Below are 57,671 nucleotides of genomic sequence, written 5' to 3' on the forward strand. Positions count from 1 at the left end.
GGGTAGAGTGCTTCCTTGGTAAGGAAGAGGTCACGGGTTCAATTCCCGTAGTTGGCTCAAAATTGTAAAATTTGAACACTAATATATAAACTAAGATTAAAAATTAAGTAAAATGGCAAAAGAAAATTTTAACCGTAACAAGCCCCACTTAAACATTGGAACAATTGGGCACGTTGACCACGGAAAAACAACTTTAACTGCAGCAATCACAAAAGTATTATCTGATGCAGGTTACTGTCAAGCGAAATCATTTGATCAAATTGATAACGCTCCGGAAGAAAAAGAAAGAGGTATTACAATTAATACTTCACACGTTGAGTATGAAACGGCTAACCGTCACTACGCACACGTTGACTGTCCAGGTCACGCGGATTACGTTAAGAACATGGTTACTGGTGCTGCTCAAATGGACGGTGCTATTTTAGTAGTTGCTGCAACTGACGGACCAATGCCACAAACACGTGAGCACATCCTTTTAGGACGTCAAGTAGGTATTCCTAGAATCGTTGTATTCATGAACAAAGTGGATATGGTTGATGATGCGGAATTATTAGAATTGGTTGAAATGGAAATCAGAGACTTATTATCTTTCTACGATTATGATGGAGATAATGGTCCTGTAGTTCAAGGTTCTGCTTTAGGTGGATTGAATAACGATCCGGCTTGGGTACCAAAAATCATTGAATTGATGGAAGCTGTTGATAATTGGATTCAAGAGCCAGAAAGAGATGTTAACAAACCTTTCTTGATGCCGGTTGAAGACGTATTTACAATTACAGGTCGTGGAACTGTTGCTACAGGTCGTATCGAAACTGGTATTTGTAATACTGGAGATCCAGTTGAAATCATTGGTATGGGTGCTGAGAAATTAACTTCTACAGTAACTGGTATCGAAATGTTCCGTCAAATCTTGGATAGAGGTGAGGCTGGAGATAACGCAGGTATCTTGTTAAGAGGTGTTGCAAAAGAAGATATCAAAAGAGGAATGGTTATTTGTAAGCCAGGATCTGTAAAACCACACGCTAAATTTAAAGCTGAGGTTTATATCTTGAAAAAAGAAGAAGGTGGTCGTCACACACCATTCCACAATAACTACCGTCCACAGTTTTACGTACGTACAACTGACGTAACAGGTGTTATCTCTTTACCAGCTGGTGTAGAGATGGTAATGCCAGGTGATAACTTAACTATTGAAGTTTCTTTGTTAAGTGCAATCGCTTTGAACATCGGTTTACGTTTCGCTATCCGTGAAGGTGGTAGAACAGTAGGTGCTGGTCAGGTTACTGAAATTTTAGACTAATTATCTAATTAAATATATTACCAGTGTCGTTTTTTAGAACGACACTGGTTTTTAATGAAACGGGCGTAGTTCAAGGGTAGAATAGCGGTCTCCAAAACCGTTGATGGTGGTTCGAATCCTCCCGCCCGTGCAAAAAAATAATATACAATGACAAAAATTGTTAACTATATATCAGAAGCATTTGAAGAATTGAGAACAAATGTTACTTGGCCGGAATGGGCTGAAGTTCAAAAGTACACTATTGTAGTGGCAGTATTCTCTATTATTCTAGCTCTAGCAACTTGGGGTATTGATGAAGCTTGTGCAAAAGTTATTGCCGGTTTCTTTAATTGGTTAAAACCTTAATTTTTCTGAAATGGCTGATATTAATGTAAAAAAATGGTATGTCGTTAGGGCTGTTAGCGGTCAAGAAAATAAGGTAAAAGCTTATATCGAAACTGAAATTAACAGATTAGGCATGGTAGATTATATCTCTCAAGTGCTTGTTCCAACAGAAAAAGTGGTACAAGTTAGAGACGGAAAAAAGATAGCTAAGGACAAAGTTTACTTTCCTGGTTATGTCATGATTGAAGCTAATTTGGTTGGTGAAATTCCACACATTATTAAATCAATTACAGGTGTTATAGGTTTCTTAGGTGAAGTTAAAGGTGGAGATCCTGTGCCTTTAAGATTATCAGAAGTAAACAGAATGCTAGGAAAAGTAGATGAGTTGGCTGTGAATACAGATACTCAAAACATTCCTTTCAATATAGGAGAAACCATCAAAGTTATCGATGGTCCTTTCAATGGTTTCAACGGAACTATTGATAAAATCAATGAAGAAAAGCGTAAACTTGAAGTGATGGTGAAAATTTTCGGAAGAAAAACACCATTAGAATTGAGCTTTATGCAAGTTGAAAAAGTATAATTTGTTACACTATTATAAACCGCAAACGTCTGCTTCCACAGGCCGCTGCAAATTTTATTAAAACAATGGCTAAAGAGATTAGTAAAGTAGTTAAACTACAAGTTAAGGGAGGTGCTGCGAACCCGTCGCCACCGGTTGGACCTGCTCTGGGAGCTGCTGGTGTTAATATCATGGAATTCTGTAAGCAGTTTAATGCTAGAACCCAAGATCAACCCGGCAAAGTGTTACCGGTACAAATTACCGTGTATAAAGACAAATCGTTCGATTTTGTTGTTAAAACTCCACCTGCTGCAATTCAATTATTGGATGCTGCTAAATTAAAATCTGGTTCAGGTGAGCCTAACAGAAAGAAAGTTGCTAGCGTAACTTGGGATCAAATTAAAGCTATCGCCGAAGACAAGATGACTGATTTAAATGCTTTCACAACTGAAAAAGCTATGAGCATGATTGCTGGAACAGCTAGATCTATGGGTATAACTGTAACTGGAGATTCTCCTCTAAAATAAGGTAAGAAATGGCAAAATTGACAAAAAAACAAAAAGAGGCTGCTGCAAAAATTGAGAAAAACAAACTGTATTCATTAAAAGACGCTTCGTCTTTATTGAAAGTTGTTGCTTCTGCAAAATTTGACGAGTCTGTAGATATTGCTGTTCGTCTAGGAGTTGATCCAAGAAAAGCAAATCAAATGGTAAGAGGTGTTGTAACTCTTCCTCATGGAACCGGTAAAGATACTAAAGTATTAGCTTTAGTAACTCCGGATAAAGAAGCAGAAGCAAAAGCAGCTGGTGCTGACTATGTAGGTTTAGACGATTACCTTCAAAAAATTAAAGATGGTTGGACTGATGTTGATGTAATCATCACTATGCCGGCTATCATGGGTAAATTAGGTCCTTTAGGACGTGTATTAGGTCCACGTGGTTTAATGCCAAACCCTAAAACAGGAACAGTAACCATGGAAATTGGAAAAGCTGTTGCTGAAGTAAAAGCGGGTAAAATCGACTTTAAAGTTGATAAAACTGGAATCGTTCACGCTGGTATCGGAAGAATTTCTTTCGAAGCAGATAAGATTGTAGATAACGCTCACGAGATTATTCAAACATTACTTAAATTAAAACCAACTGCAGCTAAAGGAACATACATCAAGAGCATTCACATCTCTTCTACTATGAGCCCTGCTATCGCTTTAGATCCTAAAGCAGTATAATTGGTAGTTAAACATATTTTATTATGACAAGAGAAGAAAAATCAATCGCGATAGAAGATTTAACTGCAAAGTTGGCCGAAAGTAATATTGTATATATTGCTGACACCTCTGGGTTAGATGCTGAAACGACTTCAAACTTAAGAAGAGCTTGTTTTAAAGCCGGAATTAAATTAGAAGTGGTTAAGAACACTTTGCTTGGAAAAGCAATGGAAGCTTCAAGTAATGATTATGGTGATTTGTCATCTGTGTTAAAAGGAAACTCTTCCATATTTATCGCAGACATCGCAAATTCACCTGCCAAAATCATTAAAGATTTCAGAAAAAAATCAGATAAGCCTGCATTTAAAGGTGCTTACATCAACGGTGAAGTTTACATCGGCGATAACCTTTTAGATAGCTTAGCTTCATTGAAATCTAAAGAAGAAGTTATTGGAGAAATCATCGGATTACTTCAATCTCCTGCGAAACGCGTTATTGCTGCATTATTAAACAATGCAGAACAAAAAGGCGAAGCCGCAGAATAATTAGAGCAGACTAAAAAAATAATAATTAAAGAACATTTTAAACGATAGAAAAAATGGCAGATTTGAAACAATTCGCAGAACAATTAGTTAACCTTACAGTAAAAGAAGTTAACGATTTAGCTACAATATTAAAAGATGAGTATGGTATCGAACCAGCTGCTGCAGCTGTAGTAGTTGCTGCTGGTGGTGGTGATGCTGGTGCTGGTGCTGAAGAGCAAACTGAATTCACAGTTGTATTGAAAGAAGCTGGAGCTTCTAAATTAGCTGTTGTAAAAGCAGTTAAAGAATTAACAGGTCTTGGCTTAAAAGAGGCTAAAGATTTAGTTGACGGCGCTCCATCAAACATCAAAGAAGGAGTTACTAAAGCAGAAGCTGAAGGTTTGAAAAAATCTTTAGAAGAAGCTGGAGCTGTTGTTGAGTTAAAATAATCCAACACCGGTTTTAGAACTAGGTTTAGGCCTTGGACAAACGCGTCCAAGGGCCTAAACCATTTTTCGTATAATAAAATTATTGTCTTAAATAAAACCAAATACGAAAAACTTTTAACCCATACGAAGAAGAAAACAATCTAATTTTCCTGGTTTGTTTTTAAGAGGTATTGGTTATCAAATTAAGGAAAAGTAGAATCAAGCCGTGTGCATACACACAAAAAATTACTTTTTTAAATCAAAATTTTGTCCATTGATGATAACAAATCAGACTGAAAGATTGAATTTTGCCTCTACTAAAAACATACCTCAATATCCGGATTTCCTAGATGTTCAGGTTAAATCTTTTAAAGATTTCTTCCAATTGGAAACCAAATCTGACGAGAGAGGCAACGAAGGGTTATACAACACCTTCATGGAAAACTTTCCAATTACTGATACAAGAAACCAATTTGTATTGGAGTTCCTAGATTATTTTGTTGACCCACCACGTTACACCATTCAAGAGTGTATCGAAAGGGGTTTAACATATAGTGTGCCTTTAAAAGCCAGACTAAAACTTTACTGTACTGATCCGGAGCACGAAGATTTTGAAACGATTGTTCAAGATGTTTATCTTGGAACAATTCCATACATGACACCTAGCGGAACTTTCGTTATCAATGGTGCAGAACGTGTGGTAGTTTCTCAGTTACACCGTTCACCTGGTGTTTTCTTTGGTCAGTCTTTCCATGCTAATGGTACCAAGTTATATTCTGCTAGAGTAATTCCTTTCAAAGGTTCATGGATTGAATTTGCTACCGATATCAACAGCGTAATGTATGCTTATATCGATAGAAAGAAAAAATTACCGGTGACTACTCTTTTCCGTGCTATCGGATTCGAAAGAGATAAGGACATCCTTGAAATATTTGACCTTGCAGAAGAAATCAAAGTTTCTAAAACCGGTCTTAAGAAATACGTAGGAAGAAGATTGGCTGCGAGAGTATTAAATACTTGGCACGAAGATTTCGTTGACGAGGATACTGGTGAAGTAGTATCTATCGAGCGTAACGAAATTATCTTGGATCGTGATACCATTATCGACAAAGATAATGTGGAAGAAATCATCGATTCTAACGTAAAATCTATTTTGTTACACAAGGAAGATGCTAATCAAGGTGATTATGCCATCATCCACAATACGTTACAAAAAGACCCAACAAACTCAGAAAAAGAAGCTGTTGAGCACATTTACCGTCAGTTGCGTAATGCAGAACCGCCTGATGAGGAAACCGCTCGTGGTATTATAGATAAATTATTCTTCTCTGACCAACGTTACAACTTAGGTGAAGTAGGTCGTTACAGAATGAACAAAAAATTGAACCTTGATATCCCAATGGAAAAGCAAGTCTTGACCAAAGAAGATATCATCACTATCGTGAAATATTTGATCGAATTAATCAACTCTAAAGCAGAGATTGATGATATTGATCACTTATCAAACCGTCGTGTACGTACAGTTGGTGAGCAATTGTCTCAACAATTTGGGGTAGGTTTAGCTCGTATGGCCAGAACCATCCGTGAGAGAATGAACGTTAGAGATAACGAGGTGTTTACACCAATCGATTTGATCAATGCTAAAACATTATCATCGGTTATCAACTCTTTCTTTGGTACGAACCAGTTATCTCAATTCATGGACCAAACCAATCCACTAGCTGAGATTACACACAAAAGAAGATTATCTGCCCTTGGACCAGGTGGACTTTCGAGAGAAAGAGCCGGTTTCGAGGTACGTGACGTTCACTATACGCACTACGGAAGACTTTGTCCGATTGAAACGCCTGAGGGACCAAACATCGGATTGATTTCATCATTAGGTGTTTATGCGAAAGTAAACGGAATGGGATTCATCGAAACACCTTACCGTAAAGTAACTAACGGAACAGTTGATTTAACTTCTGAACCAATTTATTTAAGCGCAGAAGAAGAAGAAGGTAAAATGATTGCGCAGGCAAACATCGAAATGGATGCCAAAGGAAAAATTACTGCCGATAAAGTTATTGCCCGTGAAGAAGGTGATTTCCCGGTAGTTGATCCAAACGAAATCCACTATACCGACGTAGCGCCTAACCAAATCGCCTCGATTTCAGCCTCATTGATTCCTTTCTTGGAGCATGATGATGCGAACCGTGCGTTGATGGGCTCCAACATGATGCGTCAGGCTGTACCATTGTTACGTCCTGAAGCACCAATCGTAGGAACAGGTTTAGAGCGTCAAGTAGCGTCTGACTCAAGAGTATTAATCAATGCGGAAGGAAACGGTACTGTTGAGTACGTTGACGCCAACATGATTACTATCAAATACGACAGAACAGAAGAGGAAAGAATGGTAAGTTTTGACCCGGATGAGAAATCGTATAACTTGATCAAATTCAGAAAAACGAATCAAAGTACGTCTATCAACTTGAAACCAATCGTAAGAAAAGGTGACCGAGTGAAATTAGGACAAGTACTTTGTGAAGGATACGCGACACAAAACGGAGAATTAGCATTAGGAAGAAACCTTAAAGTAGCATTTATGCCATGGAAAGGATACAATTTCGAGGATGCGATTGTAATTTCTGAAAAAGTAGTTCGCGACGATATCTTCACTTCTATCCACGTGGATGATTATTCATTGGAAGTTAGAGATACAAAATTAGGTAACGAAGAGTTGACTAATGATATCCCGAACGTTTCTGAAGAAGCTACCAAAGACTTGGATGAAAACGGAATGATCAGAATTGGTGCCGAAGTTAAACCTGGCGACATTCTAATCGGAAAAATTACACCAAAAGGAGAATCAGATCCTACACCGGAAGAGAAATTGCTTCGTGCCATCTTCGGGGATAAAGCAGGTGATGTAAAAGATGCTTCGTTAAAAGCTTCTCCATCATTACATGGTGTGGTTTTAGACAAAAAATTATTCGCAAGAGCGGTAAAAGATAAAAAGAAACGTACCAAAGATAAAGACGATTTGACGTCTTTGGAAATGGAATTCGAAACCAAGTTTGTGGAATTAAAAGATAAATTGGTTGAAAAATTATTCACGATAGTAAACGGAAAAACATCACAAGGTGTAATGAACGATTTAGGAGAAGAAGTTTTGCCAAAAGGTAAAAAATACACTCAAAAAATGTTACATGCCGTTGAAGATTTCGCTCACTTGACTAAAGGACAATGGGTTGCTGATGAAGAAACTAACCATTTGGTTAACGACTTAATTCACAACTACAAAATCAAATTAAACGATTTACAAGGTGCTTTAAGAAGAGAGAAATTTACCATCACTGTTGGAGATGAATTACCAGCCGGTATCTTGAAATTAGCGAAAGTATATATCGCTAAGAAACGTAAATTGAAAGTGGGTGATAAAATGGCGGGACGTCACGGAAACAAGGGTATTGTGGCTCGTATCGTTCGTCATGAAGACATGCCGTTCTTAGAAGATGGAACTCCTGTTGATATCGTTTTGAATCCACTGGGTGTACCTTCTCGTATGAACATCGGTCAGATTTATGAAACTGTTTTGGGTTGGGCCGGAATGAACTTGGGTAGAAAATATGCTACACCAATTTTTGACGGAGCAACACTAGACCAAATCAATGAATTGACAGACGAAGCAGGTATTCCAAGATTCGGTCATACTTATTTGTATGACGGAGGAACCGGAGAACGTTTCCACCAAGCAGCAACAGTTGGAGTTATCTATATGTTGAAATTGGGGCACATGGTTGACGACAAAATGCACGCACGTTCTATCGGACCATACTCTTTAATTACACAACAACCATTGGGTGGTAAAGCTCAATTTGGAGGTCAGCGTTTTGGAGAAATGGAGGTTTGGGCACTTGAAGCTTATGGAGCCTCAAGCACGCTTAGAGAAATTTTGACTGTTAAATCGGATGACGTAATCGGTAGAGCTAAAACTTACGAAGCTATCGTTAAGGGAGAAACTATGCCGGAACCGGGATTACCAGAATCATTCAATGTATTGATGCATGAATTGAAAGGTCTTGGATTAGACATCAGATTAGAAGAATAAAAATAGTTGGCAGTGGCAGTGTTCGGATACACTATCTGAACACTGAACACTGAATACTGAACACTTTAAATGTTACGACTATGATGAATAGAAATAAAGATACTAAAAATACTATCAAAAGATTTGACAGAATTTCGATAGGACTAGCTTCACCGGAATCTATCTTGGCCGAGTCAAGAGGAGAGGTTTTGAAGCCGGAAACTATCAACTATAGAACCCATAAACCAGAACGTGATGGTCTTTTCTGTGAGCGAATTTTCGGTCCGGTAAAAGATTTTGAATGTGCCTGTGGTAAATACAAAAGAATCCGTTATAAAGGAATCGTTTGTGACCGTTGTGGTGTTGAAGTAACCGAGAAAAAAGTACGTAGAGACAGAGTTGGTCACATCAATTTGGTAGTGCCAATTGCTCACATCTGGTACTTCCGTTCGTTGCCAAACAAAATTGGCTACATCCTTGGATTACCATCTAAGAAATTAGACATGATTATTTACTACGAAAGATACGTAGTAATCCAAGCCGGTATTGCTCAAAATGCAGACGGAGAGTCATTACAAAGGTTGGACTTTTTGACGGAAGAAGAATATCTAAACATTTTAGATACTCTTCCGATGGAAAACCAATATTTAGATGACAACGATCCAAATAAATTCATTGCCAAAATGGGTGCTGAATGTATCATGGATTTATTGGCACGCACCGACTTAAATGAGTTGTCTTACAGCTTACGTCACGCGGCTAATAACGAAACGTCTAAACAAAGAAAAACAGAAGCGTTAAAAAGATTACAAGTAGTTGAGTCTTTCCGTGAGTCAAACCTAAACAGAGAAAACCGTCCTGAGTGGATGATTTTGAAAGTAATTCCGGTTATTCCACCAGAATTGCGTCCTTTGGTGCCGCTTGATGGAGGTCGTTTTGCTACTTCCGATTTGAACGATTTGTACCGAAGAGTTATCATCCGTAACAACCGTTTGAAAAGATTGATGGAGATTAAAGCTCCGGAAGTAATCTTAAGAAACGAAAAACGTATGTTGCAAGAATCAGTAGATTCCTTATTTGACAACACACGTAAAGCTTCTGCGGTTAAAACAGAATCAAACAGACCATTAAAATCTTTATCAGATTCGTTAAAAGGTAAACAAGGTCGTTTCCGTCAAAACTTATTAGGAAAACGTGTGGATTATTCTGCTCGTTCGGTAATTGTGGTTGGACCGGAAATGAAATTGTTCGAATGTGGTTTGCCAAAAGACATGGCGGCCGAACTATACAAACCATTCGTTATTCGTAAGTTAATCGAAAGAGGAATCGTTAAAACAGTAAAGTCGGCTAAGAAAATCATCGACAAAAAAGAGCCTGTAGTTTGGGATATCCTTGAAAACGTAATCAAAGGTCATCCGGTATTACTAAACCGTGCTCCTACGTTACACAGATTAGGTATCCAAGCTTTCCAACCAAAATTAATTGAAGGAAAAGCAATCCAGTTACACCCGTTAGTATGTACGGCGTTCAACGCGGATTTTGATGGTGACCAAATGGCGGTTCACTTGCCGTTAGGACCAGAGGCTATTTTGGAAGCACAATTGTTAATGTTGGCTTCTCATAATATCTTGAATCCTGCGAATGGTGCTCCAATTACGGTTCCTTCTCAAGACATGGTTTTGGGTCTTTATTATATGACCAAAGAAAGATTGTCTACTCCGGAAATGACTATTTTAGGTCAAGATTTAACTTTCTATTCTGCCGAAGAGTGTAATATCGCTTTGAATGAAGGAAGAGTTGAATTGAATGCTCGTGTTAAAATTAGAGCGAAAGACTTCAATGAAAACGGAGAATTAGTATACAAAATTATTCAAACTACTGCCGGTAGAGTATTATTTAATGAAGTAGTACCGGCTGCAGCAGGATATATCAATGAAGTATTGACTAAAAAATCTTTACGTGATATTATTGGAAAAATCCTTGCAGTAACTGATGTTCCTACAACGGCAGCGTTCCTTGATAACATGAAAGATATGGGATACAAATTCGCTTTCAAAGGTGGATTGTCATTCTCATTAGGTGATATTAGAATTCCGGAGCAAAAAAATAAATTGATTGCTGACGCTAGAGAGCAAGTAGATGTAATTTCTATGAACTATAACATGGGTCTTATTACCAATAACGAACGTTACAACCAAGTTATTGATATCTGGACTTCGGCGAATGCACAATTGACCGAATTAGCTATGAAAAATATCCGTGAAGACCAACAAGGTTTTAACTCGGTATATATGATGCTTGATTCCGGAGCGCGTGGATCAAAAGAGCAAATTCGTCAGTTAACCGGTATGCGTGGTTTGATGGCTAAGCCAAAAAAATCAACCGCTGGTGGTGGTGAAATTATTGAAAACCCAATTCTTTCTAACTTTAAGGAAGGTCTTTCGATTTTGGAATACTTTATCTCTACTCACGGTGCGCGTAAAGGTTTGGCGGATACCGCTTTGAAAACGGCAGATGCGGGTTACTTGACTCGTAGATTACATGACGTTTCTCAAGACGTAATCGTAAACTCTGTAGATTGTGGTACTTTAAGAGGAATCGATGTTTCAGCTTTAAAGAAAAACGAAGAAATCGTTGAAACTTTAGGAGAAAGAATCTTAGGACGTGTAGCATTACAAGATGTTATCAATCCATTAAATAATGAAATTTTAGTGCATTCTGGTGAACAAATCACAGAAGCGATTGTTAAAGCAATTGAAGAATCTCCGCTTGAAAGAGTAGACGTTCGTTCGCCTTTGACTTGTGAAGCTAAAAAAGGGATTTGTGCTAAATGTTACGGACGTAACTTGGCTACCGGAAAAATGACTCAAAAAGGAGAAGCAGTTGGAGTTATCGCTGCCCAATCTATTGGAGAGCCTGGAACACAGTTGACCCTTCGTACTTTCCACGTTGGTGGAGTTGCCGGTGGTGTTTCTGAAGAATCGGCCATTATTGCAAGATTTGGCGGAAGATTAGAAATCGAAGATTTGAAAACGGTTGTTGGTGAAGATGCTGATGGTAACAAAGTAGATATCGTGGTTTCTCGTTCAACTGAATTGAAATTAGTGGATGTTAAAACCGGAATTTTATTAAGTACACACAATATTCCTTACGGTTCTGTTATCAATGTAAAAGATGGCGACGTTGTTGAAAAAGGCGCTGCTATCTGTAAATGGGATCCATATAACGGAGTTATCGTTTCTGAATTTACCGGAAAAATTGCTTATGAAGATTTAGAACAAGGACAATCGTTCCAAGTAGAGATTGATGAGCAAACCGGTTTCCAAGAAAAAGTAATTTCGGAAGGAAGAAATAAAAAATTAATCCCAACCTTATTGGTTTACGGAAAAGACGGAGAATTAATTCGTTCTTACAATTTACCGGTTGGTGCTCACCTTATGGTAGAAGACGGAGAGAAAATTAAAGCAGGTAAAATCCTTGTGAAAATTCCTCGTCGTTCTTCTAAAGCAGGCGATATCACCGGAGGTTTACCAAGAATTACCGAGTTGTTAGAAGCTCGTAATCCTTCAAACCCAGCAGTAGTTTCTGAAATCGATGGTGTAGTTTCTTTTGGTAAAATCAAAAGAGGTAACCGTGAGATTGTAATCGAATCTAAATTTGGTGAAATCAAGAAATACTTAGTGAAATTATCAAGTCAAATCTTGGTTCAAGAGAATGACTTCGTAAAAGCGGGTGTGCCTTTATCTGACGGAGCGATTACTCCGGATGATATCTTAAGAATCCAAGGACCATCAGCTGTTCAACAGTATTTGGTTAATGAAATTCAAGAGGTTTACCGTTTGCAAGGGGTAAAAATCAATGACAAACACTTTGAAGTGGTGATTCGTCAAATGATGCGTAAAGTTAGAGTTGAAGATCCGGGAGATACATTATTCCTAGAAGAGCAATTAATACATACGGCTGACTTTATCGAAGAAAACGATAAATTATACGGAATGAAAGTGGTAGAAGATGCAGGTGACTCTGAGGTGTTAAAACCGGGTCAAATCGTTTCTCCGCGTGAGTTAAGAGATGAAAATTCATTATTGAAACGTAATGATAAAAACCAGGTTGTGGCTCGTGATGTAATTACAGCTACTGCAACTCCGGTACTTCAAGGTATCACGAGAGCATCGTTACAAACGAAATCATTCATCTCGGCAGCATCGTTCCAAGAGACTACTAAAGTATTAAACGAAGCAGCAGTAGCTGGCAAAGTTGATACGTTAGAAGGATTGAAAGAAAATGTTATCGTTGGACACAGAATTCCTGCGGGAACTGGTATGAGAGATTATGATCATACTATTGTAGGTTCGAAAGAAGATTACAATGAAATCATGGCCAACAAAGAAGAATACATCTATTAATAACACTATTAATAGTTAAATTAAACAAAAGCCACTACTTTAAAACTTAAATTAGTGGCTTTTTTAATAGTAAGAGTATAAATTTAATATCTAATATTTAAAATCTAATATCAAATGAGTGATAATAATCAGCAACAAGGACAAATCAATATTGAGTTAGACGAAAAGACAGCCGAAGGAATTTATTCCAATTTGGCCATCATTAACCACTCGGCCTCAGAATTTGTAGTTGACTTTGTAACCATCATGCCGGGCGTACCGAAGGCTAAAGTAAAATCGAGAATTGTGTTAACACCGCAACATGCTAAGAGATTTCTGAAAGCATTAGGCGAAAACATTCACCGATTTGAACTAGCCAACGGCGAAATCAAGGATACAGAGCAACCTCCAATTCCTTTGAATTTCGGTCCGGCCGGTCAAGCATAATTCAAAAGCCCTTTCATTAAGTTGAAAGGGCTTGTTTTTTTGGTAAAATAAAGAATAGTAATGATTTATAAACGATTTCTTCTTATGCTATTTTTCTTTTTAAAATATAAGAATAGTATTTTTGTAGCAGTTTTTTTTATTTTAACTATTCAAACAAGTATTTCATCGAAAAAATTATTTTTATAAAAAAATATTACGGTTATTTAACCATATTTTTATGGGTTTTAAGAAAATAGTTTCAATTAAGAAATATTAAATGGTAAATTTGCAACTCAAAAAATAATGCTGGTCTAAAAAAAATTATGATATATGAAAACATTTTTACAAAAATCAATTTTAATTGTATTTCTAACTTTATTCTTCTTTAGCAATAAGGCTATTGCTCAAACTACATATACTTGGAATAGAACTGTTACAGCATCATACACCACTTCAACGAACTGGACACCAACAAGAACAACACCTGCATCGACAGATGTATTACAGTTTAATAATGGTGCAACTTTTACTGTAACTGATGTTCCAACTCAGACTATAGGTAGATTATTAGTAACTAACAATACAAAAGTAACTTTTTCGTCGCCAAATCCTAACGGTACTTATACAACAACTATTGGAGGTAATGCTTCTGGCGATGATTTAGTGGTTGATTCAGGCTGTCAATTAAATTTAAGTGGTTCTAGAGCAGAAATAATCTCATTATTGGCTGGTGCAACAGGTAATATTACTGGAAATATGACTTTTACAGGGGCTGCAAATCAACTTTTAGCTGCTAATGCAAGTAGTATAACTTTTAACAGTCCTGCGGTTTTTACAGCTGGAACTGGATTTTCAGGAAGTGCTTTTGGGACTACCGGTACAAGTAATACTGTTATTTTCGCAAACGGCTCTACTTATGTTTCAGCTGCAGGAGCAAACCCTTTTGGTTTAACTGCTCCAAATTCTAAGGTACAATTTCAAACCGGCAGCTTGTTTAGATTGACGCAAAATGCTGCACCTGCATTGAACAATAGAACTTATGCTAATTTTGAGGTTAACGGTTCAGGGATTGTCCAAAGTGTAACGGGTGCTTCAGGTGTTACTATGGATAACTTAACAATGACAGCTGGATCTTTAAATCTTAATACAACAGGAGTAAATGCTGTAAATATTAAAGGAAATATTTCTGTAGCGAGTGGTGCAACTTTAGGTTTTAATCCTGCAATAGGAACGAATGTTTTAACTTTTAGCGGGACAATACCACAAACTATAACTAACGCTGGAACTTTAACATTTGGTGCTAATGAAGCTGTGGTAATTGCCAATACGGCATCGCCAACTCCATCAGTAACTTTCAATAATAATCAAACTATCTCAGGAAGTTTAACTGTAAATAGTGGTTCAATTTTAGCCACTTCAGCTATTTTAACTAATGCAAACCCTAGTGTAAATGGAGGTTTGCAACTTAATTCAGGTGGTTTTGTTTCAGCTACGCCTACTTATGGAAGTGCTTCTACATTAATCTATAATCGTGGTTCCGCCATTGGGCATGGAGTTGAATGGACTGGAACAGGCGCTCCACCAGTTGCAGGTTCAGGAATTCCAAATAATGTAACAATTCAAGGAAATACTAGTTTTACTCCAACTGCTGCAAGAGGTTTGGCCGGAAATTTAAGTATTGAAAGCGGTTCGTCGGTTTTGGTTAATTCATCATTAAACTTAACAGTTAGAAATTCCATCACCAACAACGGAACATTAACTCTAGAAAACAACGGAAACTTATTGCAAGTAAATAATGTTGCCAATACCGGTTCGGGTTCTACCATAGTAAAAAGAAATTCAAATCCGTTAATTCGTTTAGATTATACTATGTGGTCATCACCGGTAGCGAACCAAAATTTATTAAACTTTTCGCCTTTAACTTCTATTAGTCCAAATATTAGATTTTACACTTATAATCCTACGATAAATGCACCGGCAACAACAGGTTTTTATCAATCGGTTGCTTCTCCATCTACCACACCTTTTGACATAGGGATAGGGTATTTGATTCGCTTACCATTCAATCATCCAACAGCAGCTACAGTTTGGAATGGTCAATTTACAGGTACAGCCAACAATGGAACACAAAATATAACAATTTCTAATTCAGGCGACAGGTTTAATTCGGTTGGAAATCCATATCCATCACCAATTAGTATTTCTCAATTTGCAACTGATAATTCTAGCAATATAGAAACCTCAATTTATTTTTGGAGAAAAACCAACAATTCTTTTAGTCCATCTTATTGTTCTTGGAACACAGCATCAAGTACTTTTAGTGATAATGGTGAAGCCTTTACCGAAAGTCCTTTAGGCGTAATTCAAACAGGTCAAGGGTTTTTAGTGCAAGCAAAATCAGGTGCCACCAATTTAGTATTCAACAATGGACAAAGAGTTGCTAATAATGCCAACCAATTTTTTAGAAATGCCAATACCACTCAAGACGTAACTGAATCGAATAGATTTTGGTTAAACATGACAGGTGCAACTTCAGGATTTTCACAAACGGTTGTAGGTTATTTTACCAATGCTACCCTTGGTGCAGATGATTTTGATAGTAAATATTTTAATGATGGTCCAATAGCTTTTACTTCGGTAATTGACAATCAGGATTATGTAATCCAAGGACGACCAGTGCCGTTTACTACTGCTGATGTTGTGGCAATGAAATACAAAGTAGCAACTGCAGGAACGTATTCAATTGCGATAGACCATGTTGATGGTTTGTTTTCTGAAAATCAAGCCATTTACCTTAGAGATAACTTAACGGCTACAATTCATGATTTAACTACAGGAGCTTATAATTTCAATTCAGATGCCGGAACATTTGCAGAACGATTTGAAGTTTTATATCAATTGCCATTAGGGGTTGAAAATCCGTCATTCACTGCAGGTCAAGTTGTTGTTTACAAAAATGAGGCAAATCAAATAGTGATTAGTTCAGGAAATGTAATCATGGAATCGGTAAAAGTATTTGATATTAGAGGAAGATTATTAATTGAGTCAAAAAACATCAATGCCTCTCAAACTACAATCAACGTAGGGTCGTCAACCGAAGTTTTATTAGTTCAAATTACTTCAAATGAAGGTCAAGTGGTGACTAAGAAAGTGATTAGATAATACTGTTAACAAAATAGTTTATAAATAGCCCTTTCAATTTTGAAAGGGCTATTATTTGTTTAGGACATTTGTAAACAATCAAAAAGTTAGTGCTGTTTTTTTTTAATAGGATTTTTAATATTCAATTTTAAAGTATTTAAATATAATTTTATGACAAATATGTTAATCAATACAAATAGGAATAGTAATTTTAAAAATATAAAAGCTCTTTTTAGATTAGCGGCAATTATTTTTTTGTTTTTTACTACAACACTATCTGCTCAAACTATAGCAGTAACTAATGTTTCTGTCACTCCTGTATGTGCAGGAAATAATGTAACAGTGACATTTTCAACCACTAATGGAAATGGAAGTCCAAGAAGATTTACTAATTCATCTGTTTACACGATTTATTTAAGTAATAGTTCTGGAGCAAGTTATACTCAAGTTGGTTCAACTTTTAGCACAACAGGTGTTTCTTATTCTACAATAAATGGTGGTGTAACTTCCGGAATTACAACCGTTGTAACAATACCACTTAGTGCAACTACAGGAACTGGTTATAGAATTTCAATTGGCTCAACTTTGCCAACTTTTAATGCTTCGGCCGGAGCAGGAGCATCTTCGGCATTTACAATAAATGCAGCCGCTATAGGAGGAACTATTTCGGGCAGTTCAACTGTTTGTTTTGGGACCAATAGTACAACTTTAACTTTATCAGGTCATACAGGTTCTATAAGTAAATGGCAATATTCTACAGTCAATGATTTTTCTTCGGGTGTTGTTGATATAGCAAATACCACAACTTCTTTAACCGCTACAAATCTGACATCAATAAGATATTACAGAGCAGTTTTAGTTAACGGAGTTTGTTCCGCTAATAGTTCGATTGCGTCCATTACTGTTAGGCCAAGTTTTACTTCGGGTAGTATTATTTCATCGGGAGAAGCAATATGTTATGGAAGTAATCCTATAGTAATAGGAAACGCAACAGCTTCAAGTGGTGGAGATAATGTGATTACTTATAAATGGCAAGCCAATGGAGTTGATATTCCTAGCTCAAACACTGTAACTTTTGATCCACCACCAGGATTAACAACCACTACAATTTATACTCGATTTGCCAAAGATGGAACGTGCAATAACTTTACTCTTTCTTCCGGAAGTTGGACAGTTACGGTTTCAACTGCCAATACTTGGACAGGTTCAATCAATACAGATTGGACAACTGCATCAAATTGGTCTTGTGGAGCAGTACCTACATCGGCTACTGATGTAACTATTAGTTCGGCAAGTAATTATCCTGAAATTTCTACTAATGTTTCAATAAATAGTTTGACTTTGGCTAGTACAACAACCTTGAAAGTAAATTCAGCCAGTAATTTAACAGTAACCAATTCCATCACCAACAACGGAACATTAACTCTAGAAAACAATGGAAACTTATTGCAAGTAAATAATGTTGCCAATACCGGTTCGGGTTCTACCATAGTAAAAAGAAATTCAAATCCGTTAATTCGTTTAGATTATACTATGTGGTCATCACCGGTAGCGAACCAAAATTTATTAAACTTTTCGCCTTTAACTTCTATTAGTCCAAATATTAGATTTTACACTTATAATCCTACGATAAATGCACCGGCAACAACAGGTTTTTATCAATCGGTTGCTTCTCCATCTACCACACCTTTTGACATAGGGATAGGGTATTTGATTCGCTTACCATTCAATCATCCAACAGCAGCTACAGTTTGGAATGGTCAATTTACAGGTACAGCCAACAATGGAACACAAAATATAACAATTTCTAATTCAGGCGACAGGTTTAATTCGGTTGGAAATCCATATCCATCACCAATTAGTATTTCTCAATTTGCCACTGATAATTCTAGCAATATAGAAACCTCAATTTATTTTTGGAGAAAAACCAACAATTCTTTTAGTCCATCTTATTGTTCTTGGAACACAGCATCAAGTACTTTTAGTGATAATGGTGAAGCCTTTACCGAAAGTCCTTTAGGCGTAATTCAAACAGGTCAAGGGTTTTTAGTGCAAGCAAAATCAGGTGCCACCAATTTAGTATTCAACAATGGACAAAGAGTTGCTAATAATGCCAACCAATTTTTTAGAAATGCCAATACCACTCAAGACGTAACTGAATCGAATAGATTTTGGTTAAACATGACAGGTGCAACTTCAGGATTTTCACAAACGGTTGTAGGTTATTTTACCAATGCTACCCTTGGTGCAGATGATTTTGATAGTAAATATTTTAATGATGGTCCAATAGCTTTTACTTCGGTAATTGACAATCAGGATTATGTAATCCAAGGACGACCAGTGCCGTTTACTACTGCTGATGTTGTGGCAATGAAATACAAAGTAGCAACTGCAGGAACGTATTCAATTGCGATAGACCATGTTGATGGTTTGTTTTCTGAAAATCAAGCCATTTACCTTAGAGATAACTTAACGGCTACAATTCATGATTTAACTACAGGAGCTTATAATTTCAATTCAGATGCCGGAACATTTGCAGAACGATTTGAAGTTTTATATCAATTGCCATTAGGGGTTGAAAATCCGTCATTCACTGCAGATCAAGTTGTTGTTTACAAAAATGAGGCAAATCAAATAGTGATTAGTTCAGGAAATGTAATCATGGAATCGGTAAAAGTATTTGATATTAGGGGAAGATTATTAATTGAGTCAAAAAACATCAATGCCTCTCAAACTGCAATCAACGTAGGGTCGTCAACTGAAGTTTTATTAGTTCAAATTATTTCAAATGAAGGTCAAGTGGTGACTAAGAAAGTGATTAGATAAGTACAAATTAGCACTAAATAAAAAACTCCTCAATTTCTTGAGGAGTTTTTTATTATACTTTTTTAGAATTTAGCTTCAATTTGTAAAAGGCAAAACTTAATCCTACTATTAATAACAAAATTAATTTACTATTAATTGGAGCAGGAGCAGGATCACCACCCTCAAGACCACCTCCACCATCATCGTCTCCAGGTTGTGCAAACATGGTAAAATCAGATAATAAAATTACTGACAATATGTAAAATTTAAATATGTTTTTCATAACAAACTATTTCAAGCCGTAAATATAGTAATCATTTTTATACTTAAAAAATTTAGTATGTTTTTTTACCGTAAATTAATCAAATTCAGAAGTAAAGAATAATTTAACATTCGGAAATTTGCTTTGTGTCATTTGAATCGTAAACTCTGAATCAGCTAAGAAAACCAATTGACCGTATTTATCATGTGCCAAAAATTTTTGCTTGATTCTTTTAAATTCTTTAAACTCATCACTTTTTGGGTCTGTGGGTTTCACCCAACAAGCTTTATGTACCGGGAAATTTTCATAACTACATTTGGCACCATATTCATGTTCCAAACGGTATTGAATAACTTCATATTGTAAAGCTCCAACGGTTCCAATAACTTTTCGGTTGTTCATTTCTAAAGTAAATAACTGCGCTACACCTTCATCCATTAACTGGTCAACACCTTTATCCAATTGTTTAGCTTTTAACGGATCAGCATTATTAATGTACCTGAAATGTTCGGGAGAAAAACTCGGTATTCCTTTAAAACTCATCACTTCTCCTTCGGTTAAAGTATCACCTATCTTGAAATTTCCGGTATCGTGTAAACCGACAATATCGCCGGGATACGAAATGTCTACAATCTCTTTCTTTTCCGCGAAAAAGGCATTCGGACTTGAGAATTTAAGGTTTTTATTAAGTCTTACGTGTGTGTAAGGTTTATTTCTTTCAAAAGTACCCGATACAATTTTGACAAAAGCTAATCTATCTCTGTGCTTTGGATCCATATTAGCGTGTATTTTGAAAACGAAACCCGTCATTTTTTCTTCCTCGGGTTTAACCAATCTTGTTTCAGATTCTTTGGGTCTTGGTGTTGGTGCAATTGCAACAAAACAATCTAATAATTCTCTAACACCAAAGTTATTCAAGGCCGAGCCAAAAAACACCGGTTGTAATGTGCCGTCCAAATAACTTTGTCTGTCAAATGCCGGATAAACTTCCGAGATCAATTCGAGCTCTTCTCTTAGTTTTATCGCTGGTTTTTCGCCAATAATTTTTTCTAATTCCGGACTTTCAATATCTGAAAAAGCAATAGTGTCTTCAATGTTTTTTCGGCTATCGCCACTAAAAAGATTGATGTTTTGTTCCCAAATATTATAAATTCCTTGAAAATCATACCCCATACCAATAGGAAAACTCAAAGGCGTAACCGTTAAGCCTAATTTTTGCTCCACTTCATCCATCAAATCAAAAGCATCTTTTCCTTCTCGGTCTAATTTATTGATGAATACGATGATGGGAATCTTACGCATTCTGCAAACTTCTACCAATTTTTCGGTTTGTTCTTCAACGCCTTTAGCGACGTCTATTACAACAATTACGCTATCAACCGCTGTCAAAGTTCTGAATGTATCTTCAGCAAAATCCTTGTGACCAGGTGTGTCGAGAATGTTAATCTTTTTGTCTTTATAATTAAAAGCCAAAACGGAAGTCGCTACTGAAATTCCTCTCTGACGCTCAATTTCCATAAAATCGGAAGTGGCCCCTTTTTTAATCTTATTGTTCTTAACCGCTCCGGCTTCTTGAATTGCACCACCAAAAAGCAATAGCTTTTCAGTTAATGTAGTCTTTCCGGCATCGGGATGCGAAATAATTCCAAAAGTTCTGCGGCGTTGTATTTCTTTTAAAAAACTCATGATTTTCGATAAATTGTCTGCAAAAATACTATTATTTACTCATTATTTAGGCATGTATTTTGGCTCAGTTTTTTAGAATAAAAAATAAGGTAAAAGTTCTGTTAATAAATTTTTGTTAATAGTAGGCTCGATACTTGTATAATGTGTTTGAATTGTTACTTTTGTTGATTGATACCTTGATAAACCAAAGCAATTTTGGCCGTTCATGAAAACGAATATTTAATTGTAAATTTTTAATAGAAATTATAAAAGCATGAGTTTAAAACAGTTTTTTTTAGGATTGTTCTTTTCAATGTCTCTTGCCACCATGGGGCAAAATAATGCAAAAGAAGTTTTGTTTACCGTTAATGATAAGCCTTATTATACAGATGAATTTGCAAGGGTTTACAAAAAGAACCTTGATTTAGTAAAAGACGAATCTCAAAAAGATTTAAACCAGTATCTAGAACTTTTCGTGGGTTACAAATTAAAAGTCAACAAGGCCTACAAATTAGGGTTACAAGACAATTCAAAATACCAAAATGAATTAAAATCTTACCGAACACAATTGGCCAAAAACTATTTCAACGATACCAAAATCACCCAAGCCTTGGTGGAGGAAGGATACAATAGGCTTCAAAAAGAAGTTAAAGCTTCTCATATCTTGATTTTAGTCGATGAAAATGCTTCTCCAGAAGATACTTTAAAAGCTTACAAGAAAATAGAAGACATTAGTAAAAAAGCATTAGCAGGAGAAGATTTCGGAGCTTTAGCGGTTCAATATTCCGAAGACCCATCCGCCAAAGAAAACAAAGGTGACTTAGGTTATTTCTCTGCTTTTAGAATGGTTTATGCATTTGAAAGTGCTGCTTACAATACACCAAAAGGAAAAATTTCAAAAATTATCAGAACACGTTTCGGTTTTCATATTCTAAAAGTGGAAGATGTTAGAAATAACCGTGGTGAGGTAACGGTGGCTCACATCATGATTTTAAATCCAAAACCGGAAGATACAGATCAAGATAAAGCTAAAAATACCATCAACGATATTTATAAAAAAATCCAACAAGGAGAGAAGTTTGAGGATTTAGCCAAACAATTTTCTGAAGATAAATCATCTTCTTCTAAAGGCGGTGTTTTAAACAAATTTAGTTCAGGTCAATTGAGTTCGGAAGAATTTGAAAGCGTTGCGTTCTCTTTATCAACACCAAATGAAATTTCAAAGCCATTCCAATCTCAATTTGGATGGCACGTGGTAAAGTTGATTCAGAAACATCCGGTTCGTACTTTAGACGAAATGAAAATTGAACTTGAAGGTAAAATCGGGAAAGATGACCGTTCGAAGAAAATTACGGCTTCTTTAAACGAAAAATTAAGAAAGAAATATACTTTCAAAAGAGACAACAAGCAATATGCGATTATTTCAAAACTGGTTACCGATGACTTTTATGAGGCAAAGTGGAAGCAACCGGAGAATAGTAATAAGTATACCAATACTTTGTTAACCATCAATACTAAAAAAATTGAAAGCAAAGAGTTTTTGCAATTTGTAGAAAAACAACAGAAATCAGGTACAGCGGTTAAGCCAATTACTAAACTTGTTGATGTTTTGTATGAGAAGTTTTTAGACAGTCAGTTGACGACTTATTACGATGATAATTTGGAAGCTGAGTTTTCTGATTTTGCTAACGTAATGGAAGAATACCGTGATGGTTTGTTACTTTTTGACTTAATGGAGAAAGAGATTTGGGAAAGAGCCAAAACCGATACTATTGGATTGCAAAAGTTCTATGAAGAACACAAAACAGAACACCAATGGAAAAATAGAGTGGAAGCTACCATACTTTCTTCGACTAAAATGGAGGAAATCAAAAAAGCTTTGGCTTTATTAAAGAAAGGGACAGAAGTACAAGCGATAAAAGAAAAATTAAACGTTGGAGATGTTGTTAATGTAATGAGTAACAGCGGTGTGTTTGAAGAAGGAAATGACGCTTTGCCAAAAAGCACTAAGTTTGAAGTAGGTATTTCAGAAATTCAAAAAGAAGGCGAATACTATTTTGTCACCAAAGTAGATAAAGTAATGCCCAAAGGAATAAAAACTTTAGACGAATGCAAAGGAAAAATAGTGAACGATTATCAACAGTATTTGGAGCAAAGATGGGTTGACGATTTAAAACAAGAGTTCACTGTAAAAATTAACAAGGACGCGTTTGAAAAAGTAAAAAAACAGTTGAATCCATAAAATGATTAGAAATAGCTTTTTCTTGGTACTGACTTTATTTTGTTCTTGTAATTATTTTCAGCCGGAACAGAAACTAGAATCGATTGCCAGAGTAGGAAAAAGTTATTTGTATAAAAGCGATATCACTACTTTAGTTCCGACCGGGACTTCAAAAGAAGACAGTGTTTTAATCGTTAGGGATTTTATCAATCGCTGGGCAAGTCAAAAGCTGCTAATCGAAGCCGCCGAAAGAAACTTAAGTGATAAGAAAAAGACGGAATACAATGCTTTAATTAAACAATATAAAATAGATTTATATACCAAAGCGTATATAGAAGAAGTGGTTAAAAACAACGTAGATACTTTAGTAACCCAGCAAGAGTTAAAAAAATACTACGACGAAAATAAGGAGAATTTCAAAACCAACGGAACTTTAGTTCGACTTCGGTTCATTAATTTGGCCAAAGATAATCCTCGTTTTGCCACCATTAGAAGTAAGTTCTTTGATTATAATAAGAAAGACAAAAAGTTTTGGGATACCTATGCTTTACAATTTAAAAGCTTTGCTTTGAATGACACCATATGGGTTGACATGAGCCAAGTTTATGTCAAGTTGCCGGTAATCAATCCGGAAAACAGAGATGACTATATTCAACCCGGGAGAAAAGCCGAAATTCGGTCAAACGACGATGTCTATTTAATTAAAATCACCAATGTGATTGATAAAAATCAAATTTCACCATTTGAATACATCAAACCCACTTTGAAAGAAGTTATATTAAACAAAAGAAAACTAGAATTAATAAAGAAATTTGAAAAAGAGATTACCGATGATGCCATTAAAAACAAGGATTATGAAATTTATAAATAGCCAACTGATAGTAGCAGTTATTGCTGCAATTTTTACAGTGGGTTCTGCCAATGCTCAAGAAATAATTAAGGATTCGGTAAAAACCGTTAAACCAACCAAATCCTCAAAAAAGGTTAAAGTCGACGGAATCATAGCTACTGTTGGTGATTATATTGTTTTAGATTCAGATATTGACAAATCATTTTTAGAATTATCCAGTCAAGGTCAATCTATAAAAGATATTACCCGTTGTCAAATGTTAGGCAAACTGTTAGAGGAAAAATTATACGCCCACCAAGCCATTCAGGACAGTATTGTTATCAAAGATGAAGAAGTTAAAGAAAAAATGTCGGAGCAAATAGGCTACATGGTTGAGCAATTAGGTTCGATGGAAAAGGTAATTGAGTATTTCAAAAAAGACACCGAAGAAGATTTCAGAAGTGAGTTGTTTGACATCATCAAAACCAACAAATTGACTTCGGAAATGAGAAAGAAAATCATCGATGCCGTAGAAATTACACCCGAAGAAACCCGTAATTTTTTCAAGTCAATTCCGCAAGATGAGTTGCCGTTATTTGGTGCCGAAATGGAAGTAGCACAAATTGTAATTACCCCTAAAATCTCTCAAGATGAAAAACAAAGGGTTATCAATCGCCTCAAAGAAATTAAGGCCGAAGTATTAGCCGGTTCTAGTTTTAAAACCAGAGCGGTTATTTATTCAGACGACAGAGGTTCGGCATCCAATGGTGGTTTTTACAAAATAAACCGAAAGACACAATTCGTAAAAGAGTTTAAAGATGTGGCATTTAGTTTAGGAGAAGGCGAAATTTCGGAACCTTTCGAAACAGAATACGGTTATCATATTATTATGGTTGAAAAAATAAAAGGACAAGAAGTAGAGTTAAGACATATTTTAATGATGCCCAAAGTGTCTGATCAAGCTTTGAAAGAAGCCAAAGAGAAAATCATCTCGATAAAAAATAAAATTGAAAGCGGTGAAATTACTTTTGCGGAAGCCGCCAAAACCATGTCTGATGAAAAAGAAACCAGAGCCAATGGCGGAACATTAATCAATCCGAAAACACAAGATACCCATTTCGAGTTGACTAAAATGGATCCGAGTTTGTACAGCGAGGTATCGAATTTAAAAGACAATGCTATAACTCCTCCAATTTTAGACGATGATCCAAGAACCGGTAAAAAATACAAAATAATCACCGTAACCAATAGAATTAACGAGCATACAGCTGATTACGCAAAAGACTATATCAAAATTAAAGATCTGGCCTTGAAAGAAAAACAAATCAAAGCTATTGGAAAATGGTCTGAAGAGAAAATCAAAGAAACCTACGTTAAAATTAATGGAGAATACGAAGACTGTTTGTTTATTAATAATTGGCAAAAAAAATAGTATTTAAAATGTATATTGTACTTCTTAAATCTAATGTCTAATATCAAAAATCTTATATCAAATGTCTGATGTTGCTGCCATTCAAAATTTAGTTCAAAAGCGGTTAGAACTTAAAAAAGAAATTGCTAAGATTATCGTAGGTCAAGACGAGGTGGTTGACCAAATCTTACTAAGTATATTTTCCGGCGGACATGCCTTGTTAGTAGGCGTTCCCGGATTGGCCAAGACGTTAATGGTTAATACTATTTCGCAAGCTTTAGGTTTGGATTTTAAGCGCATACAGTTCACCCCGGATTTAATGCCTTCTGATATTTTGGGAAGTGAAATTTTGGATGAAAACAGACAGTTCAAGTTCATTAAAGGACCAATTTTTGCCAATATCATTTTGGCCGACGAAATCAATAGAACACCCCCAAAAACTCAGGCTGCTTTACTAGAAGCAATGCAAGAACGCTCGGTGACGATTGCCGGTCAAAACTATAAATTAGCCTTACCTTATTTTGTTTTAGCAACGCAAAATCCAATTGAGCAAGAAGGAACTTATCCTTTGCCTGAAGCGCAATTAGACCGTTTTATGTTTGCCATAAAATTAGATTATCCTTCTTACCAAGAAGAAGTGCAAGTGGTAAAAAGCACGACATCGGATGAAAAACCAGTCATCAATCCCTTATTTTCTGCACAAGAAATCATCGATTTCCAACACTTAATTCGACGCGTTCCGGTTGCAGACAACGTAATTGAATATGCTGTGACTTTGGTTGGGAAAACGCGACCGAAAGGCAATTTAGCTTCTGAATATGTAAACAACTATTTGGATTGGGGCGCCGGACCGAGAGCTTCTCAGAACTTGATTCTAGCTGCCAAAGCTAATGCCGCTTTCAATGGAAAATTCTCTCCGGATATTGAAGATGTAAAAGCAGTAGCGACCGGAATTTTACGCCACAGAATTATCAAAAACTACAAAGCCGACGCTGAAGGAATTACAGAAGAAATGATTATCGACAAGTTGCTGTAAATTGATTTCAATATTTTATTACATTTAGAAGATGGATAAAATAGCGAAAAGGGCACCACTAAATAACAGAATTTTTGGCCTCGACTTGATGCGAGCAATAGCCATAACAATGGTGGTTGTGGGCCATACTGCTTGGGTTATTCCAGAGAGCGAGCATTTTTTTTATAAATTGTTGCTGCTGTCAGGTTTTTTAGGGGTCGAAATTTTCTTTGTTTTGAGTGGTTTTCTGATTGGTAAAATTTTATACCAATTGTATCTTAAGGAAGATTTCTCAATAAAAACTGTTTTCTTCTTTCTCAAGCGAAGATGGTACCGAACTTTACCCAACTACTTTTTAATCTTATTAGTCAATTTAGCCATAGCAAGTATTGTTGGTTACACAGCTTCGTCTTGGTGGAAATACTTTCTTTTCCTCCAAAATTTAAACACCACAATGTTGCCTTTCTTTCCTGAATCTTGGAGTTTATCTGTCGAAGAGTTTGCATACGTACTATTGCCTTTTTTTCTTTTAATCCTCGGAATTATAACCAAGCCCAAAAACAAAAAAGGCTTTTTTTTAGGGTCAATAATAATATTGATAGGGATTTTCTTTTGTGCCAAAATGTATTACCAAGCTACAACCTTAAATACAACTTTGTCCCAATGGAATCTTTCGTTAAAAGCGGTAGTGGTTTATCGATTAGACAGCATTTTTATAGGTGTTTTGGGAAGTTGGATTTATTTGAATTATATTTCGCTATGGCAAAAAAGTAAATCGATTTTTCTGGTTATAGGAATGGTTTTATTCTTTTTTCTGTTTGTTGGAATAGGTTATTTGGTTTGGCAAATTGAAGTTGCTTCTTTGTTTTGGAATGTTTTTTATCTCCCTTTATTGTCAGTAGCAGTTGCTTGTTTTCTGCCTTTTTTATCAGAATGGAAAGAGGAACAATCACAAATCCGAAAACCTATTACGTTCATTAGTTTAATTTCCTATTCGATTTATTTACTCCATTATAGTGTGATTTTACTTTTGATGAAACAATACTTAATTATTGATCAGAATAATGATATTCAATTGGTCACTTTTTTAAGTTGCTATATCTTAATTACCATCGTATTAAGCTATTTTTTATACCGTTTTTATGAAATACCGATGATGAATTTAAGGGATAAAAATTAAGAATAATCAATTTTTGACCCATATAATACGTAATTGATAAAAAAGAGACAACAAAAATCGGTATTTACTAAAACATTCTGTTAGATCAACATATTTTATTAAAAACTTTTCAGAAGTATAACGTTTTCGTAAATTTGCATTGCAAACAAATTAACCCAATTTTATTATGGCTTTTGATATTGAAATGATTGAAAAAGTGTATGCTACTATGGCTGCTCGTGTTGATAAAGCACGTGAGTTAGTTGGTCGACCACTTACTTTGTCTGAAAAGATTTTATATTCACATTTATGGGAAGGAATGCCTTCTCAATCCTTCACTCGTGGGAAAGATTATGTTGATTTTGCACCCGATAGAGTGGCTTGCCAAGATGCAACGGCACAAATGGCTTTATTACAATTTATGCACGCCGGAAAAAAGACCGTTGCAGTACCTACTACAGTACACTGTGACCACTTAATCCAAGCCAAAGTTGGTGCTACAACTGATTTAGCAGTAGCCAATTCACAATCAAAAGAAGTATTCGATTTCCTTTCTTCAGTGTCTAATAAATACGGAATCGGGTTCTGGAAACCGGGTTCTGGAATTATTCACCAAATCGTTTTAGAAAACTATGCATTCCCAGGCGGAATGATGATTGGTACCGATTCACACACGGTAAATGCCGGAGGATTGGGAATGTTAGCTATCGGAGTTGGTGGCGCTGATGCCGTAGACGTAATGTCGGGCATGTCATGGGAATTGAAATTTCCAAAACTAATCGGCGTAAAGTTGACCGGAAAATTAAACGGTTGGACTTCTCCAAAAGACGTAATCTTAAAAGTAGCTGATATCCTTACCGTAAAAGGCGGAACAGGTGCTATCGTAGAATATTTCGGGGAAGGTGCTACTAATATGTCTTGTACCGGAAAAGGAACGATTTGTAATATGGGTGCCGAAATCGGAGCAACGACTTCTACTTTTGGTTACGATGATTCGATGAGAAGATATTTAGCCGCTACAGATCGTCAAGATATTGTTGATGCTGCCGATAAAGTGGCGTCTTACTTAACAGGTGACGACGAAGTATACGCCAATCCTGCTGCTTATTTCGACCAAATAATCGAAATCAACCTTTCAGAATTAGAACCACACATCAACGGACCATTCACTCCGGATAGAGGAACACCAGTTTCTAAAATGAAAGAGGAAGCAATCGCCAACGGATGGCCGTTAAAAGTTGAATGGGGATTAATCGGTTCTTGTACCAACTCGTCTTATGAAGATATGGCGCGTGCGGCTTCTATCGTAGAACAAGCAGTAGCTCACGGAATCACGCCAAAAGCAGAATTCGGAATCAATCCGGGTTCAGAACAAATCCGTTATACGATTGAAAGAGATGGAATCATCGCGACTTTTGAAAAAATGGGAACTAAAGTATTCACCAATGCTTGCGGACCATGTATCGGACAATGGGACAGAACAGGCGCTGATAAAGGCGAAAAAAATACTATCGTTCACTCGTTCAACAGAAACTTCTCAAAACGTGCAGATGGAAATCCAAATACGCACGCTTTTGTAACGTCACCGGAAATGGTAGCAGCATTAGCCATATCAGGAGATTTGACTTTCAATCCGCTTACCGATACTTTGTTAAATGATAAAGGCGAGGAAGTAAGATTGAATCCACCAACAGGTGACGAGTTACCAAAAAGAGGTTTCGACGTAGAGGATGCAGGTTTCCAAGCGCCGGCAGCTGATGGTTCATCAGTGCAAGTGGCGGTTTCTCCAACATCGGACAGGTTACAACTTTTAGCACCATTTGATGCTTGGGATGGTAAAAATATTTCAGGTGCAAAATTATTAATCAAAGCCTTCGGAAAATGTACGACTGACCATATTTCTATGGCCGGACCATGGTTGCGCTTCCGCGGACATTTAGATAATATTTCAAATAATATGTTGATTGGAGCAGTTAACGCTTTCAATCAAGAAGCGAATAAAGTGAAAAACCAATTAACCGGTGACTATGATGCTGTTCCTGCAGTGCAAAGAGCTTACAAAGCAGCCGGAGTTCCATCAATAGTTGTGGGTGACCATAATTATGGAGAAGGTTCTTCTCGTGAACATGCGGCTATGGAACCACGTTTCTTAGGCGTTAAAGCGGTATTGGTAAAATCATTTGCCCGTATTCACGAAACGAATTTGAAAAAACAAGGAATGTTGGCTTTGACTTTTGCGAATGAAGCGGATTACGACAAAATCCAAGAAAATGATACTATCAATTTCTTAGATTTAACCGAGTTTGCTCCGGGTAAACCATTAACACTAGAGTTTGTTCATGCTGATGGTTCTAAAGATATTATCTTAGCCAATCATACATACAACGATAGCCAAATCGGTTGGTTCGTGGCAGGTTCAGCATTGAACTTGATCGCTGCCGGGAAAGCATAATGAATTGAAACAATATTGTATAAAAAAGCTCAACTTAAGTTGAGCTTTTTTTTTTTTATTTTATATTCTTTTGAAATATTTCTTTGTGTCCGGAACACCATTGTACGCTTTCATAATAAAAATCTACAGTGGTTAAGTTGTCTTTCTTTCTTATGATGCACTTCCCGGTAACATCAGCCTCGTCTCCGTATACTGTGATTTTTTTTTCTGTTTCCAGTTTTTTATCTAAATACATCTCATAAATTTTAGTAGCAATTTCTTGTCGGATTGTAATTTTCGAATTGAACGTACTAATAATTACGGTTCCGTTTTTGTTTCTGGCTACATATTCCATGCCGTTATGACCATAACTGTAGGTAGTTACTTTTGGCTCTTCATTATCTGAAAAGGCAAAACAAGTCATCACTAATAGACTAAAAACTATTTTTTTCATAAATGTTTGATTGTAGGGGCATGTTTTGAAGGGCGAAAAATAGCGATTATTTCAATACATCCAACAGTTAATATGTTATAAAACAAAAAAATCTCGTTTTACCCTACCGGATCAACGAGATTTCTGGAATTAATAACTACTAATAGTAAGTATAGCGTCTTACTTTGGCAATATACTTGGCCAAACGAATTACTTGATGGCTATAACCGTATTCGTTGTCATACCAAACATATAAAACTATATTTTTTCCGTCATTGGAAACAATGGTTGCATTGCTGTCAAAAATGGATGGGGCAGAAGTGCCAACAATATCGGAAGAAACCAACTCGTTATTCAAAGAATACTTGATTTGCTCCACCAATTCGCCTTCCAAAGCATATTTTCTCATGATGGCATTTACTTCATCAATGGAAGTTTCTTTGCCTACTTCCAAATTTAAAACAACCAATGAACCATTCGGAACAGGAACACGAATCGCATTCGAAGTTAATTTTCCGGCCAAACTTGGTAAAGCTTTTGCCACAGCACTTCCGGCTCCGGTTTCTGTAATTACCATATTTAAAGCAGCAGCACGACCACGACGGTATTTTTTGTGCATGTTATCTACCAAGTTTTGGTCATTAGTATAAGCATGAATCGTTTCCAAATGCCCTTTTACCACGCCTAAAGTTTCTTCAACAGCTGCTAAAATAGGAGTTATAGCGTTTGTGGTACAAGAAGCTGCAGAGAAAATATCAACGGTATCCGGATTGTGATCATTATGGTTTACACCATATACAATATTAGGAACCCCTTTCCCCGGTGCAGTCAATAATACTTTGCTGACACCTTTAGAAACCAAATGACGTTTTAGCGCTTCTTCTGTAGTGAAAGCTCCTGTATTGTCTATTAGTAAAGCCTCTTCGATACCATATTGTGTATAATCAATCTCTTCAGGAGCATTTGCTGTGATGATATGAACTGTAGTTCCGTTGATAATCAGAGCGTTGTTTTCAACATCTGCCTGAACCGAACCTTCAAAATCACCGTGAACCGAATCATAGCGCAATAAAGAAGCTCTTTTTTCTAACGAAGTGGCATCATTTCGGTCACGAGTTACAATCGCACGTAGACGCAATTGTTGCCCTTTCCCAATTTTGCTCATCATTTCACGCGCTAGCAAACGACCAATTCGACCAAAGCCATACAAAACCACATCTTTTGGTTTGATGTTTTGCGAATCTTTGGCATTTCTTAATTTGTCAATTACAAATGCTCTGGCGTCGTGGTATTTGTTGTCTTCTAAATGGTATTCATAAGTTAGTTTGCCAATGTCAATTCGCGAAGGCGGTAAATCTAAATTAAGAATCGCGCGAGCAATTTCTACTGAATCAAAAACATTGATTGGCTTTTGAACAAATTCACCTGCATATTCATGTAAATTGATAATGTCACTGACATTTCTATCGATTAATTGGTTTCTAAAAAGAACCAATTCAATGGATTTGTCATACCATAAATCGCTTATAATTTTGATAAATTCTACGCCTGCCTTTCGCCTGTCGGCCTGAAATGATAATTCCTTCTCGTATAAAGTGTTGCTGTTCATAAAAAAGAAAAGAGTTTAGTTTGTGTTGAAAATTTAAATTTTGCGCAAAAGTATAAAATAGAAGCGTTTTACGAAAACGATTTCGTAATTATTTAACAATAAAAAAAAGCCAATCCTTTAACGGACTGGCTTTTTACAATAGTAAGTAAGATGATTATTGTATGATGACTTGAATCACTTGTCCCATTCGGTTAATCATTTGAATGTTGACACTTTGATTTTCGTCTTTTTTGTTCAAAAATTTCGATATAGATTCTACATCAGTAGCTTTTACATTGTCTACCGAAAGTATGATATTGCCTTTTAGTTGCTCATAATAAGGTTTCAAATTCTCGTTGTTGATTTCTTTAATACGAACGCCATAATCTATTCGGTATTTCTTTTTGTCGGCCGCATCTATATTCTCCAACTCCAGTCCTTTGAATTCAGTGGTGAAAATGTCGTTTTTAATTAAAGTTACTAGAGCAGTTTTGGTTTCACCGTCTCTGACATAAGTCACTTGCACTTTGTCATTTGGTCTTTTAGTGTTGATGTAACCGGTCAATTCAGCGAAAGAACTGATTTTTTGGTTGTCTAATTTTTTAATCACATCCCCACTTTTCAAACCTGCTTTTTCGGCGCCTGAATTTTTGGTTATTTTGTTAATGTAGAAACCTTCAGTATCGTTGATGCCGAATTCTTTTGATGCTCTACTGTTCAATTCTGCTCCTTCAACACCTAAAATTCCGCGCTGAACACCGCCAAATTCCATAATGTCTTCAATGATTTTACGGGTAATGTTAGAAGGAACTGCAAAAGAATAGCCGGCATAACTTCCTGTAGGCGAAGAAATCATAGTATTGATTCCAATTAATTCTCCGCGGGTATTTACTAATGCACCACCGCTATTTCCGGGATTTACCGCGGCATCGGTTTGGATAAAAGATTGAATGCCATTTCGATTGTCTAAATTTCTGGCTTTAGCCGAAACAATTCCGGCAGTTACAGTGGAATTTAAGTTATAAGGATTTCCTACCGCCAAAACCCATTCGCCTACTTTAACTTGGTCAGAATCTGCGAAAGTCGAATAAGGCAGTTTTTCATCGGTACTGATTTTTAACAAAGCAATATCCATTTTTGAATCGGTTCCAATGAGTTTGGCTTTGTAGGATTTGTTGTTGTTTAGAGTCACTTCCAATTCGGTCGCGTCTTTAATTACGTGATTGTTGGTCACGATATAACCGTCTTCAGAAATAATTACACCCGAACCAGTGCCAATTTGCTCTTGTTGTTGGCCGCCACGTTGCCCATAAAAATATTCCATTATCGGATTAGATACTGTTCTAACGGAGACATTTTTTACGTGAACAACCGAGTGAACTGCATTTTCTGCAGCTTCAGTAAAATCAATTGCTTCGCCTGATAAACCAACGGTTCTGTTGTTGGTATTGGAAGCCATAGTTACAATCGAATCGCGATTGTTGCTTCCTTCAAAAAATAATTTGTAAGCTCCAAGTGTAGTGGCACCGCTTAATAAAGAAACCAAAAATAAACTTGATAATCGTTTCATAGTCATTAACATTTAAATTATTGTATCGTAAAATTATAAACTTTCATTTTTTCTTCAAATAGGCTTTAACGCTCGTTTAACAATTTTTAAGTCAATCTTAAATTTTGCTATCTTTGTGTCACTTATCACAACTATGAAAATCACTTTTAACAAATACGAAGGTACCGGAAATGACTTTGTCATGATTGACAATCGCAAGGACATTTTTCCTAAAACTAACAGTCAACTTATCGAAAAATTGTGCGATCGACGTTTCGGCATTGGCGCAGATGGATTGATTCTGTTGGAGAATGATACAGAAACCGATTTCCGAATGGTTTATTACAATTCCGATGGCAATGAAAGTTCTATGTGTGGCAATGGTGGCCGATGTTTGGTGGCTTTCGCCAAAAGTTTGAATGTGATGCAAAATGATACTGATTTTATAGCGACAGATGGCCCGCATCATGCCTCCATTATTGAAAACGGAACAGTTTCACTAGGAATGAAAGAAGTGAGTTTTATAAAAATTGAAAGCGATTATGTTTTTCTCAATACAGGTTCACCACACCACGTAATGTTGGTGGAAGATTTGAAAAATTATGATGTTAAAAACGAAGGAGCTAAAATTCGCTATTCTGATTTGTATGGTAAGCCGGGAACCAATGTGAATTTCGTGAGTCAAATTTCAGAAAATCATTTTGCGTTACGTACCTACGAACGTGGCGTAGAAGATGAAACTTTATCTTGTGGAACCGGTGCAACCGCTGCAGCCATCGCGATGCACGCTATCGGTAAAACAAAATCACACCATATTTATTTAGACGTGGAAGGCGGAAAACTAGAAGTTTCTTTTGTGAAAGAAGGCGATAATTACACCAATGTTTTTCTAAAAGGTCCGGCGACTTTTGTTTTTGAAGGAGTAATAGAATGGTAACACTACAAGGAAATACCATTCGCTTACGCGCACTCGAACCTGAAGATTTAGAGTTTATTTATGCTATAGAAAATGATGAAAACATTTGGGAAGTAAGTAACACACAAACGCCTTACAGCAAATTTCTAATTCGACAATATCTTGAAAATGCCCATCAAGATATATATGAAGCCAAACAATTGCGTTTGGCCATTTGTAAAAACAAAACGGCTGAAGCTATTGGTTTAATAGATTTGTTTGATTTTGATCCAAAGAATCATCGCGCCGGAGTTGGAATTATTATTCAAAACGAAACCGACAGAGCTAGTGGTTTTGGTAAAGAAGCTTTAGGTCTGGTGATTGAATATGCTTTTCAACAGTTGCAATTGCATCAATTGTTTGCAAATATTGGCACGGAAAATACAGCGAGTTTAGCTCTTTTTACTACATTTGGGTTTGAAAAAATAGGCGTTAAAAAAGATTGGAATTTCACTAACAATCGCTTTCATGATGAAGCCTTTTTTCAGTTAATTAAAAAATAAATCTTAAAATAGTCTCGGTTTTGAACAAAAGTAAAATCTTTAAAATTTTAGCTGCTGTTGGTTTAATAGTAGTGTTGCTTATTTATATCAAATTCTTTACAGCCAATACCAATTTCGACAAAGAAGAAGTTTTTGTCGAAATTCCAACCGATTCAAAATATGAAGATGTGCAGCGAATCCTTTCGCCTTATGTGAAAAACATGAGTGATTTTGAACTTATGGCTAATCTTCGTTCTTACCCGGAAAATGTAAAAGCTGGTAGGTTTTTATTGAAAAAAGGCATGAGCGCATTCCAACTCGTAGCTACTATGCGAAGAAACGTTCCGGTAAAATTGGCTTTCAACAACCAAGAAAGATTAGAAAATCTTTGCGAGCGAATCAGTACACAAATTGAACCTGACACGACGAAATTATTGGCGACTTTCCGTGACACAGCATTTTTAGAGAAAAACGGTTTTACCAAAGAGAATGTCTTTGCTATGTTTTTGCCTAATACTTATGAGTTTTATTGGAACATTTCGGCTGAAAAATTTAGAGACAAAATGTTGGAAGAATACAATAAGTTTTGGACCAAAGAAAGAATTGCCAAAGCAACTGAATTAAATTTGACTCCGGTGCAAGCCATTACTTTGGCTTCAATAGTTCACAAAGAAACCGTTAAGAAAAGTGAACGACCAACCGTTGCCGGGGTTTATTTAAATCGTCTTAGAGACGGAATGAAATTACAAGCGGATCCAACAGTAATTTACGCTTTGAAATTGCGAGACAATGATTTTGACCAAATAATTAAAAGGGTTTTATACAATGATTTGTTTATAGCATCACCTTACAATACATATCAAAATCTGGGATTGCCACCAGGACCAATTGCTATGCCTGATATTGATGCTATAGACGCAGTTTTGAATCCTGAAAAACACGATTATATTTATTTTTGTGCAAGTGTTGAAAAATTTGGATACCACGAGTTTGCCGCTACTATGGAACAACATAATGTTAACGCCAAGAAATATGCCGATTGGCTAAATGCTCAAGGAACCAAACGTTAATATTTGAAAAAGCAGCATTACATATTCCTTTTTTTTTGCTGTTCGAGTTTGCTTTGGGCGCAAAATGGTATAGAAAACTTTCTAAAGCCTTCGGATTCTTTAAATCATACACGACTCAAAGCAGTAGTGATTTCTGAGACAGTGATTGGTGCCACAGCCTTAATTGGTTTAAACCAACTTTGGTATGCTGATTATCCACGTTCCGATTTTCATTTTATTAATGACAATGCCGAATGGTTGCAAATGGACAAAGCCGGTCATGTTTTTTCCGCTTATCATTTGGGTAGTTTTGGCGCCAATGCTTTAAAATGGAGTGGTTCAAGTAGAAAAAGTCAATTGATTTATGGTTCAACATTGGGTTTGGCTTTCCTAACCACTGTTGAGATTTTTGATGGCTATTCCGCGAATTGGGGTGCGTCTTTAGGAGATGTTGCAGCGAATGTTTCCGGAACGGCTTTATTTGTTTCACAAGAATTGCTTTGGAAAGAGCAACGAATTGTGCCCAAATTTTCTTTTCACACTACTCCATATGCCTCAGCTCGACCTAATGTTTTGGGCAGTTCTTTGTCGGAACAAATTCTAAAAGATTACAACGGTCAAACTTATTGGCTTTCGGCTAACATTCATTCGTTTACCAAGACATCAAAAATTCCGAAATGGTTGAATTTCGCCATAGGTTATGGAGCCGAAGGAATGATCACCGGAAACGACGAATTGGTTAACACTGTTTTTCTTCCCGAAAGCAAAAGATTGCGTCAATTTTACCTCAGTCTCGACGTTGATCTAACGAAAATTGAAACAAAATCTCATTTTGTTAAGACTATTTTAACAATTTTCAATACGATTAAAATTCCAGCTCCAACGTTTGAAATAAGGGGTTGCGGAGGTTCTAAGTTGCACTTAATCTACTTTTAGGGTAGTTTAACTGCTTGATATTCAATTTTATAAAATAAGTTGTATATTTGCACCCGGTAATTTCATGTCGGTGACAGCGCTTGAGAAATAACATTTAATGATAAAAAAAGGAATTTTTTACACATCAATCCTACTAGTAGTAGCTTTCATAAGCTCAGGTTTTAAACCATACAATTCCCCAAGCAACTTCGGTTTTCGAGTTGATGAAAATAATAGACTTTTATATGTCTTTCCATCCGAGAATACGATTGACTATTTGAGTCCTAGAGTCCCATTTAAGGGGAAGTATTTTATTGGCTATAAAGATGCGGTTGCGCACAAAGAATCACAAGGAAAATACAAAAAAATAAATACTTTAGGGTATTTAGGTAAATATCAATTTGGGGTTGAAACTCTCAAGTCAATAGGGATTCACGATAGTTCGGCCTTTTTGAACAATCCAAAACTACAAGAGAAGGCTTTTGTTACCTTACTTTCCAAAAATAAATACGAATTGAAAAAGTACATCAAAGACTTTGAAGGAAAAGTGATTGATGGGGTTAAGATTACCGAATCCGGTATTTTAGCAGCGGCACATTTAGGAGGAACCGGTTCAGTAAAACGTTTTCTTAATACCAGAGGCGCCAAAAAATGTAAAGACGAATACGGAACTTCAGTAAAAACATATCTCAGAGATTTTGGTGGATTTGAAACTCATGGTATTAAAGCCATCAAAAATGCTAAAGTGCAATAATTACGTTTTTATTTAAAATTTATGGATAATAAAAATAGTAGGTCGGTTGTGTAAATCGACCTTTGTTTTTTTCCAATCTGTCACTCGAAGTGTTTTAATGTATTCTGTTGGCAAAGTAATGTCGGTCGCAACACAAAGATGTGTATTTGGCTGTAAGGCTTGTAAAACATCTTCCAACAACTTATTGTTTCGATAAGGGGTTTCTATAAAAAGTTGAGATTGGTTTTTATCAAAGGATAACTTTTCAAAGTTTTTTAGTGCCGATTTTTTTTCGCTTTTATCAATAGGCAAATACCCATTAAAAGCAAAACTCTGCCCGTTCATTCCAGAACCCATCATAGCCAATAAGATAGAAGATGGACCTACGAGTGGAATTACTTGTATACCTTTTTCGTGTGCCAATTTTACAATCACCGCGCCGGGATCAGCTACTCCGGGACAACCGGCTTCACTCATTAATCCGACATTTATTCCATTTAAGCAAGGTGCAATCATAGCGTTGTGCTCGGAAATGTCAGTATGTTTGTTGAGTGCAGATAATTTTAAACTGGCCTGAACCTTTTCAGGATTGACAGACTTAATAAATTTCCTAGCGGTTTTTTCGTTTTCTACTATATAAGTGTCGATGAAATTTATAGCCCTTTTTACCGATTGTGGCAATACATCATCAGGATTCATTTCGCCCAAAGTGGTCGGAATCAAATAGAGTTTTCCTTTAAGAGTTGTAGGATTCATGAGTGTTTTTCCATCAATTTTTTCGCCAAAATATCGCAGGTTTCATCCAGCATTTCATACACCATATCGAAACCGTTTTGTAAACCATAGTAAGGATCGGGAACATCCACATTTTCACCGGGAAATAAATGGTTTAATATCATGTCAACTTTTGCTTTATGAGCATCAGTTTTGGCTAAATCAATGACATTGTCAAAATTAGCGCTATCCATTACATAGATATAGTCAAACTCGTCAAAATCTTTTGAAGTGAATTGTCTGCCTTTCTGCTTGGTAATGTCTAACCCATTTTTTTGAGCCACCAGAATAGAACGCTGATCAGGTTGTTTGCCAATGTGGTAATTTCCTGTTCCGGCAGAATCTACAAAGAACTTATCTTGTGGTAGTTTGGACGCAAGTAATCCTTCTGCCAAAGGAGATCGGCAAATATTACCTAAACAAACCATTAAAATTTTAACGGGCATATACTTTTTCTAAGCTGCAAACTTAGTCAAAAAGCTATTTATAGCGATAATTTTTTGTGAATATCTTCTACAAATTTTTTGAACTGTTTGTCAGTGGAAACTAGGTTGTCAACGGTTTTACAGGCGTGTAAAACAGTAGCGTGATCTCGGTCTCCAATTTGGGAACCAATATTTGCCAAAGAAGATTTGGTAAACTTCTTAGCAAAGAACATAGCCAATTGTCGGGCTTGCACCACGTGGCGTTTTCTGGTTTTTGACTGCAAAGTGTCTACATCCAATTGGAAATAATCCGAAACTACTTTTTGGATATAGTCGATGGAGATTTCGCGTTTTACATTCTTAACGAATTTTTCTACCACACTTTTCGCCAAATCCAAAGTCACTTCTTTTTTGTTGAAAGACGATTGGGCAATCAAAGAAATTATGGCACCCTCTAATTCTCTCACATTAGATTTGATATTTCTGGCTACATATTCTACAATCTCTTCCGGCATTTCAACGCCATCTCGGTATAGAATATTTTTAAGGATAGAAATTCTGGTTTCGTAATCCGGTTGGTGTAACTCGGCTGACAATCCCCATTTGAAACGCGACAACAAACGTTGTTCGATGTCTTGCATGTCAACCGGAGCTTTGTCCGAAGTTAGGATTACTTGTTTACCATTTTGGTGTAAGTAATTAAAGATATGGAAGAATACATCCTGCGTCCCTGATTTTCCGGAAAGGAATTGAACGTCGTCAATAATCAATACATCGATTAATTGGTAGAAATGAATAAAATCGTTTCTGTTATTTTTCTTAACCGAATCAATATATTGTTGCGTGAATACTTCAGCAGAAATATACAAAACGGTTTTTTCTGGATATTTGTCTTTGATTTCAACCCCGATAGCATGTGCTAAATGGGTTTTTCCTAAACCAACGCCACCAAAAATCAATAGTGGATTAAAAGAAGTTCCGCCAGGTTTATTGGCCACAGCCATACCGGCAGAGCGCGCTAAACGGTTAGAATCACCTTCTAGGAAATTATCGAAACTGTAATTTGGATTGAGTTGCGATTCGATTTTTAAATTTCTGATGCCCGGAATTACAAAAGGATTCTTTAGTTCAGGATTCAGGTTTTTAAACGGAGCGTCTACGTCTTGAGATTTTATTGGACTGCGGTGCGCACTTGGCAATTGTTCCGTAAACGGTTGTTTATTGCCATAAGTGTTTTCCATTTTGATTTTATAGAGTAACTTTGCGTTTTTTCCGAGTTCTTTGGTTAACGCTACCTTCAATAATTTAACGTAGTGTTCTTCGAGCCATTCGTAGAAAAATTTACTAGGCACTTGAATGTACAAAGCGTTGTCTGTAAGTTCAACTGACTTAATCGGTTCAAACCAAGTTTTGAAAGCTTGTTCTTGAATATTGTCTTTTATGAATTCAAGACAGTTTTCCCATACCGATTGCGCAGTTTTGCTCATATTTGGTTTAAAATTATAGTAATTATTGTTAGGTTATTTTGACAAAAATGACAATGAAAATCGCCATGTTTTTTGGGATAACAAATATGTGAATAAAATTCGTTAAAAAAAATTTAAATGGTATTGATTTTTTAAAAATATTGTTGTAAAGGGAAGTTTGATTATAGATTAAAAGCAAAAAAAACAGATGAAAGAACATCAGATTCAAGTTAGAGTTCGTTACTCGGAAACCGACCAAATGAGTGTGGTTTATCACGGAAATTATGTGCCTTATTTTGAGATGGGACGCGTGGAATGGCTCAGAAACAAAGGGATTTCATATAAATCACTAGAAGAAAGCGGAATTGCTTTACCCATAGTTTCCATGACGATAAATTACAAAAAACCAGCACGTTATGACGACTTACTTACAGTGATTACCAAGTTCAAAAGTCAATCTTCAGTGAAGATAGAATTCGATTGTGAAATTCGCAACGAAAATGGTGAGTTATTAACAACTGCACATTTTATACTCGTATTTGTGGACATAAATTTAGGAAAACCTATTGCGCCGCCACAATACATTTTGGACATCATGAATGATTAAATTTTTTCAATCTCAATTTCAAACAAATTACTAAAAATGTCGACTATATTTTCGGCATTTTTTTTTCGGGTGGCGATTTCAATTTGGCAACTTTCGGCCATTCTTTGATTGATGATATTTAGGTTTTTTTCTTTGATGACTCGCATGACTTTATTCATGTTTTTATAATCAAAGGAAATGAGGTAATGAAAATCTATGGTTTTTTCTATAATGTCAGCTTCCTCTAATGCCATTTGTGCTGCGGTTCGGTAAGCGGTAATCAAGCCACCAACTCCTAATTTTATGCCACCAAAAAATCGAACGATGACAACTAATATATTGGTAACCCCAAAAGACTGAATTTGACCATAAATAGACATGCCTGCAGAATTGCTGGGTTCACCGTCATCATTAGCCCGAAAAGTTAAGGTTTCAGTTCCGAGTTGGTACGCATAGCAAAAATGAACCGCACTGTGATGTTGCTTTCGCAATTGTTCTAAGTGAATTTTGATTTCTGCTTCATTGGTTACCGGATAGGCATAGCCAAAAAACTTGCTGTTTTTTTCTTTATAAAGAATTTCCGGTGAAGGCAAAGCAATAGTATTATAGGTGTCTTTCAATGAAAATATTATTGAAAATTGATATTCTATTGAAATTAGGAGAAAGGTAAATGCTTTTGGTCAAACAAATTCACCACATCTTCTTGTCCAACTTTTAAATTCCAGACATGAAGTCCAAGACTTTCGGCCACATCGGTGTTTTCTTTCTTGTCATCTACAAATAAAGTTCGCTTTGGTGACAAGTCGTGTTTGTTCATTATAGTGGTAAAAATTTCCGGCTGAGGTTTTCGCATGCCCATTTCATAGGAGTAATAGACTTTTTCAAAACAACGGTAAAAATCGGAATAGAAAGACATACCCACTTTGTGCTCAAAACGGTTGATGTGAATCGAATCGGTATTAGTTAAAAGAAATAAGCGGTATTTATTGGATAACAATTGTAAAAATTCTAAACGGTACAAAGGAAAATCTCCAATAACAGAATTCCAGGCTTTGGTAATCTCTTCAATAGAAGCATTGGGAATGAATTTGTGAAAACTTTCCACAAATTGTACGTCGGTTATTTGACCTTTTTCAAACAAATCATTTTGGGTTAATAACTCGTCATTTGGGCCATCAAGTCCTAATTTTTTAAACTCTTCTATCGATTTTTCTTTTTCAAGATTGATAAAGACATCGCCAAAATCGAAAATTATTGTGTTAATCATGGTTTAAAAAAAGTTTAAGTTGGTCGTCTTTTATGTCAGTTACTTTGGATATTTTATTCAATAAAGGTGCTTTTATACCTTCATTTAAAGAAATATTACCCTTAAAAATCCTAGCTTCATCCCAAAGATTATCGGCTATAAAAGTTTCCAAGGTTTGTTTTCCACCTTCAACAATGACAGATTGGATGCCGTATCGGTATAAAATTCCGATGATTTTTTGGGTTAGTTGCTTATCAAAGATAACACTTTCATAAATAAGATTTTCGACTGATGTTAAATTTTCTCGCTCGGTAATAACGATAGTTTTTGTTTTTCCGTCTTTTAAAAAATAGTCGCTTGTAATTTTTCCGGTTCTGTCTAAAACTATCCTAATCGGATTATTTCCCGTCCAATCGCGAACATCTAATTTGGGGTTATCGTCCAAAACCGTTTGTGTTCCAACCAAAATGGCTTGCTCTTCACTTCGCCATTTGTGGGATAATTGGCGAGAATACGGGTTCGAAATCCAAACCGGTTCTTGTTTTTCTTTGGTTAGAGGCGCTATAAAACCATCTTTGCTTTCGGCCCATTTCAAAATAATATATGGTCGTTTTTTATTGTGGAAAGTAAAGAATCTTTTGTTCAGTTCGTTGCATTCGTCTTCTAAAATCCCAACCGTAATTTGACAACCGTTTTCAATTAATCGTTTGATTCCGGTTCCGGCTACTTTACTGTTTGGGTCAACGGTTCCAATCACAACATTGGGAATTTTATGTTGGATAATTAAATCACAACAAGGCGGTGTTTTGCCAAAATGACTACAAGGTTCCAGTGATACATAAATAGTAGCTTTTGCCAAAAGCGATTTGTTTTTTACCGAATTAATAGCGTTGACTTCGGCATGTGGTTCTCCGGATTTTCGATGCCAACCTTCTCCGATGATTTTACCGTCATGAACGATAACACTTCCAACCATTGGATTTGGATAGGTTGAGCCTAAACCATTTTTGGCCAATTCGATGCAGCGTTTTATGTAAATTTCTTCTATCTTCACAACACAAAAATAAGACATTACTTTTAGAATGAGTAGCATACAAATCAGAGAAATCCAAAAGCAAGACAATCAGCAAATTGCAGCGGTAATACGAGAAGTTTTTATTTCAGATAATTTCCCCAAAACCGGAACTGCTTTTGCCGATGTGCAATTGGATTTTATGTTTGAAGCTTATGACCAAGCGCGAGCGACTTATTTTGTAGTCGAGAATGAGGGCAAAATCATTGGTGGAGCAGGCGTGAGTCAATTGGAAAACACTACAGAAAATATCTGCGAATTACAAAAAATGTACTTTTTACAAGAGGCGAGAGGAAAAGGGATTGGTTCCCAAATGATTCAAAAATGTTTGGAAAAAGCCACTGAATTAGGTTACGAAAAATGCTACCTCGAAACCTTACCTGAAATGGTAGCCGCTCAAAATTTGTATAAAAAAATGGGTTTTGAATACCTTTGCGCGCCTTTGGGCAATACCGGTCACACAACTTGCCCCGTTTGGATGATTAAAAATTTATAGATGCTAATTAAAAACTACAAAACTACTTTTCTTCAAGAACTTTCTACTTTGTATGATGAAAAGGAAATCGAGAGTTTCTTTTATTTAATATTGGAAAGTTTTCACCACAAAAAGCGAATTGATTTGGCGCTTAATCCGGAAATGGAAATGGACGCTGTACAATTGTTACGTTGGGAAAGTGTGTTGGTCGAATTGAAAAAGCAAAAACCCATTCAATATATTTTAGGGGAAACAGAATTCTATGGCTTACCGTTTTTAGTCAATGAAAATGTTTTGATACCACGGCCGGAAACGGAAGAATTGGTCGAGTTAATTATTACAGAGGTAAAAGGGAAAAGGGAAGAGGGAAAAGTTAGGATTATAGATATTGGCACCGGAAGCGGTTGCATTCCGATTGCTTTAAAAAAGAATTTACCGAATGCGGAAGTTTATGCGATTGATGTCTCCGAAAAAGCATTGGCTACCGCTCAAAAAAATGCGGAATTGAATAATGTGGAAGTTTATTTTAGGTTGAAAGACATATTGGAAACCCAAGATTTAGAACAGCAATTTGATATTATCGTTTCTAATCCTCCTTATGTTCGGAATTTGGAAAAAGCGGAAATCAACTCGAATGTTTTAGAATACGAACCGCATTTAGCACTATTTGTTGAAGACAATGATGCTTTGCTCTTTTATCGAAAAATAACCAAATTGGCTAAAAAGAATTTATATGAGAATGGGCAATTGTATTTTGAAATCAATCAATATTTAGGTAAAGAAACCGTTGCTTTGGTAGAAAGTTTTGGGTTTAAAAAGGTGAAATTGATAAAGGATTTTTACGGAAATGACAGAATGATTTCGGCAACGCTATAATACTGAACACTGTCAACGGAACATTGAACACTAATTACTCATATCTCAGCGCCTCAATAGGGTCTAACTGAGAAGCTTTAATTGCAGGATACAATCCGGAAACTAAGGCTACTACAAAACTGGTGGCAAAGGCAGCCATAATGGCACCCCATGGAATTACAAAATCCCAGCCGGCACTCAAACAGATTAAAAACCCAACCAAGATTCCGAAGATTATTCCAAAAATTCCTCCGATTTGTCCGATGGTTAAAGTTTCAATAAAAAACTGCATGGCGATGGTGCTTTTCTTGGCGCCAAGCGATTTCCTCACGCCAATTTCACGCGTCCTTTCGGTTACGGAAACAATCATAATATTCATTAAAGCGATGGAAGAGCCGAGTATGGTAATAATTCCGATTACCCAGGCCGATAGGTTTAAATAGCCCGCTAAATCAGCTATTCGGTTAATTAAATCATCGCTTCTCGAAATGGCAAAATTGTTGTCTTCGACCGGATTTAGTCTTCTCACTTTTCGCATGGTGATCAAAGCATCGTCAATGGCTTCATCCAAAAATTCTTTATTGACCACTTTCATGCTCAAGGAATAATTGATGCTAGGTGCTGAAAACATGGAACGTGCTACTTGAATAGGAATCATAACTCTCAAATCTTGGCTGTTCCCAAAGGTTGAACCTTGCTCTTTTAACACGCCAATTACCCTGAATTTGGCTCCGCGAATGGTTAAGATTTTATCGATAGGATTGACATCTCTCAGTAAGCCATCTTCGGAAACAAAATCGGAACCAACGATACATGCATAAATATTATTAGAAATGTCGAAAGTATTGAAGCTTCTTCCTTCTGTAATTTCTATACCGGAATTGCTCAAAAAATGTTCGTCTATGCCTAAAACGGAAATCTCCGGATCCGTTTTTTGGTTTTCGAATTTCACTTCAGCTGCTGATGTGGCTACGAAAGACAGTGAGGTTTGCGTTAAGGGATAATTGTATTTTTCTTTAAAGGTTTTGGCTTCAGTATAGGTGATAATTGGGTTGACTTTTTCTACTTCGCCACCACCTCGACGACGATTTCTGAATTCGTATTGATTGATGTTGAAGGTATTAGAACCCATTGAGGCAAAGCTTGAATTTAGGTTGTATTCGATGGCAGTTACCACGGTTAGTATCCCAACCAAAGCGGTGATTCCAATAGCAATAATAATAACCGTTAATACTGTGCGGAGCAATTGTGTTCGAATGGAACCCAACGCAATTTTTACATTTTCTCTTAATAATCCAATCATAACGGTAATTTGACACTAAAATACAGCTTTTGTTACAAGAATATTGAGTTGGTTGTGGAAAATAGTTTTAAAAAATAAGATATTTGCCAAATGAATTTTAAATATCAAATATCAGATATGAAATATTTAAAATCTAATATTTAAAATCTAATATCAAAATGGCACAAAAACCAAGTATTCCCAAAGGCACCAGAGATTTTTCACCTACAGAGGTTTCCAAGCGTAACTATATTATTTCGGTGATGCGTTCCCATTTCGAGAAATTTGGTTACCAACCGATAGAAACACCTTCGTTTGAAAACTCGGATACTTTGATGGGTAAATACGGGGAAGAAGGCGATCGTTTGATTTTTAAAATATTGAATTCGGGTGATTATTTGGACAAAGTGCCCACTTCAGAACTCCAAACCATAAACTACAAACAACTCACCGGAAAGATTTCCGAGAAAGCCTTGCGTTACGACCTAACCGTGCCTTTTGCGCGTTATGTGGTGCAACATCAAGGCGAGATTGAGTTTCCGTTTAAGCGATACCAAATTCAACCGGTTTGGCGTGCCGACCGACCTCAAAAAGGCCGATTCAGAGAGTTTTACCAATGTGATGCGGATGTGGTGGGCTCAACATCGTTATGGCAAGAAGTCGAGTTAGTGCAATTGTACGATTCAGTTTTTGCTGAGTTAGGTTTGGAAGGCGTTACCATCAAAATTAACAACCGTAAAATTTTATCCGGAATTGCTGAGGTGATTGGCGCCTCGGATAAGTTGATTGACTTTACCGTGGCTTTAGACAAGCTTGACAAAATAGGAGAGGAAGGCGTTAAGAAAGAAATGATAGAAAAAGGCATTTCAGAAAACGCTTTATTAAAAGTACAACCATTGTTCAGTTTTACCGGAACGATTCAAGAGAAATTAGAAAAATTAGCCGGTTTACTTTCGACTTCAGAAGAAGGAAAAAAAGGAATTGAAGAGCTGCGTTTTATTTGTGACAACGTAACTAAACTTGGTTTGCAAAAGGCCAAATTAGATTTAGATGTGACTTTAGCGCGCGGTTTGAACTATTATACCGGAGCTATTTTTGAAGTTTCGGCACCGGAAGGAGTGGCCATGGGTTCCATTGGCGGTGGCGGAAGATATGATGACTTGACCGGGATTTTCGGTTTGAAAAATATGAGTGGTGTTGGGATTTCTTTTGGGCTTGACCGAATTTATTTGGTGCTCGAAGAATTAAATTTATTTCCGTTAACCGTTACGACTTCGACTCAAGTGATGTTTTTAAATTTTGGTGAAAGCCAAGCATTTGAAGCCATGAAAGCAATCAACACTTTACGTGGCAATAACATCAAGTGTGAATTGTATCCTGATGTGGCTAAAATTGACAAACAATTTAAGCATGCAGAACGAAGAAATATTCCTTTTGTTGTTAAAGAAATAAACGGAAACACTTTTATTTTGAAGAACCTAAAATCCGGCGAACAATCGGAAACCGATCTATCGGGTATTTTAGAGAAATTAGTTTAAGCGTTACTAGTATCAGCATAATCTTTGGGGCTTTTAGTTAAAAAAAACGCTCCACTTTTGCAGAGCGTTTTTTAGTGTCAAAATAAATATAAAAAATTACTTAATTAGGATTTTCTTAGTGATATCACCTTTGTCAGTGGTGATTTTTACAATATAACCTCCGGTGCTTAAACCATTTATTGGTAAATGCATAACCGTTTGATTTTGGTTTTTAATATCCCATGTAATTACTTGTTGTCCAAGTAAATTGTACAATGAAACAGATTTTATCGCAACTTCAGCCAATTCGTTATTGATATTAACCATGTTGTCAATTTGCGTATGGGTTACTCCAACACCATAAGGCAATTCATTTTCATTAGTACCTAAAGCGGTTGGATTCACAAATGTCAAGAAGAATCTGTTTTCAAATGTTCCTTCCGGCATATTGATTTGGAAAGCTTGAGATTTGATATCGTGGTACATTTCTGTTACATTGTCGTAGATAAAAATATCTTGGCTTTCGTCAATATTTTCTGTGTTGTTTAGGCTGAATTTCACGTTTCCGGCGATGGCATTTTTGATGCCTATCGGGTAAGTTTTGCTGGCGTCGAAAGTACCTTCACCTTGAATGTTCAATTTATCATCGCCATTAATGAAATACATGTCATTAGTTAATGCTTCGATACTTAAGGCATCATATCCGTTATCAAAACTTGCTGTAGCATTATCGTTCATGAACCCTAACAATATTTCTCTGTGGTAATTGTTAGCTGAAGTATAGCCTAATCTAAGTTTCATAAATTCTTCCACTTCAAAGCTATCTTCCGAGTTATTATTATTCGGGTCATTGCTAAAAGGAGCATTGGTATTATTTCTGAATAGAGTATAAGAATCAGCATTGTCTTCTTTCACGAAAAGTCTTTGGTTATTGTTGAAGGTTATCGTGCCACCCGAAACTGAACCGGTTACAAAGAAACCTTGCCCAACCGGGATAAATCTTTTGGCAACTTTAGCACTTGATCCTAAGCCACTAACTCCTGCCGGAGCAACCGGAGCTGTTCCGCCTACTTTAGTATATGTTGCATAGCCACCTTGGTATTCATAAGTAATATGAGAATTATTAGTTCCAAAGTGTTCCCAGAAATATAAAGTTCCGGTTATGCTGGCAATATTATCATCGATGAATTGGTTGGCATCAATGGCTGAAGCAAATGGATTTCCACAAAGGTTTAAGTTATTAGCTGAAACTGGTGAAGTGATAGTACCATTGTTTGGTTTTCCAACAAAAGTATAGTTTTGGTTAGCAGACACAGCGTTTGAACCTTTCATAGTGTACCCTTGACCGGCTAAAAGCGTTCCATTTGGCCCAACTGCAGACCAGTTAGCGTAGTCATTACTTAAGTTTTGGAATTTAAATATCCAATAGCTAGCAATTGTTATCGGACTTGTGGCTGCACCATTTAATCCGGCAGACCAGTTTAGGTTTTGAGGAGTAGCCGTTGTTCCGTCTTTCATTACATCTGCTAGAGTGTAACCATGATTGATAGTAGTACTGTTTATAGTACTTACCGGAGATGTCCAATAATTATAGTTGAAAGTATTTGCTTGTCCTTGTTGGTCTCTTTCGATAGAACCTGAACTTGTTACATCTAAATCACTATTATTGGTTTGTACCAATTGGGATTTTCCGGTTAAATCGATTTTACCATCTAATTTCAAATAGTGTGAAATTTCAATTTTAGTATCGTTTAGAGCGGACAAAGTATTGCTATTCACAATTAAACCCAGTAAAGTTTTGTTTCCAGTTGAGCTAACGTTATGGTTTGTTCTAACGATATTCCAGTTAATAGGAGTAGTGCCGTCAACAATAGAAATACTGTTAGGTAATTGTTGGATGGTCCCGTTTGACCATGTAGTAACGTTAGACCATGAGCCATCAGCCGCACTTTGGTAGGGTTGAGGAGAAGACTGAACTGTAATAGTCGTTTTATTTGGTAAAAATACATTTCCTCTATTGTTATTTTGAGAATCATCATTGATGTGTGTGCCAATGAATGAGTTCATAGAATAATAAGCTTGAAGATTACTCCAGTTTAATGTATTGATGTCATTTTTAGAAATACTGGTTGGTAAAACAGCACCTCTAGTAACCGTACCATTTTGTTGTATCTCTTGGTTCATAACGAATTTTAATTCCGTTAGTGTTATGGCTTTATTCCATAATCTGAACTCATCGATATCTCCGTTAAAGAAATTTCGGGTATCTGATTTTGATCTGTTTTCAGCACCGATGGAAAAAGTATTGGTATTTGCAACTGGAGCTGCTGAAGCAACTGTTGAGTCTAATACACCATCGATGTAAAGTTTAATAGATCCACTTGAATAGATTACGGCGATGTTATGCCATTCTGAATTTGGTAAAGTAGTGGCAGAAGTTAATGTAGTTCCGCCGTTCCAAGTAACATTAACTTTATTGTTTGTTGACAAATAAACTCTGAATCCAGTCGAACCATCATATTTAGAAACAATTGTTCTGTCATTTGCCAAAGCATTCGCTCCGGTTGGTCTAATCCAAGTCATCAATGAAAAAGTATTGTTTAGGTTATTGGCGTTTCCAACTTTCATTATATCATCAGTACCATCAAAAGTAGCGTGTCTTGAGAAAACACTTTCATGAGCTACACCAAAGGTGAAGAATTTAGTGCCGTCAAAGTCATAAACAGTTTCTTGGTTCGTTCCATTAGTTGTTAAGAAAATAGTTTCTAATCCTGTTGTAAAAGCGGCATCAGAAGCCACAATCATTACATAAGCATCATTTCCGGACAAAGCAGGTAAGTTAGCGAATGCCGATGTTGGTACAGCTACTTTTGCGGTTGCTACATCACCACCAACTTCAACAATTTTCCATTTTTTGTTTGGAATATCTGTTAGAGTAGTAACGTTAGAAGTACCACCGAAAGTTAGTGTTAAATCAGTTCCTGAATCGTTCATATTTGCGCCGTTGTCACCCCAGATTAGGTATTTTTTATCAGCATCAAAAGCATTGGTATTAGCCGTATTTGTGGCAGCAATTGTTCCTAATCCGATAGTTAAAATGCTATTAGCATTTACGCTTTTAGATTGTTTCTGGTTCAATTTTGAAATATCATCTCTTCCAATACCTGCGATATCAAAGTTATAACCGGAATTGGCAATAGCGTCCCAAATAATGGTTCCGTCAGAGCCCAAATAGTTTTGAGAAGTTCCGTTTATTCCTAAAGTTATGCCGTATTTAATACCTAAATAAGTCTCAATTTTAGTTCTTTCAGTAGCGTCATTTTTTCTAGAGCTGTAAGTAATCACTTCGGCAATTCTTCCGTCTAAACTTCCATCCCAGGCTTCACTTCTTCCGATCCAGTATTGGCTGTCATTAATGTTTCTGTGTTTAGCGTTGTTAACTTCAGTTGTTGCAATATTATTAGCATTGTAATACAATTGCATACCAGTGTTTCCTGAATTATTTCTAATATTTATAATTCCGGGACTGTTGTATTGCGTACTTGTGCTAACTTCAGCCGTTCCATATGATGTAGAAGTTCCAGAAGTATAAGAAAGAACTTCGTTGGTAAATCTTGTGTCAACATTTCCGTAAGAAATACCGGTTTTGGTATTTTGAGCGCATGGAGCACTTTTCCCGGCAAATACATCCATGCTGTTTAAAGCTGATGTTACTGTAACATCCGGAATAACTACTACGAATGTATCTTGAGAATAGTATCCGTTTGTTCCTTTTAAATATTGTCTTGAACTATTCAAATCTGTATATACCTGAGAAGGTGTATTATAAGGATTGGTAAAATCTACAACAGCATTAAAATTGATGTTGGAAGCTGGATTATTACGATATCTTGGCGCTCCAACAGCAGCAGGTTTAATAGCATTCGCTCCTCTTGCTTGTGTGAACCAAGTAGTTACAGGTGTATTGTCTGCCACAGTGGTAGTTCCGTTTAATAAATCAGAACGCAACCATAATTGTAAGTTTGAAGTTACTCCACCCGGAGCATTTGTAATTGTTGAAGGCAATGAATTTACTGGCCATCTTATAATTACTTTTCCATCTGCTCCACGTCCACCGGTACCTTGATTTACACCATTATTCCCGTTTCTGCGTCCGCCACCGCCACCGCCACCCGGTGCGATTCCCGGAGAACCGTCTCCATTGGAAGAAGTATATCCATTTCCGCCATTTCCGCCATTACAAGTGGCAATAGCTCCTATATTTGTAGCTGCATCTACCCCCATATTTTCACCGGCTTCAGCACCAGCACCACCGCCACCGCCATAAGAACTGGTTAAACCGTTAGCGCCATTTCCTCCTCTAGAAGTAATATCACCTATACTTGCTGCAGCATTTCCGCCAGCACCACCTAAAATGGCATTGTTAAGCGCCGTAGTACCTCCTTTAGCTAGAAAAGTTGACGTGTCAATAAACCAAGAGTCACCTCCGTTTGCAACACTAGTTGCCCCTAATCCAACATTAACAGTGTAAGTATTTCCCGGAACTACAGGAATAGATTTTGAAGCATAAGCACCGCCACCGCCGCCACCGCCAACTCTTCCTAAATTCAATCCATCGCCACCTTTTCCACCTCCACCCCAAGCTTCAACAGTTACTTGGTAAACACCAGCCGGAACAGTAAAAGTTCCTGATGAAGTAAAAGTTTGTGATGTGATGGCCAATACTTTAGTTGATGTAGAAGTTGTACATGGAGCAGTTCCTGTAGCGGTTAGCGTTAAAGTTATACCACCTTGTGTTAAACTGGTTGTAATATCAGCTGCACTAGGAGTATAGGTACACGCTGTTAAAGAAGTAGGATTTGTAAAAGTACCCGTTCCACTTGATGTCCACACTATAGATGTATAGTTTGAAGCGGACGAATTGGCAGTAATATTCACTGTTCCACAAGTAGAGCATGTAGCAATATCTGAACCAGCATCCACAACCGGAGCAAGAACAAATGTTAAGGTTTTGCTTGAGGTTACATTTGGACAACTAGTGTTAGATGCCGTTAGTGTCAAAATTACATTTCCAACCGTTATATCATCAATACTAGGAGTATAAGTACATGTTGTTAGTGAATTTGGATTGGTAAAAGTTCCTGTTCCGTTAGAAGTCCACGTAGCAAGTGTATGATTAGTTGCACTAGAACCTGTTGTAACATTAATAGCCGTATCAGAAGAGCAATTTGTAAATGATGATCCGGCTACGGCTGTCATAGTGCTACTAATGTTAATTGTTTTAGTATCAGTAACAGTTGCACATGGTGCAATTCCAATAGCTGTAAGAGTCAAAGTTGCACTTCCAGTTGTGATATCAGCCGCGCTAGGAGTATAAGTACAGTTTGTTAAAGAATTTGAATTTGTAAATGTACCGGTACCACTTGATGTCCAGGTGATAGAAGTATAATTTGTAGCACTGGAATCGTCAGTAATATTTACCGCACCAGTTGTTGAACAAGTGTTTATTACTGTTCCGGCAATTGCAGTTGGTGAAGGACTAATAGTTACAGTTTTTGTAGCAATAGCATTGTCACAACCTGCATTTGAAGCAGTTAAAGTAAATATTACATTTCCATTAGCAATATCGTCTGCACTTGGTGTATAAGTGCATGTTGTTAGAGAATTTGCATTAGTAAAAGAGCCAGTTCCATTGGATGTCCAAGTTATACTTGTTTGGTTAGTAGCACTAGAACCTGCAGTGATATTAATTGATCCGCCAGAATAACAGGTTGAGAAATTTGGACCAGCAACCGCATTTGGACCCATACTAATGATAATATTTTTTGTTGATGTGACAGCAATACATGGGGCATTTCCGTTAGCAGTAAGTGTTAATGTTACGATTCCTGCCGTTATATCATCAGCACTTGGTGTATAAGTACATGTTGTCAAAGAGTCAGGATTCGTAAATGTCCCCGTTCCACTAGAAGTCCAAGAGACAGAAGTATAGTTAGTTGCATTGGAACCTGCAGTTATGTTTACGTCACCATTACTTGAACAAGTGTTTATTTCAGTTCCGGCTATTGCAGTTGGAAGCAAACTTATTGTTACTGTTTTAGTTGCTGTTGCATCAACACATCCCACGTTTGAAGCAGTAAGGGTAAAAATTACATTACCTGCAGTAATGTCAGCAGCACTAGGAGTGTAAGTACAGTTTGTCAAAGAATCAGCATTGTTAAAAGTACCGGTTCCGTTCGATGTCCAAGCTATACTTGTTTGATAAGTAGCATTTGAACCTGCCGTAATATTTATAGCTCCCGAATCGTAACAAAATGAAAAATCTGAACCAGCATCTGCGGTGGCTTGATTATTTATAATTACTGTTTTTGTAGAAATAACAGTAGAACAAGGAGTGTTTCCGGTTGCCGTTAATGTTAAGATAACACTTCCTGCTGCTATATCAGCTGGGCTAGGAGTGTATGTGGCTAAAGTTAGAGAGTTTGCATCAGTAAAAGTACCTGATCCGTTTGATGACCATGTTACAGTTGTGTAATTTGTGGCCACAGATCCAGCAGTTATATTTATTGCCCCTGAAGAATAACAGGTGTTTATAGTTGTACCAGCCACTGCTGTAGGTGAAGGAACAAATGTTACCGTCTTAGATGAAGTTAAATTACTACACCCTGGATTTGAGGCAGTTAAAGTAAGGATGACATTTCCTGAAGCTAAATCAGCAGCACTTGGTGTATAGGTACAAGTTGTTAAAGAATTTGCATTGGCGAATGTGCCTGTGCCATTTGAAGTCCAAACTATTTCGGTTTGATTGTTAGCACTAGAACCTGTTGTAATATTAATAGTGCCTGAAGTTGAACATGTATTAAAATCTACTCCGGCAATTGCAGACATTGGACTGTAGAAAGTTAACGTTTTTGTTGACGTTACATTTGAACAAGGAGCATTTGCATTTGCCGTAAGGGTTAAAATAACACTACCCGCAATAAGATCATCGGTGCTAGGAGTATAAGTTGCCAAAGTTAATGAGTCTGCATTTAAGAAAGTACCCGATCCATTTGACGTCCAAACAACAGTTGTATAATTTGTAGCTGAAGATCCAGCAGTTATGTTTACTGAAGTGTCGCTAATACAAGCGCTGATAGCTGTTCCGGCTGAAACTGTAGGTAAAGCAACAATTTCTAACTTCTTGTCTGCTGTTACATCGCCACACCCTTCGTTTGAAGCTGTTAATGTAATTGTTACAACTCCTGCAGTAATATCGTCTGCACTAGGTGTATAGGTACAAGTTGTTAATGAATTTGGGTTTGTAAAAGTCCCTGTGCCGCTAGATGTCCAGGTTACAAGAGTCTGATTAGTTGCACTAGAACCATCAGTAATATTAATACCTCCGCCAGTAGAACACGTAGAAAAATCATCTCCAGCTACTACTGAAACAGGACTTGTAATAGTTAATGTTTTTGTAGCAGTTGTATTGCCACAAGGTGCATAACCATAAGCAGTTAATGTTAGTGTTATCGTACCGGAAGCTATATCAGCAGCACTAGGAGCGTAGGTACATGTTGTTAGAGAATCGGCATTTGAAAATGTACCGGTTCCGTTTGAAGTCCACATTACAGTTGAAAAATTTGAAGCATTGGCTCCAGCAGTTATGTTTAGATCAAGTAAAGTTGAACAAGTGCTTACAGCGGTTCCAGCGTTAGCACTCGGAGCTGTAATTAAAGATAATATTTTAGTTGAAGTTGCATCAACACAACCTGGATTTGCAGCATTAAGTGTTAATACCACACTTCCGGCTACTATATCAGCTGGACTTGGATTATATGTACATGTTGTTAAAGAATTAGCATTTGTAAAAGTCCCTGTTCCACTAGTTGTCCATGTAACTGTTGTGTAATTTGTAGCACTAGAACCTGCTGTAATTGCAATATTAGTATCAGAAGAACATGCAGTAATGTTTGTACCTGAATTAGCAGTAGGCGTAGAATTTGCAATTAAAGTTGTAGTATTGAAATTGCTTATGCTATTGCTACAGTATGAAGAGGCCAAATTTGTTATGGTTACTGTTGTGGTTCCTAAATTTACTAGAGATGTTGAAAAAGTTCCTGTTCCCGGACTTCCGGCAGTAAAGTTCATTGTTGCAGTATTACCGATAGCAGTGGTTGCACCACTAAGGTTATAAGTTACGGTGTAGGTTCCCGTAGCCAAAGAAGAAGAATTAAGGGAGACACTAGCTACTGAAGCACCACATAATGGACTATTTGAAGTAGTTGGGCTAGTAAGCGCATAGGTAGGACAAGTATAAGTTATCACAGCATATCCTTGACGTCCGTTTCCTCCTGCAGAGTTTCTGGTACCGCCACCGCCACCGCCGCCATAATTGGTTAGGGAAGAAGAACCTGCACCACTTGCAGCAGTTGTACCATTACCTCCAGCACCTGCGTTTCCTCCACCGGCTGCACCACCGTTTGGCACCGAGCCTATACCTCCATTATTTGTAGTTCCGCCGCCGCCGCCGCCGCCGCCGCTACCAATACCATTCAATCCAGCACCACCTGAACCACCATTGAAGGTAGATCCTGTTCCGCCAATTCCGCCAGCGCCACCATTACTGTAACCAAAACCTCCAATACCTCCATTGGCAGTTATGGTTGTTGCACCAAAAACGGCAGTTGTATTACCTCCGCTCACCCCATTAGGTGAAGCACTAGATATTGCGCCAGTACCACTTGCACCTATAGTTATCGTATAAGTTGTTCCAGCGATAACAGGAACACTAATGTTTCTTGAGTAGCCACCACCACCACCACCACCGGCACCATCTCTATTGCTAGTGCCTCCAAAACCACCACCACCACCACCACCATAGGCTTCTACTTGTATAGTAGACACACCAGCTGGAGCTGTAAAGGTTCCTGAGTTTGTATAAATGATCTGTGATTGTGTATAACCTATACTAATTACGAAGAACATAATTAGCGTTATATATTTTTTTCCTAATTTAAATTGTTTGTTTTCCATAACTCTTACTTTTAAGTATGTACTTGTTTTTTTTTGACAATTCAAATTTAGTTAAATCGTTAAAATAAATCGACAAAAAGCATTAAAAAATCGATGAAATGCAAACATAAGAATTATATAAGTGTAAAAAACTTACAAAATTATATTAAATTATGAAAGATTTTAACCTCTTTTTTTGAAGTAATTAACTCGATAAGTTTTTTTTTTTAGATTGTAAAATGAATTTATCTAGTGACTTTCATAAAATAAAGGCATAAAAAAAACTCCACAAAGGGAGTTTTTTTATATTGGGGTAAAACCTATCAGTTAGTGACAATCTTTTTACTAATACTTCCTTTGTTTGTATTTACTTTAACAATATAAGTACCCGTATTTAGAGTAGGCAAAGTCAATTGAATGTTTGTTTGACTTTGGTTGTCAAATTCCCAATTTGTAATGTTTTGCCCTAATAAATTATATAAAGTCACTGATTCAATAGTTACTTCTTGTAACTCATTCTTGATATTAATGATGTCATTTGATTGAGAATGAGCTATAGTTAATCCGTTTAAAAATTCATTTTCATTAGTTCCTAATGCTGTGGTTGAATTGAAACGAAGAGAGAATCGGTTATCAAAAGTACCAGCCGGTAAATTGATTTCTATTTGCTGTGATTTGATATTATGGTATTCGTTGGTTACGTTATCATAGATATAAACGTTTTGATTGTCCTCTAAGTTTTCGGCGATATCGATGCCAAATTTCACTATACCGGCCACCGAATTTTTGACACCAATCGGATAGATATTATTTACATTAAAGTAGCCATCACCTTGAATATTTAATTTTGTGCCATTATTTATGAAATACATATCATTTGAATGCGATTCAAAACTTATTCCATCATAGCCATTGTCAAAACCTGAAGTGGCATATTGATTCATGAAACCAAGTAAAATTTGTCGGTGATAATTATTAGCAGAATCAAAACCTAAACTTAGTTTTGTAAATTGCCCTTCATCTACAAAGTTATCTTCATTGTTGATGTTTATAGAACTAGTTGCAGTAACGGAATTTGTTCTGAACAAATTATATGATTCTATATTATTTTCTT

41 protein-coding genes and 2 tRNA genes (2 of these 43 running past the window's edge) are annotated in these 57,671 nt (G+C 36.6%); 29 read left to right on the forward strand and 14 right to left on the reverse strand.

The window, feature by feature from the left end; genetic code table 11:
- From ICG50_RS05040 to ICG50_RS05105, 14 genes are all read left to right on the forward strand, one after another.
- Window positions 1–57 (forward strand) — tRNA-Thr (locus ICG50_RS05040); it begins 15 nt to the left of the window's first position.
- A 55-nt stretch (window positions 58–112) separates the two neighbouring features.
- Window positions 113–1,300 (forward strand): elongation factor Tu, encoded by a 1,188-nt coding sequence (gene tuf / locus ICG50_RS05045; protein ID WP_121311676.1) that lies wholly within the window; start codon window positions 113–115, stop codon window positions 1,298–1,300.
- A gap of 59 nt (window positions 1,301–1,359) precedes the next feature.
- A tRNA-Trp gene (locus ICG50_RS05050) sits at window positions 1,360–1,430 on the forward strand.
- 17 nt (window positions 1,431–1,447) lie between these two features.
- On the forward strand, window positions 1,448–1,645 hold the full coding sequence (gene secE, locus ICG50_RS05055; RefSeq protein WP_187659828.1) for a preprotein translocase subunit SecE: 198 nt from the start codon (window positions 1,448–1,450) through the stop codon (window positions 1,643–1,645).
- A 10-nt stretch (window positions 1,646–1,655) separates the two neighbouring features.
- Window positions 1,656–2,207: a transcription termination/antitermination protein NusG gene (gene nusG / locus ICG50_RS05060; protein ID WP_187659829.1), complete on the forward strand. Its 552-nt coding sequence runs from the start codon at window positions 1,656–1,658 to the stop codon at window positions 2,205–2,207.
- Window positions 2,208–2,272: 65 nt separating this feature from the next.
- On the forward strand, window positions 2,273–2,713 hold the full coding sequence (rplK, locus tag ICG50_RS05065; protein WP_187659830.1) for a 50S ribosomal protein L11: 441 nt from the start codon (window positions 2,273–2,275) through the stop codon (window positions 2,711–2,713).
- A gap of 8 nt (window positions 2,714–2,721) precedes the next feature.
- Window positions 2,722–3,411 carry a 50S ribosomal protein L1 gene (gene rplA, locus ICG50_RS05070; protein ID WP_162127315.1) on the forward strand — a complete coding sequence of 230 codons (690 nt, stop codon included), beginning with the start codon at window positions 2,722–2,724 and terminating at the stop codon, window positions 3,409–3,411.
- A gap of 23 nt (window positions 3,412–3,434) precedes the next feature.
- Window positions 3,435–3,935 carry a 50S ribosomal protein L10 gene (gene rplJ / locus ICG50_RS05075; RefSeq protein ID WP_187659831.1) on the forward strand — a complete coding sequence of 167 codons (501 nt, stop codon included), beginning with the start codon at window positions 3,435–3,437 and terminating at the stop codon, window positions 3,933–3,935.
- Between the two features lie 53 nt (window positions 3,936–3,988).
- Window positions 3,989–4,363, forward strand: a complete 375-nt coding sequence (rplL, locus tag ICG50_RS05080; protein WP_187659832.1) for a 50S ribosomal protein L7/L12 — start codon at window positions 3,989–3,991, stop codon at window positions 4,361–4,363.
- Window positions 4,364–4,619: 256 nt separating this feature from the next.
- The gene (rpoB, locus tag ICG50_RS05085; RefSeq protein ID WP_187659833.1) at window positions 4,620–8,432 is read left to right on the forward strand and encodes a DNA-directed RNA polymerase subunit beta; all 3,813 of its coding nucleotides are present in this window, start codon (window positions 4,620–4,622) and stop codon (window positions 8,430–8,432) included.
- Between the two features lie 80 nt (window positions 8,433–8,512).
- Entirely contained in the window at window positions 8,513–12,817 is a 4,305-nt protein-coding gene (rpoC, locus tag ICG50_RS05090; RefSeq protein WP_187659834.1) for a DNA-directed RNA polymerase subunit beta', read from the forward strand.
- A gap of 114 nt (window positions 12,818–12,931) precedes the next feature.
- Window positions 12,932–13,243: a DUF3467 domain-containing protein gene (locus tag ICG50_RS05095; protein WP_121311667.1), complete on the forward strand. Its 312-nt coding sequence runs from the start codon at window positions 12,932–12,934 to the stop codon at window positions 13,241–13,243.
- 309 nt (window positions 13,244–13,552) lie between these two features.
- Window positions 13,553–16,384: a beta strand repeat-containing protein gene (locus ICG50_RS05100; protein ID WP_187659835.1), complete on the forward strand. Its 2,832-nt coding sequence runs from the start codon at window positions 13,553–13,555 to the stop codon at window positions 16,382–16,384.
- Between the two features lie 150 nt (window positions 16,385–16,534).
- The gene (locus ICG50_RS05105) at window positions 16,535–19,189 is read left to right on the forward strand and encodes a T9SS sorting signal type C domain-containing protein (protein WP_187659836.1); all 2,655 of its coding nucleotides are present in this window, start codon (window positions 16,535–16,537) and stop codon (window positions 19,187–19,189) included.
- A gap of 52 nt (window positions 19,190–19,241) precedes the next feature.
- Here ICG50_RS05105 and ICG50_RS05110 read toward each other — a convergent pair whose 3' ends face one another.
- Together ICG50_RS05110 and ICG50_RS05115 are read right to left on the reverse strand one after the other, a co-directional pair.
- A complete protein-coding gene (locus ICG50_RS05110) occupies window positions 19,242–19,451 on the reverse strand; it encodes a hypothetical protein (protein ID WP_187659837.1) in 210 nt (69 codons plus the stop codon).
- A 75-nt stretch (window positions 19,452–19,526) separates the two neighbouring features.
- Window positions 19,527–21,116 (reverse strand): peptide chain release factor 3, encoded by a 1,590-nt coding sequence (locus ICG50_RS05115; protein ID WP_187659838.1) that lies wholly within the window; start codon window positions 21,114–21,116, stop codon window positions 19,527–19,529.
- 253 nt (window positions 21,117–21,369) lie between these two features.
- Here ICG50_RS05115 and ICG50_RS05120 point away from each other — a divergent pair, with 253 nt between their 5' ends.
- The 6 genes from ICG50_RS05120 to ICG50_RS05145 all read left to right on the forward strand — a co-directional run bounded on the left by ICG50_RS05120 (window position 21,370) and on the right by ICG50_RS05145 (window position 30,182).
- A complete protein-coding gene (locus ICG50_RS05120; RefSeq protein ID WP_187659839.1) occupies window positions 21,370–23,337 on the forward strand; it encodes a peptidylprolyl isomerase in 1,968 nt (655 codons plus the stop codon).
- A 1-nt stretch (window position 23,338) separates the two neighbouring features.
- Entirely contained in the window at window positions 23,339–24,187 is an 849-nt protein-coding gene (locus ICG50_RS05125; protein ID WP_187659840.1) for a hypothetical protein, read from the forward strand.
- Entirely contained in the window at window positions 24,150–25,577 is a 1,428-nt protein-coding gene (locus ICG50_RS05130; protein WP_187659968.1) for a peptidylprolyl isomerase, read from the forward strand. The genes ICG50_RS05125 and ICG50_RS05130 overlap by 38 nt, the downstream gene beginning before the upstream one ends.
- Before the next feature lie 61 nt (window positions 25,578–25,638).
- Window positions 25,639–26,592 (forward strand): AAA family ATPase, encoded by a 954-nt coding sequence (locus tag ICG50_RS05135; RefSeq protein ID WP_187659841.1) that lies wholly within the window; start codon window positions 25,639–25,641, stop codon window positions 26,590–26,592.
- 31 nt (window positions 26,593–26,623) lie between these two features.
- Window positions 26,624–27,751: an acyltransferase family protein gene (locus tag ICG50_RS05140; RefSeq protein WP_187659842.1), complete on the forward strand. Its 1,128-nt coding sequence runs from the start codon at window positions 26,624–26,626 to the stop codon at window positions 27,749–27,751.
- 166 nt (window positions 27,752–27,917) lie between these two features.
- The gene (locus tag ICG50_RS05145) at window positions 27,918–30,182 is read left to right on the forward strand and encodes an aconitate hydratase (RefSeq protein WP_187659843.1); all 2,265 of its coding nucleotides are present in this window, start codon (window positions 27,918–27,920) and stop codon (window positions 30,180–30,182) included.
- Window positions 30,183–30,237: 55 nt separating this feature from the next.
- On the opposite strand, the gene ICG50_RS05150 is transcribed toward ICG50_RS05145, so the two are convergent.
- From ICG50_RS05150 to ICG50_RS05160, 3 genes are all read right to left on the reverse strand, one after another.
- A complete protein-coding gene (locus tag ICG50_RS05150) occupies window positions 30,238–30,615 on the reverse strand; it encodes a hypothetical protein (protein WP_187659844.1) in 378 nt (125 codons plus the stop codon).
- A 139-nt stretch (window positions 30,616–30,754) separates the two neighbouring features.
- Window positions 30,755–32,203, reverse strand: a complete 1,449-nt coding sequence (locus tag ICG50_RS05155) for a glyceraldehyde-3-phosphate dehydrogenase (RefSeq protein WP_187659845.1) — start codon at window positions 32,201–32,203, stop codon at window positions 30,755–30,757.
- A gap of 154 nt (window positions 32,204–32,357) precedes the next feature.
- Window positions 32,358–33,752, reverse strand: a complete 1,395-nt coding sequence (locus ICG50_RS05160; protein WP_187659846.1) for a S1C family serine protease — start codon at window positions 33,750–33,752, stop codon at window positions 32,358–32,360.
- A 133-nt stretch (window positions 33,753–33,885) separates the two neighbouring features.
- On the opposite strand from ICG50_RS05160, the gene dapF reads away from it, so the two are divergent.
- The 5 genes from dapF (at window position 33,886) to ICG50_RS05185 (ending at window position 37,886) form a co-directional block, all read left to right on the forward strand.
- Window positions 33,886–34,668, forward strand: a complete 783-nt coding sequence (gene dapF, locus ICG50_RS05165) for a diaminopimelate epimerase (protein WP_187659847.1) — start codon at window positions 33,886–33,888, stop codon at window positions 34,666–34,668.
- Window positions 34,662–35,189: a GNAT family N-acetyltransferase gene (locus tag ICG50_RS05170; RefSeq protein ID WP_187659848.1), complete on the forward strand. Its 528-nt coding sequence runs from the start codon at window positions 34,662–34,664 to the stop codon at window positions 35,187–35,189. Before dapF ends, ICG50_RS05170 begins: the two co-directional genes overlap by 7 nt.
- A 20-nt stretch (window positions 35,190–35,209) precedes the next feature.
- Window positions 35,210–36,238, forward strand: coding sequence for an endolytic transglycosylase MltG (gene mltG / locus ICG50_RS05175; RefSeq protein ID WP_187659849.1), 1,029 nt, complete (start codon window positions 35,210–35,212; stop codon window positions 36,236–36,238).
- Between the two features lie 3 nt (window positions 36,239–36,241).
- Complete coding sequence (locus ICG50_RS05180; protein ID WP_222940136.1) at window positions 36,242–37,153, forward strand: DUF2279 domain-containing protein; 912 nt, start codon at window positions 36,242–36,244, stop codon at window positions 37,151–37,153.
- 97 nt (window positions 37,154–37,250) lie between these two features.
- The gene (locus tag ICG50_RS05185) at window positions 37,251–37,886 is read left to right on the forward strand and encodes a peptidoglycan-binding protein LysM (protein WP_187659850.1); all 636 of its coding nucleotides are present in this window, start codon (window positions 37,251–37,253) and stop codon (window positions 37,884–37,886) included.
- 12 nt (window positions 37,887–37,898) lie between these two features.
- Here the strand turns inward: ICG50_RS05185 and ICG50_RS05190 are convergent, their stop codons facing one another.
- The 3 genes from ICG50_RS05190 to dnaA are packed head-to-tail and all read right to left on the reverse strand — an operon-like array spanning window position 37,899 to window position 40,551.
- Window positions 37,899–38,621, reverse strand: a complete 723-nt coding sequence (locus ICG50_RS05190; protein ID WP_187659851.1) for an SAM-dependent methyltransferase — start codon at window positions 38,619–38,621, stop codon at window positions 37,899–37,901.
- Window positions 38,618–39,085, reverse strand: coding sequence for a low molecular weight protein-tyrosine-phosphatase (locus ICG50_RS05195; RefSeq protein WP_187659852.1), 468 nt, complete (start codon window positions 39,083–39,085; stop codon window positions 38,618–38,620). The genes ICG50_RS05190 and ICG50_RS05195 overlap by 4 nt, the downstream gene beginning before the upstream one ends.
- A gap of 38 nt (window positions 39,086–39,123) precedes the next feature.
- Window positions 39,124–40,551 (reverse strand): chromosomal replication initiator protein DnaA, encoded by a 1,428-nt coding sequence (dnaA, locus tag ICG50_RS05200; protein WP_121311646.1) that lies wholly within the window; start codon window positions 40,549–40,551, stop codon window positions 39,124–39,126.
- A 187-nt stretch (window positions 40,552–40,738) separates the two neighbouring features.
- Here dnaA and ICG50_RS05205 point away from each other — a divergent pair, with 187 nt between their 5' ends.
- Window positions 40,739–41,137, forward strand: a complete 399-nt coding sequence (locus ICG50_RS05205; RefSeq protein ID WP_187659853.1) for an acyl-CoA thioesterase — start codon at window positions 40,739–40,741, stop codon at window positions 41,135–41,137.
- Here ICG50_RS05205 and ICG50_RS05210 read toward each other — a convergent pair.
- The 3 genes from ICG50_RS05210 to ribD are packed head-to-tail and all read right to left on the reverse strand — an operon-like array spanning window position 41,134 to window position 43,416.
- Window positions 41,134–41,736, reverse strand: a complete 603-nt coding sequence (locus ICG50_RS05210) for an IMPACT family protein (RefSeq protein WP_222940138.1) — start codon at window positions 41,734–41,736, stop codon at window positions 41,134–41,136. The two genes, ICG50_RS05205 and ICG50_RS05210, sit on opposite strands and share 4 nt — an antisense overlap.
- Before the next feature lie 35 nt (window positions 41,737–41,771).
- Window positions 41,772–42,383 carry an HAD family hydrolase gene (locus ICG50_RS05215; protein ID WP_187659854.1) on the reverse strand — a complete coding sequence of 204 codons (612 nt, stop codon included), beginning with the start codon at window positions 42,381–42,383 and terminating at the stop codon, window positions 41,772–41,774.
- On the reverse strand, window positions 42,376–43,416 hold the full coding sequence (gene ribD / locus ICG50_RS05220) for a bifunctional diaminohydroxyphosphoribosylaminopyrimidine deaminase/5-amino-6-(5-phosphoribosylamino)uracil reductase RibD (RefSeq protein ID WP_187659971.1): 1,041 nt from the start codon (window positions 43,414–43,416) through the stop codon (window positions 42,376–42,378). Before ribD ends, ICG50_RS05215 begins: the two co-directional genes overlap by 8 nt.
- Before the next feature lie 28 nt (window positions 43,417–43,444).
- Here ribD and ICG50_RS05225 point away from each other — a divergent pair, with 28 nt between their 5' ends.
- On the forward strand, window positions 43,445–43,930 hold the full coding sequence (locus ICG50_RS05225; RefSeq protein ID WP_187659855.1) for a GNAT family N-acetyltransferase: 486 nt from the start codon (window positions 43,445–43,447) through the stop codon (window positions 43,928–43,930).
- Window positions 43,931–44,785: a peptide chain release factor N(5)-glutamine methyltransferase gene (gene prmC, locus ICG50_RS05230; protein WP_187659856.1), complete on the forward strand. Its 855-nt coding sequence runs from the start codon at window positions 43,931–43,933 to the stop codon at window positions 44,783–44,785. It abuts the gene before it with no gap.
- 34 nt (window positions 44,786–44,819) lie between these two features.
- Here prmC and ICG50_RS05235 read toward each other — a convergent pair whose 3' ends face one another.
- A complete protein-coding gene (locus ICG50_RS05235) occupies window positions 44,820–46,067 on the reverse strand; it encodes an ABC transporter permease (protein ID WP_187659857.1) in 1,248 nt (415 codons plus the stop codon).
- A 158-nt stretch (window positions 46,068–46,225) separates the two neighbouring features.
- Here ICG50_RS05235 and hisS point away from each other — a divergent pair, with 158 nt between their 5' ends.
- Window positions 46,226–47,584 (forward strand): histidine--tRNA ligase, encoded by a 1,359-nt coding sequence (gene hisS, locus ICG50_RS05240; protein ID WP_187659858.1) that lies wholly within the window; start codon window positions 46,226–46,228, stop codon window positions 47,582–47,584.
- A 96-nt stretch (window positions 47,585–47,680) separates the two neighbouring features.
- Here the strand turns inward: hisS and ICG50_RS05245 are convergent, their stop codons facing one another.
- Window positions 47,681–56,578, reverse strand: coding sequence for a DUF8202 domain-containing protein (locus ICG50_RS05245; RefSeq protein WP_187659859.1), 8,898 nt, complete (start codon window positions 56,576–56,578; stop codon window positions 47,681–47,683).
- A gap of 302 nt (window positions 56,579–56,880) precedes the next feature.
- On the reverse strand, window positions 56,881–57,671 hold the final stretch of the coding sequence (locus tag ICG50_RS05250) for a DUF8202 domain-containing protein (RefSeq protein WP_187659860.1). The gene runs 2,395 nt beyond the window's last position; 791 of the gene's 3,186 nt are visible here — the last part of the coding sequence; its start codon lies off the right edge, out of view — the gene reads right to left on this strand; its stop codon occupies window positions 56,881–56,883.

This window comes from Flavobacterium buctense, assembly GCF_014486695.1.
GTDB lineage: Bacteria > Bacteroidota > Bacteroidia > Flavobacteriales > Flavobacteriaceae > Flavobacterium > Flavobacterium buctense.

Excerpts from the sequence above, each read along its gene's own strand:
- tuf (WP_121311676.1), top strand. The coding sequence starts at position 113 with ATGGCAAAAGAAAATTTTAACCGTAACAAGCCCCACTTAAACATTGGA.
- secE (WP_187659828.1), top strand. The coding sequence starts at position 1,448 with ATGACAAAAATTGTTAACTATATATCAGAAGCATTTGAAGAATTGAGA.
- nusG (WP_187659829.1), top strand. The coding sequence starts at position 1,656 with ATGGCTGATATTAATGTAAAAAAATGGTATGTCGTTAGGGCTGTTAGC.
- rplK (WP_187659830.1), top strand. The coding sequence starts at position 2,273 with ATGGCTAAAGAGATTAGTAAAGTAGTTAAACTACAAGTTAAGGGAGGT.
- rplA (WP_162127315.1), top strand. The coding sequence starts at position 2,722 with ATGGCAAAATTGACAAAAAAACAAAAAGAGGCTGCTGCAAAAATTGAG.
- rplJ (WP_187659831.1), top strand. The coding sequence starts at position 3,435 with ATGACAAGAGAAGAAAAATCAATCGCGATAGAAGATTTAACTGCAAAG.
- rplL (WP_187659832.1), top strand. The coding sequence starts at position 3,989 with ATGGCAGATTTGAAACAATTCGCAGAACAATTAGTTAACCTTACAGTA.
- rpoB (WP_187659833.1), top strand. The coding sequence starts at position 4,620 with ATGATAACAAATCAGACTGAAAGATTGAATTTTGCCTCTACTAAAAAC.
- rpoC (WP_187659834.1), top strand. The coding sequence starts at position 8,513 with ATGATGAATAGAAATAAAGATACTAAAAATACTATCAAAAGATTTGAC.
- ICG50_RS05095 (WP_121311667.1), top strand. The coding sequence starts at position 12,932 with ATGAGTGATAATAATCAGCAACAAGGACAAATCAATATTGAGTTAGAC.
- ICG50_RS05100 (WP_187659835.1), top strand. The coding sequence starts at position 13,553 with ATGAAAACATTTTTACAAAAATCAATTTTAATTGTATTTCTAACTTTA.
- ICG50_RS05105 (WP_187659836.1), top strand. The coding sequence starts at position 16,535 with ATGACAAATATGTTAATCAATACAAATAGGAATAGTAATTTTAAAAAT.
- ICG50_RS05110 (WP_187659837.1), bottom strand. The coding sequence starts at position 19,451 with ATGAAAAACATATTTAAATTTTACATATTGTCAGTAATTTTATTATCT.
- ICG50_RS05115 (WP_187659838.1), bottom strand. The coding sequence starts at position 21,116 with ATGAGTTTTTTAAAAGAAATACAACGCCGCAGAACTTTTGGAATTATT.
- ICG50_RS05120 (WP_187659839.1), top strand. The coding sequence starts at position 21,370 with ATGAGTTTAAAACAGTTTTTTTTAGGATTGTTCTTTTCAATGTCTCTT.
- ICG50_RS05125 (WP_187659840.1), top strand. The coding sequence starts at position 23,339 with ATGATTAGAAATAGCTTTTTCTTGGTACTGACTTTATTTTGTTCTTGT.
- ICG50_RS05130 (WP_187659968.1), top strand. The coding sequence starts at position 24,150 with ATGCCATTAAAAACAAGGATTATGAAATTTATAAATAGCCAACTGATA.
- ICG50_RS05135 (WP_187659841.1), top strand. The coding sequence starts at position 25,639 with ATGTCTGATGTTGCTGCCATTCAAAATTTAGTTCAAAAGCGGTTAGAA.
- ICG50_RS05140 (WP_187659842.1), top strand. The coding sequence starts at position 26,624 with ATGGATAAAATAGCGAAAAGGGCACCACTAAATAACAGAATTTTTGGC.
- ICG50_RS05145 (WP_187659843.1), top strand. The coding sequence starts at position 27,918 with ATGGCTTTTGATATTGAAATGATTGAAAAAGTGTATGCTACTATGGCT.
- ICG50_RS05150 (WP_187659844.1), bottom strand. The coding sequence starts at position 30,615 with ATGAAAAAAATAGTTTTTAGTCTATTAGTGATGACTTGTTTTGCCTTT.
- ICG50_RS05155 (WP_187659845.1), bottom strand. The coding sequence starts at position 32,203 with ATGAACAGCAACACTTTATACGAGAAGGAATTATCATTTCAGGCCGAC.
- ICG50_RS05160 (WP_187659846.1), bottom strand. The coding sequence starts at position 33,752 with ATGAAACGATTATCAAGTTTATTTTTGGTTTCTTTATTAAGCGGTGCC.
- dapF (WP_187659847.1), top strand. The coding sequence starts at position 33,886 with ATGAAAATCACTTTTAACAAATACGAAGGTACCGGAAATGACTTTGTC.
- ICG50_RS05170 (WP_187659848.1), top strand. The coding sequence starts at position 34,662 with ATGGTAACACTACAAGGAAATACCATTCGCTTACGCGCACTCGAACCT.
- ICG50_RS05185 (WP_187659850.1), top strand. The coding sequence starts at position 37,251 with ATGATAAAAAAAGGAATTTTTTACACATCAATCCTACTAGTAGTAGCT.
- ICG50_RS05190 (WP_187659851.1), bottom strand. The coding sequence starts at position 38,621 with ATGAATCCTACAACTCTTAAAGGAAAACTCTATTTGATTCCGACCACT.
- ICG50_RS05195 (WP_187659852.1), bottom strand. The coding sequence starts at position 39,085 with ATGCCCGTTAAAATTTTAATGGTTTGTTTAGGTAATATTTGCCGATCT.
- dnaA (WP_121311646.1), bottom strand. The coding sequence starts at position 40,551 with ATGAGCAAAACTGCGCAATCGGTATGGGAAAACTGTCTTGAATTCATA.
- ICG50_RS05205 (WP_187659853.1), top strand. The coding sequence starts at position 40,739 with ATGAAAGAACATCAGATTCAAGTTAGAGTTCGTTACTCGGAAACCGAC.
- ICG50_RS05215 (WP_187659854.1), bottom strand. The coding sequence starts at position 42,383 with ATGATTAACACAATAATTTTCGATTTTGGCGATGTCTTTATCAATCTT.
- ICG50_RS05225 (WP_187659855.1), top strand. The coding sequence starts at position 43,445 with ATGAGTAGCATACAAATCAGAGAAATCCAAAAGCAAGACAATCAGCAA.
- prmC (WP_187659856.1), top strand. The coding sequence starts at position 43,931 with ATGCTAATTAAAAACTACAAAACTACTTTTCTTCAAGAACTTTCTACT.
- ICG50_RS05235 (WP_187659857.1), bottom strand. The coding sequence starts at position 46,067 with ATGATTGGATTATTAAGAGAAAATGTAAAAATTGCGTTGGGTTCCATT.
- hisS (WP_187659858.1), top strand. The coding sequence starts at position 46,226 with ATGGCACAAAAACCAAGTATTCCCAAAGGCACCAGAGATTTTTCACCT.
- ICG50_RS05245 (WP_187659859.1), bottom strand. The coding sequence starts at position 56,578 with ATGGAAAACAAACAATTTAAATTAGGAAAAAAATATATAACGCTAATT.